Annotated in this window: 56 protein-coding genes and 1 tRNA gene (2 of these 57 running past the window's edge); 35 read left to right on the forward strand and 22 right to left on the reverse strand. The window is 49.3% G+C overall.

Going from position 1 to position 57,671, the window contains the following annotated elements:
• From ACE6F3_RS01215 to ACE6F3_RS01255, 9 genes are all read left to right on the forward strand, one after another.
• Positions 1-598 carry the 3' portion of a type II secretion system F family protein gene (locus ACE6F3_RS01215; RefSeq protein ID WP_041342911.1) on the forward strand. 608 nt of this gene lie to the left of the window's left edge, so 598 of the gene's 1,206 nt are visible here — the last part of the coding sequence; its start codon lies off the left edge, out of view; it ends in the stop codon at positions 596-598.
• A gap of 11 nt (positions 599-609) precedes the next feature.
• A complete protein-coding gene (locus ACE6F3_RS01220; protein ID WP_324664542.1) occupies positions 610-1,068 on the forward strand; it encodes a type II secretion system protein in 459 nt (152 codons plus the stop codon).
• On the forward strand, positions 1,065-1,613 hold the full coding sequence (locus ACE6F3_RS01225) for a type II secretion system protein J (RefSeq protein ID WP_392654769.1): 549 nt from the start codon (positions 1,065-1,067) through the stop codon (positions 1,611-1,613). Before ACE6F3_RS01220 ends, ACE6F3_RS01225 begins: the two co-directional genes overlap by 4 nt.
• Before the next feature lie 30 nt (positions 1,614-1,643).
• Positions 1,644-2,780, forward strand: a complete 1,137-nt coding sequence (locus ACE6F3_RS01230) for a pilus assembly PilX N-terminal domain-containing protein (protein ID WP_324664547.1) — start codon at positions 1,644-1,646, stop codon at positions 2,778-2,780.
• Positions 2,781-2,894: 114 nt separating this feature from the next.
• Positions 2,895-4,253: a hypothetical protein gene (locus ACE6F3_RS01235; RefSeq protein WP_392654771.1), complete on the forward strand. Its 1,359-nt coding sequence runs from the start codon at positions 2,895-2,897 to the stop codon at positions 4,251-4,253.
• 9 nt (positions 4,254-4,262) lie between these two features.
• Positions 4,263-4,838, forward strand: a complete 576-nt coding sequence (locus tag ACE6F3_RS01240) for a hypothetical protein (protein WP_324664552.1) — start codon at positions 4,263-4,265, stop codon at positions 4,836-4,838.
• 5 nt (positions 4,839-4,843) lie between these two features.
• Complete coding sequence (gene pilM, locus ACE6F3_RS01245; protein WP_324664555.1) at positions 4,844-6,301, forward strand: pilus assembly protein PilM; 1,458 nt, start codon at positions 4,844-4,846, stop codon at positions 6,299-6,301.
• A 16-nt stretch (positions 6,302-6,317) separates the two neighbouring features.
• Positions 6,318-6,794, forward strand: a complete 477-nt coding sequence (locus ACE6F3_RS01250; protein ID WP_392654774.1) for a hypothetical protein — start codon at positions 6,318-6,320, stop codon at positions 6,792-6,794.
• Positions 6,745-7,431, forward strand: coding sequence for a type IV pilus twitching motility protein PilT (locus tag ACE6F3_RS01255; protein WP_392654776.1), 687 nt, complete (start codon positions 6,745-6,747; stop codon positions 7,429-7,431). The genes ACE6F3_RS01250 and ACE6F3_RS01255 overlap by 50 nt, the downstream gene beginning before the upstream one ends.
• Positions 7,432-7,566: 135 nt before the next feature.
• On the opposite strand, the gene ACE6F3_RS01260 is transcribed toward ACE6F3_RS01255, so the two are convergent.
• Positions 7,567-7,908 carry a type II secretion system protein gene (locus tag ACE6F3_RS01260; RefSeq protein ID WP_392654778.1) on the reverse strand — a complete coding sequence of 114 codons (342 nt, stop codon included), beginning with the start codon at positions 7,906-7,908 and terminating at the stop codon, positions 7,567-7,569.
• 222 nt (positions 7,909-8,130) lie between these two features.
• Between ACE6F3_RS01260 and ACE6F3_RS01265 the strand changes: the two genes are divergently transcribed.
• From ACE6F3_RS01265 to ACE6F3_RS01290, 6 genes are all read left to right on the forward strand, one after another.
• Complete coding sequence (locus ACE6F3_RS01265) at positions 8,131-8,898, forward strand: A24 family peptidase (RefSeq protein WP_096476891.1); 768 nt, start codon at positions 8,131-8,133, stop codon at positions 8,896-8,898.
• A 117-nt stretch (positions 8,899-9,015) separates the two neighbouring features.
• Positions 9,016-11,100 carry a bifunctional mannosyl-3-phosphoglycerate synthase/mannosyl-3 phosphoglycerate phosphatase gene (locus ACE6F3_RS01270; protein ID WP_041342935.1) on the forward strand — a complete coding sequence of 695 codons (2,085 nt, stop codon included), beginning with the start codon at positions 9,016-9,018 and terminating at the stop codon, positions 11,098-11,100.
• A 177-nt stretch (positions 11,101-11,277) separates the two neighbouring features.
• Positions 11,278-11,778: an RDD family protein gene (locus tag ACE6F3_RS01275; RefSeq protein WP_010937052.1), complete on the forward strand. Its 501-nt coding sequence runs from the start codon at positions 11,278-11,280 to the stop codon at positions 11,776-11,778.
• 59 nt (positions 11,779-11,837) lie between these two features.
• Positions 11,838-13,292, forward strand: a complete 1,455-nt coding sequence (gene gltX, locus ACE6F3_RS01280; protein WP_279115257.1) for a glutamate--tRNA ligase — start codon at positions 11,838-11,840, stop codon at positions 13,290-13,292.
• A gap of 364 nt (positions 13,293-13,656) precedes the next feature.
• Positions 13,657-13,914 carry a hypothetical protein gene (locus tag ACE6F3_RS01285; protein WP_279115254.1) on the forward strand — a complete coding sequence of 86 codons (258 nt, stop codon included), beginning with the start codon at positions 13,657-13,659 and terminating at the stop codon, positions 13,912-13,914.
• 1 nt (position 13,915) lies between these two features.
• Entirely contained in the window at positions 13,916-14,920 is a 1,005-nt protein-coding gene (locus tag ACE6F3_RS01290) for a radical SAM protein (protein WP_279115251.1), read from the forward strand.
• A gap of 18 nt (positions 14,921-14,938) precedes the next feature.
• Here ACE6F3_RS01290 and ACE6F3_RS01295 read toward each other — a convergent pair whose 3' ends face one another.
• The gene (locus ACE6F3_RS01295; protein WP_010937057.1) at positions 14,939-15,088 is read right to left on the reverse strand and encodes a hypothetical protein; all 150 of its coding nucleotides are present in this window, start codon (positions 15,086-15,088) and stop codon (positions 14,939-14,941) included.
• A gap of 137 nt (positions 15,089-15,225) precedes the next feature.
• On the opposite strand from ACE6F3_RS01295, the gene ybeY reads away from it, so the two are divergent.
• Complete coding sequence (gene ybeY, locus ACE6F3_RS01300) at positions 15,226-15,708, forward strand: rRNA maturation RNase YbeY (protein WP_077975554.1); 483 nt, start codon at positions 15,226-15,228, stop codon at positions 15,706-15,708.
• Positions 15,705-16,277: a flavodoxin family protein gene (locus ACE6F3_RS01305; protein WP_096476895.1), complete on the forward strand. Its 573-nt coding sequence runs from the start codon at positions 15,705-15,707 to the stop codon at positions 16,275-16,277. The genes ybeY and ACE6F3_RS01305 overlap by 4 nt, the downstream gene beginning before the upstream one ends.
• A 1-nt stretch (position 16,278) precedes the next feature.
• Here the strand turns inward: ACE6F3_RS01305 and ACE6F3_RS01310 are convergent, their stop codons facing one another.
• Entirely contained in the window at positions 16,279-17,211 is a 933-nt protein-coding gene (locus tag ACE6F3_RS01310) for a dihydroorotate dehydrogenase (protein ID WP_279115249.1), read from the reverse strand.
• A gap of 340 nt (positions 17,212-17,551) precedes the next feature.
• On the opposite strand from ACE6F3_RS01310, the gene ACE6F3_RS01315 reads away from it, so the two are divergent.
• From ACE6F3_RS01315 to ACE6F3_RS01350, 8 genes are all read left to right on the forward strand, one after another.
• The gene (locus ACE6F3_RS01315; protein ID WP_010937061.1) at positions 17,552-17,923 is read left to right on the forward strand and encodes a TraR/DksA C4-type zinc finger protein; all 372 of its coding nucleotides are present in this window, start codon (positions 17,552-17,554) and stop codon (positions 17,921-17,923) included.
• Between the two features lie 26 nt (positions 17,924-17,949).
• Entirely contained in the window at positions 17,950-18,432 is a 483-nt protein-coding gene (gene lspA / locus ACE6F3_RS01320) for a signal peptidase II (RefSeq protein ID WP_103908276.1), read from the forward strand.
• Positions 18,419-19,321, forward strand: a complete 903-nt coding sequence (locus ACE6F3_RS01325) for an RluA family pseudouridine synthase (RefSeq protein WP_324664573.1) — start codon at positions 18,419-18,421, stop codon at positions 19,319-19,321. The genes lspA and ACE6F3_RS01325 overlap by 14 nt, the downstream gene beginning before the upstream one ends.
• Positions 19,322-19,421: 100 nt before the next feature.
• Positions 19,422-19,703 (forward strand): winged helix-turn-helix domain-containing protein, encoded by a 282-nt coding sequence (locus tag ACE6F3_RS01330; RefSeq protein ID WP_010937064.1) that lies wholly within the window; start codon positions 19,422-19,424, stop codon positions 19,701-19,703.
• A gap of 27 nt (positions 19,704-19,730) precedes the next feature.
• Positions 19,731-20,141, forward strand: coding sequence for a hypothetical protein (locus tag ACE6F3_RS01335; RefSeq protein ID WP_010937065.1), 411 nt, complete (start codon positions 19,731-19,733; stop codon positions 20,139-20,141).
• A 140-nt stretch (positions 20,142-20,281) separates the two neighbouring features.
• A complete protein-coding gene (locus ACE6F3_RS01340; RefSeq protein ID WP_392654785.1) occupies positions 20,282-20,872 on the forward strand; it encodes a methyltransferase family protein in 591 nt (196 codons plus the stop codon).
• Complete coding sequence (locus ACE6F3_RS01345; protein ID WP_301086074.1) at positions 20,869-22,500, forward strand: GH3 auxin-responsive promoter family protein; 1,632 nt, start codon at positions 20,869-20,871, stop codon at positions 22,498-22,500. The genes ACE6F3_RS01340 and ACE6F3_RS01345 overlap by 4 nt, the downstream gene beginning before the upstream one ends.
• Before the next feature lie 175 nt (positions 22,501-22,675).
• Positions 22,676-25,201, forward strand: a complete 2,526-nt coding sequence (locus tag ACE6F3_RS01350; RefSeq protein WP_353915111.1) for a diguanylate cyclase — start codon at positions 22,676-22,678, stop codon at positions 25,199-25,201.
• 48 nt (positions 25,202-25,249) lie between these two features.
• On the opposite strand, the gene nadC is transcribed toward ACE6F3_RS01350, so the two are convergent.
• The 4 genes from nadC to miaB are packed head-to-tail and all read right to left on the reverse strand — an operon-like array spanning position 25,250 to position 29,223.
• On the reverse strand, positions 25,250-26,107 hold the full coding sequence (nadC, locus tag ACE6F3_RS01355) for a carboxylating nicotinate-nucleotide diphosphorylase (protein WP_010937070.1): 858 nt from the start codon (positions 26,105-26,107) through the stop codon (positions 25,250-25,252).
• A 1-nt stretch (position 26,108) separates the two neighbouring features.
• Positions 26,109-27,656: an L-aspartate oxidase gene (gene nadB / locus ACE6F3_RS01360; protein WP_279115240.1), complete on the reverse strand. Its 1,548-nt coding sequence runs from the start codon at positions 27,654-27,656 to the stop codon at positions 26,109-26,111.
• Positions 27,657-27,677: 21 nt separating this feature from the next.
• Entirely contained in the window at positions 27,678-27,956 is a 279-nt protein-coding gene (yajC, locus tag ACE6F3_RS01365) for a preprotein translocase subunit YajC (protein ID WP_010937071.1), read from the reverse strand.
• Positions 27,957-27,966: 10 nt separating this feature from the next.
• The gene (miaB, locus tag ACE6F3_RS01370) at positions 27,967-29,223 is read right to left on the reverse strand and encodes a tRNA (N6-isopentenyl adenosine(37)-C2)-methylthiotransferase MiaB (protein ID WP_279115237.1); all 1,257 of its coding nucleotides are present in this window, start codon (positions 29,221-29,223) and stop codon (positions 27,967-27,969) included.
• 164 nt (positions 29,224-29,387) lie between these two features.
• Here miaB and ACE6F3_RS01375 point away from each other — a divergent pair, with 164 nt between their 5' ends.
• Positions 29,388-30,419: a DUF3089 domain-containing protein gene (locus ACE6F3_RS01375; protein ID WP_279115235.1), complete on the forward strand. Its 1,032-nt coding sequence runs from the start codon at positions 29,388-29,390 to the stop codon at positions 30,417-30,419.
• 151 nt (positions 30,420-30,570) lie between these two features.
• On the opposite strand, the gene ACE6F3_RS01380 is transcribed toward ACE6F3_RS01375, so the two are convergent.
• From ACE6F3_RS01380 to ACE6F3_RS01410, 7 genes are all read right to left on the reverse strand, one after another.
• Complete coding sequence (locus ACE6F3_RS01380) at positions 30,571-31,146, reverse strand: DUF1697 domain-containing protein (RefSeq protein WP_279115233.1); 576 nt, start codon at positions 31,144-31,146, stop codon at positions 30,571-30,573.
• Between the two features lie 183 nt (positions 31,147-31,329).
• Positions 31,330-31,421 (reverse strand) — tRNA-Ser (locus tag ACE6F3_RS01385).
• A gap of 78 nt (positions 31,422-31,499) precedes the next feature.
• Positions 31,500-32,312, reverse strand: a complete 813-nt coding sequence (gene mutM, locus ACE6F3_RS01390) for a bifunctional DNA-formamidopyrimidine glycosylase/DNA-(apurinic or apyrimidinic site) lyase (RefSeq protein ID WP_279115230.1) — start codon at positions 32,310-32,312, stop codon at positions 31,500-31,502.
• Entirely contained in the window at positions 32,305-32,928 is a 624-nt protein-coding gene (locus ACE6F3_RS01395) for a phosphatase PAP2 family protein (protein WP_279115228.1), read from the reverse strand. Before ACE6F3_RS01395 ends, mutM begins: the two co-directional genes overlap by 8 nt.
• An 8-nt stretch (positions 32,929-32,936) precedes the next feature.
• The gene (gene polA, locus ACE6F3_RS01400; RefSeq protein ID WP_279115227.1) at positions 32,937-35,648 is read right to left on the reverse strand and encodes a DNA polymerase I; all 2,712 of its coding nucleotides are present in this window, start codon (positions 35,646-35,648) and stop codon (positions 32,937-32,939) included.
• 66 nt (positions 35,649-35,714) lie between these two features.
• The gene (locus tag ACE6F3_RS01405; RefSeq protein ID WP_392654792.1) at positions 35,715-36,149 is read right to left on the reverse strand and encodes a rhodanese-like domain-containing protein; all 435 of its coding nucleotides are present in this window, start codon (positions 36,147-36,149) and stop codon (positions 35,715-35,717) included.
• Between the two features lie 3 nt (positions 36,150-36,152).
• Entirely contained in the window at positions 36,153-36,731 is a 579-nt protein-coding gene (locus ACE6F3_RS01410) for a hypothetical protein (protein ID WP_010937079.1), read from the reverse strand.
• A 479-nt stretch (positions 36,732-37,210) separates the two neighbouring features.
• Here ACE6F3_RS01410 and argF point away from each other — a divergent pair, with 479 nt between their 5' ends.
• Genes argF through ACE6F3_RS01430 form a run of 4 tightly spaced genes read left to right on the forward strand, consistent with a single transcriptional unit; the run spans position 37,211 to position 41,259 of the window.
• Positions 37,211-38,146 (forward strand): ornithine carbamoyltransferase, encoded by a 936-nt coding sequence (argF, locus tag ACE6F3_RS01415; RefSeq protein ID WP_392654794.1) that lies wholly within the window; start codon positions 37,211-37,213, stop codon positions 38,144-38,146.
• 15 nt (positions 38,147-38,161) lie between these two features.
• Positions 38,162-39,487: a ribosome biogenesis GTPase Der gene (der, locus tag ACE6F3_RS01420; RefSeq protein ID WP_041342991.1), complete on the forward strand. Its 1,326-nt coding sequence runs from the start codon at positions 38,162-38,164 to the stop codon at positions 39,485-39,487.
• Positions 39,481-40,131: a glycerol-3-phosphate 1-O-acyltransferase PlsY gene (gene plsY / locus ACE6F3_RS01425; RefSeq protein ID WP_010937082.1), complete on the forward strand. Its 651-nt coding sequence runs from the start codon at positions 39,481-39,483 to the stop codon at positions 40,129-40,131. Before der ends, plsY begins: the two co-directional genes overlap by 7 nt.
• A 48-nt stretch (positions 40,132-40,179) precedes the next feature.
• Entirely contained in the window at positions 40,180-41,259 is a 1,080-nt protein-coding gene (locus ACE6F3_RS01430; protein WP_279115219.1) for an NAD(P)H-dependent glycerol-3-phosphate dehydrogenase, read from the forward strand.
• 16 nt (positions 41,260-41,275) lie between these two features.
• On the opposite strand, the gene dnaJ is transcribed toward ACE6F3_RS01430, so the two are convergent.
• From dnaJ to hrcA, 4 genes are all read right to left on the reverse strand, one after another.
• Entirely contained in the window at positions 41,276-42,346 is a 1,071-nt protein-coding gene (gene dnaJ, locus ACE6F3_RS01435; protein WP_279115216.1) for a molecular chaperone DnaJ, read from the reverse strand.
• Between the two features lie 152 nt (positions 42,347-42,498).
• Positions 42,499-44,412 carry a molecular chaperone DnaK gene (gene dnaK, locus ACE6F3_RS01440; RefSeq protein WP_010937085.1) on the reverse strand — a complete coding sequence of 638 codons (1,914 nt, stop codon included), beginning with the start codon at positions 44,410-44,412 and terminating at the stop codon, positions 42,499-42,501.
• Between the two features lie 35 nt (positions 44,413-44,447).
• Positions 44,448-45,011 (reverse strand): nucleotide exchange factor GrpE, encoded by a 564-nt coding sequence (locus ACE6F3_RS01445; protein WP_324664691.1) that lies wholly within the window; start codon positions 45,009-45,011, stop codon positions 44,448-44,450.
• A gap of 46 nt (positions 45,012-45,057) precedes the next feature.
• Complete coding sequence (hrcA, locus tag ACE6F3_RS01450; protein WP_041343009.1) at positions 45,058-46,095, reverse strand: heat-inducible transcriptional repressor HrcA; 1,038 nt, start codon at positions 46,093-46,095, stop codon at positions 45,058-45,060.
• Positions 46,096-46,259: 164 nt separating this feature from the next.
• Here hrcA and ACE6F3_RS01455 point away from each other — a divergent pair, with 164 nt between their 5' ends.
• From ACE6F3_RS01455 to ACE6F3_RS01470, 4 genes are read left to right on the forward strand one after another with little or no spacing between them, the layout of a single operon-like run.
• Entirely contained in the window at positions 46,260-46,892 is a 633-nt protein-coding gene (locus ACE6F3_RS01455; protein WP_077975563.1) for an MBL fold metallo-hydrolase, read from the forward strand.
• Between the two features lie 40 nt (positions 46,893-46,932).
• Complete coding sequence (locus ACE6F3_RS01460; protein ID WP_324664695.1) at positions 46,933-48,462, forward strand: caspase family protein; 1,530 nt, start codon at positions 46,933-46,935, stop codon at positions 48,460-48,462.
• Positions 48,463-48,505: 43 nt separating this feature from the next.
• Complete coding sequence (locus ACE6F3_RS01465) at positions 48,506-49,003, forward strand: ribonuclease H-like domain-containing protein (protein WP_058292471.1); 498 nt, start codon at positions 48,506-48,508, stop codon at positions 49,001-49,003.
• Between the two features lie 55 nt (positions 49,004-49,058).
• Positions 49,059-49,184, forward strand: coding sequence for a hypothetical protein (locus tag ACE6F3_RS01470; RefSeq protein ID WP_257787741.1), 126 nt, complete (start codon positions 49,059-49,061; stop codon positions 49,182-49,184).
• Positions 49,185-49,507: 323 nt separating this feature from the next.
• On the opposite strand, the gene ACE6F3_RS01475 is transcribed toward ACE6F3_RS01470, so the two are convergent.
• The 4 genes from ACE6F3_RS01475 to ACE6F3_RS01490 all read right to left on the reverse strand — a co-directional run bounded on the left by ACE6F3_RS01475 (position 49,508) and on the right by ACE6F3_RS01490 (position 56,509).
• On the reverse strand, positions 49,508-52,552 hold the full coding sequence (locus ACE6F3_RS01475; RefSeq protein ID WP_392654800.1) for a WD40/YVTN/BNR-like repeat-containing protein: 3,045 nt from the start codon (positions 52,550-52,552) through the stop codon (positions 49,508-49,510).
• Between the two features lie 273 nt (positions 52,553-52,825).
• The gene (rho, locus tag ACE6F3_RS01480; protein WP_340710424.1) at positions 52,826-54,100 is read right to left on the reverse strand and encodes a transcription termination factor Rho; all 1,275 of its coding nucleotides are present in this window, start codon (positions 54,098-54,100) and stop codon (positions 52,826-52,828) included.
• An 86-nt stretch (positions 54,101-54,186) separates the two neighbouring features.
• A complete protein-coding gene (gene fsa / locus ACE6F3_RS01485; RefSeq protein WP_058292468.1) occupies positions 54,187-54,837 on the reverse strand; it encodes a fructose-6-phosphate aldolase in 651 nt (216 codons plus the stop codon).
• 37 nt (positions 54,838-54,874) lie between these two features.
• Positions 54,875-56,509, reverse strand: coding sequence for a CTP synthase (locus tag ACE6F3_RS01490; protein ID WP_278532417.1), 1,635 nt, complete (start codon positions 56,507-56,509; stop codon positions 54,875-54,877).
• 280 nt (positions 56,510-56,789) lie between these two features.
• Here ACE6F3_RS01490 and ACE6F3_RS01495 point away from each other — a divergent pair, with 280 nt between their 5' ends.
• On the forward strand, positions 56,790-57,671 hold the 5' portion of the coding sequence (locus tag ACE6F3_RS01495) for a J domain-containing protein (RefSeq protein WP_278532416.1). It continues 111 nt past the right edge of the window; only the first 882 of its 993 coding nucleotides appear in the window; the start codon lies at positions 56,790-56,792; its stop codon lies beyond the right edge, outside the window.

Raw genomic sequence — 57,671 nt, forward strand, 5'->3', positions numbered from 1 at the left:
GCCCGCCGCCACCAGAATACTCATTGGCATAAGTGATTTTTTTGGGGCTTGGGGTTTGTATGTAACCGGAATTTTTATAGCAACCATAGCCGGGTTGGTAATATATCTGCGCACACCCGCAGGACGCTATCAGAGAGACCGGATAGCCCTGAAACTGCCTATAATCGGGCGGATTCTGCTTCTTTCAGAACTTTCCCGTGCCTGCCAGACTATGTCACTGCTGTTTAAAGCCGGTCTGCCCCTGCCTGAAATCATGAATCAAACCACTGCCGCAGCCAACAATAAACTTATCAGCAACGCCCTGGCAGAGGTTCAGCATGACCTGATAAGGGGTGAAGGACTTTCCCGCCCCATGACCAAAAGCCCCCTCTTCCTGCCCATGATGGTTCAGATGGTAAGCGTGGGTGAAGAAACCGGTAAACTTGATGACACCCTTGCTACTGTATCAGCTACTTATGATACCGAAGCTGACGACCGCATAAGTGCCGCCATAGGCATGATACAGCCGGTTATGACCATAGGTATCGGTCTGGTAGTAGGCTTTATTGCCGTTGCCCTGGTGTCTTCCATGTACTCCTTGTACGGGCAGATTGGCTAAGGATAAATAATATGAGAAGAAAGCTGCTTCGGCGTCAAAAGGGGTTTTCCCTGATTGAGGTGCTTGTGGCACTGGCTATACTGGGGCTTATCGGGGTGGCTTTTCTGACTGCCCTTAATACGGCCGTAAAAGCGGTATCTATAGCTAACGTACGCACTACTTCTGAAAGTTACGCCAAGAGTACCATGGAGCATCTGAAAAGCTTTTCATACCAGCGAGTTGATGAAGATGGCTCGGTAGCGGATTATTTTTTCCTAAGCCCGTCTGATACCGCTTTCACTATCTGCACTTATAACCGTGATGGAAACCTGGTACAAAACAAGATTTACGGTATACCCTGGGATGTAGTTACCAATACCCAGAGTATTACTGATAAAGGTATCCAGAAGATAACCATAGTAATACAGCACAATGAGGGTGGGGTAAACAAGATTATCTTTACCCTGATAGATTATGTGGCAAGCAGATGAGAAGGTTCATTTTAAAATACAGCGGTAAGCAGGCTGGATTTACGCTGGTGGAAATGCTGGTTGCTCTGGCCATTACCGGACTTATCATGGCAGGGTTAACTACCAGTGTCTTCCAGTTGTTTACCGTCACTCAGCGAAGCAATGACCACATGACCATTATCCGCCATCTGGACATTGTAAACAGCTGGCTTTCCACTGATATTCAGATGGCTAATACCCAACCTGAGTGGGATCCGGACACACACACTCTGACTATAAAACAAACAAGATATCAGTCCGACCCAACCAACCCTATAACTGATCACATCGTCACTTATACTTATAATCCCATTACAGGCACGCTCACCAGAACCGAATTGCGGCTGTTTGACAATTCTACCCAAACAAGCCTCATAGCCGAGTATGTTAGTGGTATACTATTTGAAGATGAGCTGACATCAGATGAAAAACTGCCCAGTGCAGTTGATATCAAAATAACCATAACCTTACATACCCAGACTGAAAACAGGCTTTTGCACATTAAACCAAGGATAAGCAGCACATAACTGGAATTGCTTGGTTGGGGAGGTGCGGAGATGAGAAACTTAATAACTATAAGCAAGAGGCTTAGAAGCCAGCAGGGTCAAGCGCTGGTTATCGCCCTTATATTTCTGGCCATAGGAGCCCTAACCCTGCCCCCGCTGATGATGCTGATGGGTTCAGCCCTGGTACAGGGTACTACCTTTGAAAACCGGACTGCCAGCCTTTATGCCGCAGATGCCGGCGTTGAGCAGGCTATCTGGTATCTGGATCCGGCAAACAGCCCCTTGATACCCGGTGGTTTGCCCATGCATACAGGAGAAAGCCGCACTCTACCAGAAATTACCATAGACGGGCGGACTGTGAGCGTAACTTTAGACTACCTTGCAGAGGATATATACCGGATTATGTCCACCTCTGTCAGTTCCACTGAAACCATCAGCATAACTGCAGTGGTAAGCGACACCTATAATAACTACACAGACATCATGAACCATGTCATTACTTCACAAGGTGACTACACTATTCAAGGCGGCCAAGCCAGCGTAACTCCTGATACAGGTGATAACGCCCCCATACGCTTTTATGAAGGGGCATGGCCCGGTGCCAATGAATTGTCGGCCTTTTATTATGTAAATACTACCCCATCTGCTTCAGCCACCCTGAATCTGGCAAACTATCCAACCGGCGTTCCCGAAATACTAAGACAGGGGACACTTGATATTGTGTCCACCGTAAAGAACGCCACCTATACACTTGAGGGTGATATATACATCACGGGTGATACCCTTATCGGCATGACTGGTTCCAACTTCACTCTGGACTTAAACGGCCACTCCATATATGTACAGAGTAATACAACTGACGAAAAAGATGCCTTGGTGGTTGGCAACCAATGCACCCTGATTGGCTCAGGAAGCATCATTGCCGAAGGTAATATAGAGTTCAAACCTAATCAGCCAGAGCATCCCCATCCAGATGATTATATCTTCGTCCTTTCGGTAAACGGTAAAACCTATATGCAACCTACCAACGTTTTTCAGGGTACACTGGCAGGAGCAACTGAAGTGTACTTGCAGAACAGTTCGATTACCTATTCCAGCCCGTTTGATGAGTACGGGAACTACAAAATAGATTTTCCCGGCAGCGGTCTCAGCCACTTCTGGGGGATAATAACCTGGAGCATTAGCTAATATATGCCCAAAAGTACTATCTGTTGGGTTGAATATGACACTGCAGACCTGTTAGTATAGTGGGATATAGTCCATATTTAGCAAATTTGTGTGTACAGCACTGGAGAATATAACATGATTAGTATGAAAAAGCTTATCAAGGGGGAAAAAGGGGCTTCACTGGCCATAGCCCTTATCTTTCTGGCAATAGGTGCCATCATGTTGCCTCCCCTGCTGATGCTGATAGGTTCCGGACTTCAACAGGGTACAGCTATTGAGGAACGTACTGCAGGGATTTATGATTCGGATGCCGGAGTGGAATGGGCTATAAATCTTATCAAAACCGGCGGCGAAGGAGTAACTGACTCTAAAGGAAGGATCGGCCTGCCAAACGAGCAAGATTCCCCTCGTCGCTATATCCTGTCCGCCCTTAACGGCGATACCTTAGAAGTAAAACTGACCTACCATGGCAAAGGCTATTATACAGTAGATTCCAAAGCCAGCCTGAACGGCAAATCCATCACCACTCAGGCCACCTTAAAATATCAGCTAAGCGGAGGCGGGCTGTTTGATAATGCCATTACCTCTCTTGACGGTGATGTAATTATAAAGAACAACACCACTGTTTCCTCATTTCCCAATATGGATAATGGTAATATAATCGCCAATGGCGATATTATCGTAGGTTCTTCAGCTAATATTGATATCGAAGGTTCTGCTACCGCCAGCGGCACAATAACTGGTGGGGTAGGCAATATTGAACAAGGCTATTTCCCCAATACCGCCATAAATACTTCAACACTGGATACTTCTTTATTTATGCTTGAGGCAATGAGTGCTGCTGATGGCACTATTAAAATAGCCAGTGCCTACAATTCTGGCGGTACTATAAATGGAGACACCCATCTAATTGGCAATCTCAGCATCAGCAGCAATAAAACCCTTACAGTTAACGAAAACCTTTATATAGAAGGCTCATTCACAACAACAAGCAATTCCACATTTAACTTCGGGGGAACAGCTCTTTACGTAAGTGGTAATCTGGATTTCAAATCAAACTCGCATATAAATTTTACTAACCCTGCCGGTTGTCTTGTTTACGTTGCTGGCTCAATGACTGTATCTTCAAACAATACTTTTAATGGTCCGCTCACATTTATCGCTAACGGCAACCTTACACTGAATTCCAATACAGATTGTCTTCTTACCCCGAATCAACGCCCCCCTCTTATTATTTCCGAAACAGGCACAGTAATTATAGATAGCAATGTTGATATTATCGGAATTGTTTATGCCCCGAATGGGCATCTTGAACTTTCAGCAAATACCGATATAACCGGCTGTGTAATTGCCCAAAGTATCACCATGAACAGCAACTCTTCCATCACTTTCCGCACTGACTGGAATTTATCTGCACTTGATCCATATCTCAATGGTAATTCTGTTGAACTTAAAATACTCACATGGGACACACAGACTGTACTAGGCGGCTAAGGAGTATTTATGAAAATAAGTAAAACGTCGTGGGCACTGCTGGCATTCGGCTTAATTATCATTGCCGGAGCCAGTCTGTTTATCCTCTTCGAAAATGAGGATAGCCGCAAAACAGACCTGGAGAACCGCATTGCTCTGGCAGAATTGTCTATACCCAAAGTAGCTGGAGATATTGCCACCTCTACCGAACAGGCAAACCAGCTGGCCGCCCAGCTAGAGGAAGCCCTAGGTAAACTTGCTCAGGCAAAAGGCCAGTTCCCGGAAATGATTCAATCTATAGAATATGCCAGCGTACTGGTACAACTAGCGGCTGAATCCGGACTGGATGTACTTAGTTTCTCATCATCTGAAGCTACCAAACTGACACTGAATAAACTTGACTTCAAGATGACCGAATTTGAGATTGTAGTCAGGGGGGATATCCACCCTATCCTCAGTTTTATATCAGCTATAGACAAGGGTGAAGATTTTCTGACCGGCAGTATGGATGTTATAGACCTGACCTTTGATACCACCACCGCCGATGATGCACTACCCAAACCTGAAGTTGTCATTACTCTTTTACTGATAAGTTACGAGGGTTAAATAAAATGGCTAAAACAACTACGCTATATATTGAAGATGCCGAAATAAAGGTCCTTGTTAACAACGGTAAAAAGGTTGAAAAATGGGCCAGCGCCCCCCTTGAAGCCGGGCTGGTTATAGATGGCTTGATTCAGGATGAAACCAAAGTATCAGAGGAGATAAAATCTTTATTTTCCCGTGAGAAGATACCCACCGGCAGAGTGATAGCGGCCATGAGCGGCCTTAAATCTATCTTCCGGATTATCAGCTTGCCGGCCGTACCTAAAAATATACTTGACGAAGCTATTAAAAACGAAGCTAACCGGGTAATTCCCACCCCTATGGACCAGAATTACCTGTCTTACCAGGTACTTCCCTCCGCTCAGGGGGAAGTAAAGGTATTTATAGTAGCCCACCCCAAAAACACCACTGATTCGGTAATAAAAACCATAAACAAAGCCGGCCTCAGGCTGGAGGTACTGGATATTGCCCCTCTGGCTCTTTGCCGCTGTGCCAATCTGGAAAAGGTTATTATTGTAAGCAACTGGCTGGATAACGTGGATATTGCCGTCATTATAGGCCGCATTCCGGAGGTTATCCGCAGCCTGTCACTGCCGGTTGAAAGCCAGTCTGTTGCCGAACGGATAAGCACCATTGCCGAGGAACTGAACCGGACCATCACCTTTTACAATTCCAGCCATGCTGAAAGCCCGCTGGATGAAAGCGTACCGGTACTGGTATCCGGCGAACTGGCCAATGAACAGGATTCGTGGTCTTCTCTGCTGGATGAGCTGAGCAACCAGATTTCCAGCCTGCCCTCGCCCTTTATTGCCGGTGAAGGCTTTGACCCCAGTGTTTATATTGTAAATATGGGTATGGCCCTCCGGGCGCTGCCGGCCGGAACCGAACACCAGAATTCGCTAATCAATATTAACGCCATGCCGGGTTTTTACAAACCCAAAGGCACTTCCCTGGCGTCTATCCTGGTGCCCACAGTCATAGTTCTGCTGGTGGGCGGCCTGGTCTGGGGCTGGTTTTATATTGATGATATGAAGCAAAAGAACAACGTCTTAGAGCCGCAGGTGCAGGAGCAGGAAGCTACCCTGATACAAAAAAGAGCCGAACTTTCAGCCCTTAACAGCCAGATTGCGGAAACCCAAAAATCTCTGGACGCCGCCGACCCGGTGGTAACCGCCCTGAACGATATGCTCTGGGATATGTATCAGGGAAGAGAGGCCATCACCGGGGATTATAAAGCTATTTACAACCTTCACTCCAGCAATATTGCCCTTTCTACTATTGATTTTGACGGTGAAAGTATTACGGTTACAGGATACGGCCTGACCAAGACGGCTGTGCTGGAATATGCCGGCATACTCCGCGGCAGCAACCGCTGGCTGGATGTAGTGGTAATCAGCATGGACAAGATACCGACCGAAGACCCGAATATGCCTATATACAGTTTTAATTTCCTTTTGAAATAAACTAGTCTGGTAAAACATGGACGTTATAAAACTTATCTACGAAGCCGAAGAGAAAAAAGGCTCTGACCTGCATCTGGTAGCCCAAAGCCCGCCGCTGGTGCGGGTAAGAGGGGATTTGGAAGCCCTGAACTCTTATGAACAGCTGCAGCCGGCAGATATCAAAACCGCTTTTGAACAGCTGACTACCCATGAAGAACGGGAAACTTTTTACAAGGAATGGGAGCTGGATTTCGGCTACTCACTGGAGGGAGTGGGACGCCTAAGGTGCAATGCCGCCATGCAAAGGGGAGCCATAAGTCTGGCTATCCGCCTGCTGCCGCCCAGCATACCCACTATCAGCGAGCTGGAATTACCGGATATTTGTGAAAAACTGATTACCAAACCCCGCGGCTTGGTGATTGTAAGGCCCTACCGGCAGCGGCAAGAGCACCACCCTGGCGGCTATGATACAGCACCTGAACAACACCGAAAACAAGCACGTGGTCACTATTGAAGACCCGATTGAATACGTTCACCCCTGTATAAAATGCGCCGTCACCCAGCGCCAGCTTGGCTCAGACACCCTTTCCTTCGGCCATGCCCTGAAGCACGTACTCCGCCAGAACCCTGACGTAATAATGGTGGGTGAGATGCGTGACCTGGATACGGCCGCGGCGGTGCTGACTATTGCCGAAACAGGCCATCTGGTGCTCTCCACTTCCCATGCACCCAGCGCCTATCAGGCCCTGGAGCGGATTATAGACCTGTTCCCGCCCCATGAAAGGCATCTGGCCCAGACCCGTCTGGCCTCGCTGATTGAGGGCGTTCTCTGCCAGACCTTAGTACCCCGCGCCAATAGCGACGGGCGGGTGGTGGCAGTGGAAATAATGCTGGGCAGCCCGGCGGTCAGAAACCTTATCCGCGAGGGCAAGTTTTACCAGCTGCCGAATGTTATCCGCACCAGCCGTGATGAGGGCATGATAACCATGGATGAGGCTTTAGTGGAACTTTACCGCCAGCAGGTAATCAGCCGGGAAAACCTGTTTAACTACTGTCAGGACGCTTCCGAGGTGGAAAAGCTGATAAGCAGCAGCTCCGCCAGCCAGAAACGCAAAAAGCTGGTGGAAAGCAGCAAGAGCCTGCTTTTTTAAAGAAGCTGCTACTAAAAAACAGATTAAGGGCGGTCTAAACTAACTACCCTTTTTGTTTGGCCAAACAAGGTTACTAAATATAATAAAGGTCTGCTTTAGGGCAGACCTTTATTAATTAGCTAATTAATAGAAACTTTAAGACTTAGTTTGTGTCACTACACCCGCAGTTGTAATGGAATAGTAAAATTCAGTAGTCAAAGTCACCAGATACGGAGCAATATCAGTACCGCTAAAGTCATTTGTACTAGTAATTGCTGTCATTTCATCAGTGAGATTATCAGCCATATAAGCTGTAACAGCCAACTGAATTGTATGCAATTCTGTTGCCATAGCCTCAGTCTTACTGGAACCAATGAACTTGGCAACGTTGGGGACAACTACGGCCGCCAGAACGCCCAGAATGGCTACCACTACCAGAAGCTCAATCAGGGTGAAGCCTTTCTGGTGCTTGCGGAGTTTCTTCATGAAATTGTACATTTGTCTTTCACCACCTTTCTTTTTTTGAATTATGTTTTACCATGTTTTGTAATGATAGTTACACTAAAGATACTTTACAGACCTTTATGGGGTCAATAGTGATATAGTAACACTTTCACATAGTGATTATAATACACTCTATGCCCATTTGTATACAACCCGGCAGTACTTTAGTATGCAAATCACTTGACGGTTCGGCAAAAAAAAGCCACAATATAGTTCATGTTTACGGGTTGGGTTATATTTTTCTTCGTTTTAGGAGCGGTGCTGGGCAGCTTTATAAATATGCTGTCTGACCGCCTGCCGGCCAATAAATCCATCGTCTCCCCCGGCTCTGTATGTGATGCCTGCGGCAAAAGGCTGGGCGCAGCTGAGCTGATACCTGTTTTCAGTTATATTTTCCTAAAGGGGCGCTGCCGTTCCTGCGGGGCCAAGATACCCGCCAGAGCTTTGTGGGTGGAGATAGCCACCGCCAGTTTGTTTGCCCTTTTCTACATGATAATAGGCCCAAGCGCGGAGCTGGCCATAAGTCTGGTATACCTGTGCGTATTTATCACTCTGTTTGTGATAGACCTGGAAAAAGGGCTTATCCTGAACGTGATTATTTATCCCTGTATGCTGCTGGCACTGGCGCTTTCACCCCTGTACCTTCAGTCAGACGGGATACTGGCGAACCTGTCTTCTTCGTTTTTCGGCGGGCTGAGCGGTTTCGGGCTGTTTCTGCTTATTTATATTGCTTCACGCGGGGGTATAGGTGAAGGCGATATAAAAATGGCCGGATTTATCGGGCTGGTGTGCGGTTTCCCCAATATTTTTGTAGCTATATTTACCGGCATAGTGCTGGGCGGTCTGGCAGCCGCCGCTCTGATGCTTTCAGGCAAACGCCGCAAGGGGCAGACTATCCCCTTCGGCCCTTTTCTGGCAGTAGGGGCTGTAACCGCCATGCTGTTTGGCAGCCAGATTATGGACTGGTATCTGGGTCTCGCCTGAGCCTTTCTGCCAAAACCATTTCCCAAACCTAAACCTTGATACCTGCCCGGTTTCAGCCTAAAATAAGGCTGTACGCCGTACCGGCGCACTTAGACCTGTTCAAAGGAGTTTTCCATTATGCGCATTGAAAGCCTGCGTCCCGCCGAACACCTGGGGAATGTAACCATACACGGCGTAAGGCGTTTTTTAGAACTTGATTCCGGGGCTCCCAGCCTGCCTCACCTGCAGGAAAGCCGTGAGGTGGAGATGGTAGACCAACAGGCCATTTCAGATGTTGAAAAGAAAATGGCCATTATCCTGCCTATAAAAGACGAAGACCTGAAAGTTTTTGAGGGTGTGCTGAGCGGCATACCCCATGACTGTTTGATGATAGTTATCAGCAACAGCTCCAAACAGGAAGTGGATAACTTTAAAAACGAAAAGGATATTGTCAGCCGCTTTTGCCGTATAACCCACCGCCAGGCGATAGTTGTCCACCAGAAGAACCCCGAACTGGCAGGTGCTATTGCAGATGCCGGCTACCCCGAACTGCTGGGTAAAGACGGGCTTATCCGCAGCGGCAAAGCCGAGGGTATGATACTGGGAATTATCCTGACTATGTTCAGCGGGCGGGAATATGTGGGTTTCATAGATACCGACAACTATATACCGGGAGCGGTCTGGGAATACGCCAAACATTTTGCTACCGGTTTTAATCTGGCTCAGTCACCCTATTCCATGGTGCGGGTGCTCTGGAAGTACAAACCCAAGCTGGTGGGAGACCTGTATTTCAAACGCTGGGGCAGGGTTTCCGAGGTTACCAACAAACACCTTAATCACCTGATATCCAGCAAGGGCAAGTTTGAAACCGAGATTATTAAAACCGGAAATGCCGGTGAGCACGCCATGAGCATAGAGCTGGCTAAACGCCTGACTTACGGCACCGGCTATGCGGTGGAAACCAAAGAGATTATGTCCATACTGGAACAGTTCAGCGGGATACTGCCTATAGAGGACAGGGAAGTGGCGGAAGAAGGGGTGGAGATACTCCAAACCGAAACTATCAACCCCCACCTCCACGAGGATAAGGGCGGTGACCACCTGATACAGGATATGCTTTTGCCCAGCCTGGCAGTTATCTATCACAGCCCGCTGGCAGATGAGAGCGTGAAAAAAAAGATTGAAAACCAGCTGGCAGGGATTGAGGGGCTGGAAAACAACCCTGAGATACCCCAGGTAAAGCTGATTCCCCCGCCCCAGAAGATGGACCTGGCGAAGTTTTCAGCCGTTATTGAAAAGTATCTGCCCCAGATGGTTCTGCCGGACGGAGAGCTGATTTCACGGGTAGCCCGCCCCTCCCGGCTGCCGTCTTCGGGACAGTTTAAAAAGGTTATCTATACTGATTTGGACGGCACTTTGCTTAGCCCGCTGACTTATTCATATTCAACCGCACTGGATGCTTTGCGGCTGCTCAAAGACAAAGAGCTGCCACTGGTATTCTGCTCTGCCAAGACTATGGGCGAGCAAGACCTGTACCGCAACGAACTGGGTATCAAAGACCCCTTTATAACCGAAAACGGGGGGGCCATATTTATCCCCAAAGATTACTTCCGCCTGCCCTTTGCCTATGACAGAGTAGCCGGAAATTATCTGGTGATTGAGCTGGGCATGAGCTATAAAGATATCCGCCATATTCTTAAAAAAGCCCTGGCCGAGGCCTGTACCGAAATAGAAAACTCTGAAAGAGCCGGCAATATATTTATTACCAGCTTCGGGGATATGTCTGTTGAAGACGTCAGCCGCCTTACTGACCTTAACCTGAAGCAGGCCGAGCTGGCCAAACAGCGTGAATACAGCGAGACCGTACACATAGAGGGCGATAAACGCAGTACCAATATAGTCCTGAATCATATCCAGCAAAACGGGCTGGAATACAGTTTCGGGGGGCGTTTCTACGAAGTCACCGGCGGCAATGACAAGGGCAAGGCCATAAAGGTACTGAACGAGCTGTTCCGCCTGAATTTCGGCAATATCCACACCTTTGGTTTGGGTGACAGCGAAAATGACTACTCCATGCTGGAAACAGTGGACTCCCCCATACTGGTGCAACGCCCCGGCAACAAGTGGCACAAGATGCGTTTGCGTAACCCCAGTTATGTCAGAGGGGTGGGGCCGGAGGGTTTCAGCCGGGCAGTTACCGATATAATACTGCCCATGGAATAATATACCGGTATCCCAAAATAAATCCTTTTTAACCGGTGCATAGCCGTTGCCAAGCCCTGCTTCCGGTAAGCTTAACCATTCAGGTGGAATCCGACCTTGCCTTTGGGTTACTAGGATTAAGCCCCATTTAGATGTATAATACCCACAGCCAAATCTGGCGGGAGTGTGACATCAAAAATGACCCACATAAAAAGCCCTCTGGCTCTGGAATTCGCCGGTTTCTGGCGGCGGTTCGGGGCATTTATTATAGACGATATAATTATCAGCCTTACTTCCCTGGCCTTTGTGCCTGTGCACTGGTTTGAAATACCTGTTTTCTGGAACATAGACAGCCTGTCCGGCATCTGGTGGCTGGTAGCCCCGGTCAGCGCATTTACCAATGTTCTCTCTTTATCAGTCATGGTGGCTTACTTTGTGTTTTTCTGGTACTGGCGGGGACAGACCATCGGCATGATGGCCGCCCAGATAAAAGTTATCAGGACAGACGGTTCCGGGGTTTCGCTGGGAAACTCACTTATCCGTTTTGCGGGGCTTATTCTGGCCAGCCTGCCTTTAGGGCTGGGGCTTTTCTGGATTGCCTGTGACCGCCGCAGACAGGGCTGGCATGATAAAATGGCTGATACCGTGGTAGTAAAACTGCCCAAACCCCCTGAAGTGACCGCCCCCCAGGCTACCTGAAAATAAATATTTAAACAGCCGCAATACCCGGCAGGCTGTACTTATAAGGCAGGAACAAGATGACAAACGAAGTAAGAGTACGCTACGCCCCCAGTCCCACCGGCTACCCCCATCTGGGCAATATCCGCACTGCTATGTTCAACTGGCTCTTTGCCAGACACAATGGCGGTAAGTTTATTGTCCGGATAGAAGATACTGACCGCGAACGCTACGTGGAAGGGGCGGTGGAATCTATACTGGAAAGCCTGAACTGGCTGGGGCTTGACTGGGACGAAGGCCCGGACAAAGGCGGAGACTACGGCCCGTACTATCAGTCAGAAAGGCTTTCCCTTTACCGCCAGGCGGCTGAAAGGCTGGTTACCGAGGGCAAAGCCTACTACTGCCATTGTTCTTCCGAAAGGCTGGATAAAATGCGGGAAGAGCAGATAGCCCGCAAAGAACCCCCGGGTTATGACCGCTGCTGCCGTGATTTATGCCTGGGACAAAAAGAAGGGGCGGTTATCCGCTTTAAAATACCCCTTAAAGGACAGACCGCTTTTACAGACCTGATACGCGGTGAAGTAACCTTTGACAACGCCAAACAGGATGACTTTGTTATCTTGAAATCAGACGGCTTTCCCACCTACCATCTGGCCAGTGTGGTAGATGACCATGCCATGCAGATAAGCCATGTCCTGCGGGCAGAAGAATGGCTGCCCTCTACTCCCAAGCACCTTATGCTGTATAAGGCACTGGGCTATACCCCACCCCAATATGCCCATTTGCCCATGATACTGGGACCTGACCGCTCCAAACTTTCCAAGCGGCACGGAGCAACTTCTACTATAGAATACAAACAGGCAGGCTACCTGCCTGAAACCATGGTAAATTTCCTGTCTTTGCTGGGCTGGGCTTATGATGACAAGACCGAACTATTCAGCCGCAAGCAGCTGATAGAGTATTTCTGTCTGGAAAAGGTAAGCAAGACTGCCGCCATTTTCAACTATGAAAAGCTGGACTGGATGAACGGCATGTATATCCGTACCCTTTCCGCCCCGGACCTTGCCAGCCGGGCTATGCCCTTTCTGGCAAAAGACGAACGGATTGCCGCATCCGGGCGTTTAAACCTTGACTATACCACCAAAGTAATGCCCCTGATACAGGAAAGGGTCAAAAAACTAAGTGAGCTGGCAGAGCTTTGCTGGTTTATCTATTCGGACAATATCAGCTATGACCCGGCTTCGCTTATTGATAAGAAACTGACCAAAGATGAAAGCCTCTGTGCCTTGAAAGCGGCCTTTGCCCGGCTGGAAGCCCTGGCAAACTTTGATGCCGTAAGTATGGAGGAACATATCCGTCCGCTGGCTGCCGAACTGGAACTAAAACCGGGGCAGCTATTCGGTATGCTCCGCACCGCATCCACCGGCCAGCAGGTTGCCCCTCCCCTTTTTCAGACAATGGAGGTGCTGGGCAGGGAAAGATGCCTGGGGCGGATAGCCATGGCTATTGCCAGACTGTCTGAGCTGCCTTCTTAGCGGAGTAAAACAGATAGCAAAGGGTCAGGCCAAAAATGCTCCTGCCGGCTGTCATTTTGGATGCCTGCCGCCAAGAAAGCGGGCTAAAAATCATGGCCGCAAGAAGACATTTTACTGCCGCATGGTTTAGTTTTTATCCTTTTTATACGCTGAAAATTTACTTGATGAAAACGCCAAAAAGAGGTATAAATCAGTAACAGATGCCGCTTGGCTGTAAGTAGCAGCCTGAGAGTACCGGCAAATAAAGCTGGCATAGAGGTCCGCTGAATATGACAATAGGTCACTCCTCGTTTATCCCCCCTCCCCAGACGCACCCATGCCGCCCTATTTTTTAAAGACTTTAACAAGCGAGGAGTAGATATATATGAGCCAGCAGGTAAGTAAAGAAGAAGCTATAAACTGGTTAATAAAGATAGGCACTATCCCCTACTGGGATTCTATAGATAACCGCCCCCTGTTCCGCCGGATTGTAAAGAAAAATGACGGCACAAAGGTTGACCGGGTAACCGAAGAGGAGGCCTGGCCGTTTATCATAAACGCTTTGGGCATGAAAACCGAAGTGGAAACTGAATCCGTACACAAAACTATTGAAAAAGCCCTGAAACTCCAGGGAAGGATTTAGGTTGAACCGGGACACTTCCGAATATACACCCAGATACCTTGAGCTTTATGAATCAGGGGAGCTAAAGCAGAGGCTTTTACGGCTTGAGGAACGCATGGCGGAGTGTGACCTCTGCCCACGGAAATGCGGGGTAAACCGCCTGATAAACGATAGCGGCGGGTACTGCCACAGCGGAAACGCCCCCATAGTGGCAGCAGTCTGTGAGCATCTGGGGGAAGAACCGGCCATATCAGGGGATAACGGCTCCGGCACTGTTTTCTTTTCAAACTGCAACCTTAGGTGTGCCTTCTGCCAGAACCACCAGATAAGCCAGGATTATGAAAACCAGCAGAAAAACCAGACAGACTGCCAGACTCTGGCCAGACAGATTGTAGACCTGCAAAATACCAAGGGTGTACACAATATTAACTTTGTCTCACCCTCTCACTTCGTCCCCCAAATGCTGCGCACCCTGATAGAGGCCATACCCATGGGACTGAGGGTGCCGGTGGTCTACAATACCAACGCCTATGACTCTCTGGAAACGCTGTATGAGCTGGACGGGGTAGTGGATATATACCTGCCGGACCTCAAGTTTGCCAATAACGAATGGGCGCGCCAGATTTCCGGCTGCAAAGACTACGTCAGCCATGCCCGTGCCGCCATACGGGAAATGTTCCGCCAGGTAGGACGGGTGCGTTACAACGCCGAGGGAATTGCCGAGAGGGGGCTTATTGTACGCCACCTGATTTTGCCGGATGATTTAGCCGGCAGCAAAGAATCCCTCCGGTGGATAGCAGATTTATCAACCGAGATTACAGTCAGCCTGATGGCCCAGTATTACCCCTGCCACCGGGCTTTGGATATGCCCCCGCTTGCCCGAACTATATCTGTGGCCGAATACCGCACCACCATAAATATGCTGGATATTTTGGGAATAGAAAACGGGTGGCTTCAGGAACCGGATGCCAAGGACTACTATATCCCTGATTTCCAGCGCAACGGCCACCCGTTTATAAGTTACTAATTAAAGTTTTTTTGAGAACTAACCGTGGCGTTTGCGGTTGCAGAAGGCAAAGTGGATTTTCAGGCCGCTGACCTTATCCTTTTTGTTTACCCCGGTTATAAAGGTTTTGAGGTCAGGCAGTTCCTGAGCGGTTTTGGTATTTTCAATCTTTTCGGTTTTGACAGCCATTATATTTACTCCGTAATTATTTACAAACTGAAGAAGCATTATAGCACGTATTCGCTTCCAACAAAAGCCGCTTCGCCGCAGACACCGCTTAAAGCCTGATTGTGCCGCCTTTCCGGGCTGTGATATTATTTAGGCATATGGAAATAAACGTTATAGTCAAACCGCCTTTTAAAAAACTGGTATCCACCCCATTTCTTAAAAAGATAGCCTCCGAAACCCTTAAAGCCCAGGCCGCAGACCCGAATTCGGAACTGGGTATAGTTATTACCGGTCAGGAAGAAATAAAAGACTTAAACTTAAAATACCGGGGGCTTGACGAGCCTACAGATGTACTTTCGTTTTATATGCTGGAGGAAAACCCCGAAAACCTGACCGCAGCGGATGATTTTCCTACCCCGCCTGACGAAAATATCCATCTGGGAGAAGTAATAATCTCTTATCCCCAGGCAGAGCTTCAGGCAACTGCCGCCGGTCACAGCGTGAGCCATGAAATAGCCTTTTTGCTGATTCACGGGGTGCTTCACCTGCTGGGGTATGACCATCACGAAGTTGTGGCCGAAGCAGTTATGAAGTCTCACCAGGATATAGCCATGAAACATATACGGGAGATACTGGAATGAGAGTACTGGGTTTATCCGGCAGCCCCCGCCTTGGCGGCAACAGTGATACCCTGCTGCACGAAGCTATCAGAGGTGCCAAAGACAAAGGAGCGGATACCCATGTTATTTACCTGTCAGACCTGGATATAGGCCACTGCCCGGCCTGTGATGACTGTTTTTATACCGGTGAGTGCCGCTACCGTGATGACATGGACGAAGTAATCAGCCAGATGGAAAAGGCTGACCGGATAATAGTATCCAGCCCTATTCACTTTATGGGTGTCAGCTCACAGCTTAAGGTTATGATAGACCGTTGCCAGTCACTCTGGGCACGCAAGTACAAGCTGAAAACACCGCCCCTGGGTGATGACCGGGAACGCAAAGGCATGTTTGTGGCCGCCGGAGGTATGAAAAACGGGGATGTTTTTGAAGGCGCCAGAGCTACCATGAGAGCTTTCTTTGCGGTACTGAACGTAAAATACACATATGAACTGCTGATAAGCGGAGTGGATAATCTGGGTGCTATCCAGACCCAGTCTGATACCCTCAAGAAGGCTTATGAACTGGGCCAGATGCTGGCAGAAAAATAACCTAGCTTCTGGCTATGCCCACTATTTCCCGTATGCTTTTTAGCCCCTCGGCTTTGGCATAAGCTTCCAGCCCTTCAAGCACCTCTATAGGGGTGCGCGGGTTGACCAAGTTGGCTGTGCCTATCTGAACAGCAGTTGCCCCGGCCATTATAAACTCAAGCGCATCTTCGGCATTCATAATACCGCCGCCGCCGATAACAGGCACATTTACCGCACCGGATACCTGATAGACCATACTAATCGCCACCGGTTTGATGGCCGGTCCTGAAAGCCCCCCGGTATGATTACCCAATATGGGACGCCGTTTTTTGATATCTATACGCATACCCCGCAGGGTATTTATAAGCGAAATAGCATCCGCCCCGGCATCCGCCACCGCCCTGGCCAGCTCGGTTATGCTGCTGGTATTGGGGGTCAGTTTTATTATCAGGGGCAGAGTGGTGGCATTCCTGACTGCATCAGTCACTCTGGCGGCAGATTCGGGTGAAGACCCAAACTCTATACAGCCGCACTTAACGTTGGGGCAGCTGATATTTACTTCTATACCGCTTACACCGGGCACTTTATCCAGCCGCCGGGCAAGCTCAGCATAATCTTCAATGCTTTCAGCCGCAATATTTACTATTACAGGCACGTCCCAGGTGTACCACTGGGGCGCCTTTTCCCGGATAACCGCCTCCACCCCCATATTTTGCAGCCCGATGGAATTAAGCATGCCGTTTGGAGTTTCGGCTATGCGGGGCTGGGGGTTTCCCTCCCTCGGTTTCAGGGTAGTGGCTTTGCAGACAATGGCACCCAAACGGTTACGGTCAAAAAGGTGGGGGTACTCATCACCATAGCCAAACGTCCCGGAAGCCACTATGACCGGATTGGCCAGCCTGAGCTGGCGGGCATTATACGGGGCGATATCTACATTTAAATTAAGTTCAGCCATACGCCCAAGATTATAAGGCTTGGAGATGGCGGAACACAACCTCTCTTTCCAAGCTGTGCCCTAATATTTTATCTTGCTTATTTGGGTTTTATAGACTACACTGAAAACATGAAGCGAAACACCTCCTGTTTTAGCTTTGTTGTTATTAGGGGACACACAAAATCCCGCTTGGGTAGTTTGTTCTTTACGCACACGGGGGAGGCCAGGGCAGATTTTATGCCGGCTTCTTCCCAAATGCTAGATTAAAAAACCAGAATCCGGTTTTTTCATTCGGAATTTCCGGCAAAACGGCACAGTACCGAAACATACCCGAAGGTATCATAGCAACCAGGAGGACCCAATGGTGGCAAAGAAAAAAAGTGGATTAAACCCGATATACCGTTTACGGCTGGAAGCAGACCTTAAAAGGCTGACCGACCAGCTTGAACAGATGCGTTCCTTACGGGTGGCTGAAGACCGCCGTGAGGGAAGCCCTTTTGGCAAACGTGAAGAAGAGGCAACCGAAACAGCCGAGCTTGAAAACGGGCTGGCCATGGAAAAGAAACTGCTTGACCAGATTGCTGAAACTGAGTACGCACTGGATAAATATGACCGGGGTGTTTACGGCCTCTGTGAAATGTGCAAAGAGCCTATAGACCCTGCCAGACTTGAAGCTTTGCCGCAGGCCAGACTGTGTATGCAGTGCAAGTCTAAAGCAGCCAAGTCTTACTAAATCAGCTTGAAAAGGGTTGGGGGTTAATGACCAGGGGATTAGTATTTTTTGTCAGCGCCGCTTGCGGCGTTCTGGCTGACCAGCTAAGCAAATTTATTATTGCCGCTAACCTTACCCCGGGCACAGCCATACCGGAAAGCGGTTTCTTCCAGATTGTCCACGTTCATAATACCGGCGCGGCTTTCAGTATTTTCAGGGGGCACACCGAGTGGCTTATTGCCGCCAGCTGTCTGGGAGTAATACTGGCCCTGACCGCTTTCTTCTTAAGGAAAAAACTGCCATTTCTGGATACCCGCCCCGGTTTAGCCGCTTTGGGAATTATCCTGGCAGGTACGATAGGCAACCTGATTGACCGGGTGCGGTTGGGTTATGTTACTGACTTTATACAGGTAGGGAGCTTCCCTACTTTCAATATGGCTGATTCCTGCCTGACGCTGGGCATTATCTGGCTGGTGCTTTTATACCTGACATCTTCCCATTCGGGAGGAGATGCCAGTGAAAACGCGTAAACTGGTTGCCGAATCTGACGGTGAGCGGCTGGATAAATACATAGCCCAAAAGGAAACTGACCTTTCCCGCAGTTTTATACAGGAACTGGTGGAAGCAGGCCATATACAGGTAAACGGGAAAACCGCCAAACCCAGTCTGAAACTTAAAAACGGTGACACTATAACTATAGAAATACCCCCCGAAACCCCGCCCGAACTCAAAGCCGAAGATATACCCCTGGATATAATCTTCCAGGACAAGGACCTGCTGCTTATAAATAAACCGCCAGGGCTGACCGTTCACCCTTCCCCGGGTCACCCTGACCATACCCTGATAAACGGGGTGCTGGCACTTGAACCTGAAATGGAAGACTTCGACGACCCCCTTCGTCCCGGAATAGTCCACCGCCTGGATAAAGATACTTCAGGGCTGCTGCTGGTAGCTAAAAACCGCGAAGCCCTGGCGAACCTGTCTGCCCAGTTTAAAGAACGGACCGTACGCAAGTACTATCTAACCTTGGTGCAAGGGGAACTGCATCCTGCGGAAGGGTTTATTGAAGCCCCGCTGGGGCGTGAACCTCAAAACCGCCAGAAAATTGCGGTGGTATCTGACGGAAGGCCCGCCCGCACCGGCTACAAAGTGCTGCGTTATATTCAGGGATACAGCCTGCTTGAGGTCAAACTTGAAACCGGCCGCACCCACCAGATACGTGTCCATTTTGCGGCTATAGGCCACCCGGTGGCAGGTGATGCAGTTTACGGGCAAAAAGAGACTTGGCTTAAAAGACAGTTTTTGCATGCCCACCGCCTTAGTTTTAGCCTGCCCTCAAACGGGCAGAACGTAGAGTTCAGCTCTCCCCTTCCGACGGATTTGGAAGAGGCCTTGAAAACACTGGAGAACCCCTCCTGAAAATATTTTTAAAAATATTTGGAATTGGGGGGTTATATTCGGCTTACACGGCATAGTATAATAGTAACTCCGTAGCAGATAGTAATAGGTCAAAAGGGCTATGAGATTAGACCGCAGACGTTCCAGTATAGAGATTATCGCTGACATGCTCAGGCTGGGTGAAGCCGGCAAAACTGAGATTATGTACAGCGTCAATATGTCTTATTTCCAGCTTCAGAAATATCTGAACTTCATGCTGGACAGGGAGCTTATTGACCGTGTACAGCTTGGCAACCCTTCTGTTACCTACAGGGTGACTGCCAAGGGGCTTGAACTTTTGCGCAGTATTGATAATATATTAGACACACTGGACCTTAAAGATAATGAACAGGACGAAGCCTAACTTACCGGGGCAGTAAAAGGAGATACCATGTCTGACAAACGAATGCTGATTGTACCGGCGGAGCTGGTAAGGCGGATTGATGAAAACCGCGGCGACTTGAGCCAGGCGGATTTCCTGAATTACCTTATTGACTCTCAGCTAGGCGGCGAAAACCGCAAGGAAAACGGAATCTCCAGCCAGGAGTTTGAAGCCCTCAAGCAGGACGTTAAGAAACTGCTTGAAAAATCCAACAAGTCTGCCAGCAGAGAAGAACTGGTTTCCTTTCAGGAAGACACCAAGAAACTCCTCAAGAGTTTCGTGGATTTCTTTGTAGGCTACGGGCTGGAACTGGGCAAAGGGTCTTCTGCCATGAGTGACCTTGAAGCCTTAAGCAAACTGGGCGGTGCCGGCAGCAAAGACGAAACCCCCGGCGGTGAAGTAAAACTTAAGTGGAAATAACCTAAAACAGGCTTCTAAAGACCTGCTTAAGCCCTCTTCAGACGAAGAGGGCTTTTTTCTTTTTCCCCTCAGCTTTAATAGAACATTGTTCTAGTATTTAAAACCTTCCAAGTGTGTTTGGTGTCTGCCATATTTAGAACATGTTTTATGTATTTATTGGTGCAATAGGTTTTTCACTGGTACATATCTTTGATTTTGTTGCCCTGAAAAAACTGCCGCTTCTCAAGCCCATACTCTGGCTTTCGGGTTCGGCCCTGCTGGTGTATGCCGGTTTTATGGTCTGCTTCAACGGAAATTCATTCTTACTGCCCGTCTGGCTGAATGCCGCCGGCTGGGCGGTATTTGCAGCAGGCATCTATTTCTTTCTTTATTCCCTCTTTGTAAATCTGCCCTTCGGTAAAACTTATGTCAAAACCGGAGTGGGAGACAAACTGGTTACCAGCGGGTTTTATGCCCTGGTACGTCACCCCGGCGTACCCTGGTTTGTACTGGCCATGGCCGGCATGACCCTGGGTGCGGGTACGGACTTTACCCTGTGGGCGGCCGTTATCTGGAGCCTTTTGGATATATTGCTGGTGTACATACAGGACCGCTGGGTATTCGGAAAAATGTTTCCGGGCTATGCCCAGTATCAAAAAAACACCCCCATGCTGATACCCAACCGCAAAAGCATTGCGGCTTATATAAAACAGCGTAATTTTTCAAATACTATACAAGGAGAAGCAAAATGACCCAGCTAGGTGAGCTATTTGCACAGGGTAAAGTTGAGGAAATCTGGGACCGCTGCTGCGGTTTTATTGACCTCAGCATTGAAGATTTCATGAAAATACAGGAAAGACTTCTTCAGGAACAATTGGAACTCCTTAAAAAATGCGAACTGGGCAAGCACATTTTCAACGGGGCAACACCGACCAATTCAGAGGAACTGAGGCGGAGCGTACCCCTTACCACCTATGCGGACTATGCCCCCTTCCTGACTAAAAGACGCATGGATATACTTCCCAAAAGACCTATTCTCTGGCAGTATACCTCCGGCAAAAACGGCGAATACGCCCACCGCTGGGCTCCGGTAACCGCCCGCCAGATGGACGAGGTAGAGTCTCTGGTTTGGGCAATGGCCCTTTTCAGCAGCTGCAATAAACGCAAGGATATAAATATCCGCCCGAATGATGCCGTACTCTACGGCATGGCACCGCCGCCTTATGCCACCGGCACTATTGCCCGCTGTTTCCCCCATGAAAAGTTTAATTTCCTGCCCAAAGTGGAGGAGGCCGAAAGGATTCCCTTTGAAGACCGGGTGAAAAAGGGCTTCCAGATGGCTCTGTCTGAGGGGCTGGATTACTGTTTATCCATGTCCAGTGTAACTGTAGCCCTGGGCAACCGTTTCAGCCAGAGCAGCGGCAAAATAAGCATGAAATTCCTGCTGTCCAACCCCAAAGCCATGCTGCGGCTGCTAAAAGGTAAAATCAAAGCCAAGCTGGCCGGACGCCCCATGCTCCCCAAAGACCTCTGGAAGGTAAAGGGGCTGATGACCTACGGTATTGACGGCAGTGTCTACCGTGAAAAAATAAAGGAACAGTGGGGGCGCTATCCGCTGGATTTCCACGGCTGCACCGAAGCCTTTTTAATAGCTACCCAAACCTGGGACTATTCCAGCATGACCTTTGTCCCTTATATGCAGTTCTTTGAGTTTATACCTGAGGAAGAGGCGGTAAAGAGCTGGCGTGATACCAGTTATCAGCCCAAAACCCTGCTGATGGACGAACTGAAACCCGGCAACTACGAGGTGGTTATCACCAGTTTCCACGGCGGCCCGTTCGTACGCTACCGCTTAGGCCACCTGGTACAGATAACATCTTTACGCAACGAAGCTTTGGATATAGATATCCCACAGATGATTTACCTGACCAGAGTGGATGACCAGATTGATATTGCCGGTTTTACCCGCCTTTCCGAAAAAGGCATCTGGCAAGCTATTGAAAACAGCCAGGTAGAATATGTGGATTGGGTAGCCTGCAAGGAACGGGTGAATAATACACCCCGTCTGCACCTTTATATTGAACCCAAAGACAACACCACCCAGACTAAAGAGGAGGTTACAGCCTCTATCCACGAGGAACTCAAAAAGGTACACCCCGGATACGCTGATTTGGAGTCTTTTATAGGTTTGATGCCGCTGGATGTGACCTTTTTGCCCAAAGGTGCTTTCAAACTCTACAAAATACGCCAGCAGAACGCCGGAGCAGATTTGAGTGATTTGAAGCCCCCGCATCTGAATCCTTCGGCCGGAGATTTGGCTTTTATGCTGAATACTCCCACCAAGGTAACTGTCAAACAGGAGGAAGCTGTCAAAGTCTAAAACCCAGGAAACCTGTCCGTATCAGTCAAAAATGGGCGGTGCTCAAAGCTACCGCCCATTTGTATTACTGGGTGTCCATATTTGACAACAACACTATTGTACTGCATAATGGCTCAATACAAGCCTGATTTTTTACTATGCACCCGGATATAACGGGTAATGAAGAGGCATTTTCGTGACTATCTGGGCTCTGGTACCGCTTGTAACCAGTATTGCATATATAGTACTGCTAGCCGTTGTCCTGCTTTCTAAACGGCAGCCTATCACCGGGGTTTTTTCTGTCTTCTTAGCTGCAGCCGCTTTCTGGAGCTTCACCTCTTTCATGCTCCATCTGGACGCCCCGCCGGAACAAACCCTGTTCTGGCACAACCTGCTAAATATTGCCCTCTTTACCGCCATGCTTATGTATTACCAGTTTATCCATGTCTATACCAACCGTAAAAACAACCTTTTCCTGATAATAGGTTATATTACACTGGCTCTGGATATTTTCTTTAACCTGACCGGGCGGCTGGTTACTTCCGCCTATATAGAAGACAACGTGGTCTACCACACCATAACCCCCTTGTTCTATGCCGTTTTTATCTTTGCCCTGCTGTTCATAGGGGTTATCATTTATCATCTGGTACACAAATACCGCCAATCTACAGACCCGGCCGAACGCAACCGCACCCTGTACCTGGTACTGGGGTGGGTAATTGTAGTTCTTTCAAGCTATACCAATCTTAGTGACAACCCCCGCATCTACGGCCTGCCACTTGACCATGTGGGCAACTTTATAAACGCGGGAATTATTGTCTACGCTATTACCCAGTACCGCCTGATAGACATTAAACTGATAGCCCGCAAGACCCTTACCTATGTTCTTTTGTTTTTCTCCATGATAACCATATATGCCGGAGCTTTACTCCTGGCTACACGGGTATTCCCGGCGGAAGAAATGTCTACTATAATCCTCATGGCAACCCTGATTGTGCTGATACTGGCCATGACCGCCCGCCCTCTAAGAACACTTATTGAAAAACGTATAGACCAGCTGTTTTACCAGGAAACTTATGAATCCCGTCTGGCCCTTACCGGATTTTCCCGCAAGATGGGTAATATACTTAATCTGGAGGAACTGGCCAAATCACTGCTGCCTGACCTGGCTAAATCTTTAAATGTAAACAAAACCGCCCTCCTTTTCCCTGATGCCGCCAGCGGTGAGTTTTCGCTGCAATATGTTTACCCCGGTGATGACCAGCTGAAAACCCATTTCAAACTGGCTTCCGATAATCCTGTCATTGCCTGGCTGGATAAGAACAATGCCCAGTTATACCTGAATAAACTGGACACTTTACCGGAACTGAAGGGCTTATGGCAGATAGAGAAAGAGCAGCTCCAGAAATCAGAGATGGGGTTACTCTATCCCATAAAAAGCCGTGATAAGCTGATAGGCATTATCGGGCTGGGTAATAAAAAACGGGGGGGCATATATTCCATCGGAGATTTGGACCTGCTGATAAGTGTAGCCAATCAGGCCGGTATTATAATAGAAAATGCCCAGCTTTATACTCAGGCCACTATCCGCGCCAATACCGACGAACTTACCCGCCTGTATAATCACCGCCACTTTCATGAGCGCATAGAACAGGAAATAGCCCGTGGTTCACGCTTCGGCAATACCTTTTCCCTGATACTGCTTGACCTTGACCTCTTTAAGGTCTACAACGACGTATACGGCCATCTGGCAGGTGACCAACTGCTCCGCAGGCTGGGTAAAATACTGGAAAATTCCATCCGCTCTATTGATATGGCCTTCCGCTACGGAGGTGAGGAATTTGCCATAATGCTGCCCGGCACTAAGATTGAAGATGCTTATCATGTAGCCGAACGTATCCGCAAAAATGTTGAGACCAAGTCTTCCTTCCGTGATATGCCCATAACCGCTTCCCTGGGTCTGGCTAACTGGCCGAATGACGGGATAATGAAGGAAGAGATTATAGCCAAAGCTGATGCCGCCCTGTACCACTCCAAAGAGACAGGACGAAACCGTACCAGTCTGCCTGCCGAGTTGAATAGCAACCCCACCCAGGTAATAAACTCCGAGCTGGAGGCCCGTCCCAAGGCTATGTCCATTATTTATGCTTTAGCGGCCACGGTTGATGCCAAAGACCATTATACTTACGGGCATTCGCGCAAGGTAAGTGAATATGCAGTAGCCCTGGCAGAAATATTAAAACTGCCTGAGGAAAAAGTGGAAAACATACGGGCGGCCGGACTGCTGCATGATATAGGCAAAATAGGCGTACCCGACCATATTCTGACCAAGCCGTCTGCTCTGGACGATGAAGAATGGGAGCCTATTAAAACCCACCCGGAACTGGGGGTGGAAATACTGAAGCGGATAATTGACCTGGTAAACTGCCTGCCGGCAATACTCCATCACCATGAACACTTTGACGGCAGCGGATACCCGTTTGGGCTTAAGGGCGAAAACATACCTCTGGAAGCCAGAATACTCAGTATTGCAGATGCCTATGATGCGGTTACCTCACCCCGCCCCTACCGCACCCAACTCCATACCGAGCAGGCCATAGCCGAACTGAAACGCTGTGCCGGCTCCCAGTTTGACCCGGCGCTGGTAGATATCTTCTGCCGTGTTATAAAACCGGAAGATAACCCCCAACTCGAAGCCTCACCTGAAACCGGCACTGACTAAATAACTATCTTGGCTCTTCTTTACAGAAAACCGGGTCAGTTATAAAGGCTATTCTGTTTCCTGCTGAACAGGGAACTCCAGGCTGAAATCCAGTGACGGAGCCGAATGGGTCAAAGCCCCCACTGAAATAACGTCTACCCCGGTCATAGCCACTTCGCGGATATTATCCAGATTTATATTGCCGGAGGCCTCTATTTTTATAGTTTCCGGAATAATATCAACTGCTTTTTTCATATCCTCAACGCTCATGTTATCCAGCAGGATGGAACTCGGCCCGGCCTCTATAGCCTGAGCTACCTGTTCCAGCGTATTTACTTCTACAATTACCGGCAGTTTACTCTTGTTGGTCTTAGCCTTTTCAATGGCTTCTTTTATTCCGATACCTTTGGCAGACAAAGCCATCAGGTGGTTATCCTTTATAAGGACTCCGCAAGCCAGGTCCGGCCGGTTGCTTTTACCGCCTGCGGCATACACGGCATATTTTTCCAGCATCCGCATACCGGGTATAGTTTTGCGGGTATCTGCCAGAGATACGTTCAAACCTTCCACCTTGGAAATATACTTGGCAGTAAGGGAGGCAATACCGCTAAGGTGGGTCAGGAAATTCAGGGCGGTGCGTTCACACTTAAGAATGTTTATTACCCGGCCGTTAAGCACCATGACCACATCCCCGGCTTTTATTTTCTTGCCGTCCTCTATCAGTATATCTATTTCCATATTGGGGTCATGTTTCATAAACACTATTTTGGCTACTTCAGCTCCGGCCATTATTCCGTCCTGCTTAGCCACTATAATAGCCCGCCCTGCCAGAGAAGACGGTATTAGTGTTTCGGTAGTAATATCACCCCGGGCAAAATCTTCATCACAAGCATTGTCAATGATTTTCTCAATTTGAGACTGGGACATGTTAATCCTCCTTAATAAAGACTATATGTTTTTCCCACTCAGGCCGGTGGCCGGGGAAATCTGTACGGTAATGTGCCCCGCGGCTTTCCTGCCTGAGAAGGGCTGATTCCACCATGAGCCTTCCGGCCAGGATAAGGTTTGCCAGTTCAATCCCTTGGCGGTTTGAGACATCACCCAGGCTGTACTGCCAGCCTGAAAGTATCTCCTGTGCCTTGGACAGACCGCTATAACTCCTTATTATACCAGAGTCTTCCCAGAGAAGCTTCTGGAGGGAGGGGATTGAAGGGTCAGGCAAATCACGCACGTATTTACCCCACCCGAGCAGCCGCTTGGTAAGCTGGGGCAGGGGTGCCAGCATTTCGGGCTGGTTTTCACCGGCACTGTATTCTATAATCCGCCTGCCGAATACCAGCACCTCTAAAAGCGAATTTGAAGCTAAACGGTTTGCCCCGTGGACACCGGTGCAGGCTACTTCACCGCAGGCAAACAGACCCTTTATATTTGTTTCTCCCCAGCTGTTTACCTTTACCCCGCCTATCATATAATGGGCAGCCGGAGAAACAGGTATGGCCTCACGGGCAATATCCAGCCTGTGGTCCAGACAGAAACGGTATATCTGGGGAAAGCGGCTGCTTACCTTGTGGGGGGGAAGGTGGGTCACGTCCAGATAGACATGGTCAGACTGGGTTTTAAGCATCTCAAGGTGAATACTGCGGGCTACCACATCCCTGGGGGCAAGTTCGGCCTGGGGGGCATATTCGGGCATAAAGCGTTTGCCGCTAATATTCCGCAGAATGCCGCCTTCGCCTCTGACCGCCTCCGAGATAAGAAACGGGGCAACCCCCGGCAGGTGAATGGCAGTGGGGTGAAACTGATAAAACTCCATGTCTTTTATCTCTGCCCCTGCCCGGAAAGCTAATGCCACACCGTCTGCGGTGGCAACCTCCGGGTTGGTGGTAAAGCTGAAAAGCTGGCCTGCCCCGCCGGTTGCCAGTATTACAAAGCGGCACTCAAAATTCTGGATAGCCCCGGTATTGGTATCCAGGGTTGCCACACCCTTGATACGCCCGTTTTCCACAATAAGCTCTTTGGCCAGCGTATCTTCCAGAACCTCAATTTCTGTCGTCCGCACCCAGTTGTTCAGGGTGATTTCAATATGTTTGCCGGTGGCATCCCCCCCGGCGTGAAGTATACGGGGGCGGCTGTGGGCAGCTTCCAGAGTAAGGGCTATTTCACCGTTGACACTGTCAAAAGGCACTCCCAGATAAACCAGCTCGGCAATACGCTGGGGGGCTTCTTCGGACAGCAAACGCACCATTTCAGGGTCACATAAGCCGTCTCCGGCTGAGAGTGTATCTTCAAAATGGAGGCGGGGAGAATCATCCGGGCCGATGGCGGCGGCTATCCCGCCCTGAGCATGGCGGGTATTGCAGTCCTGTATCTTGCCCTTGGTAACCAGCAAGACACTGCCCCGCCCACGCGCCAGCAAAGCGGTATACAGCCCGGCAATACCGCTGCCAATAATTATATAATCATACCTGGAAATCAAAATACGCCCGTCCTGGGGATTTTACTTTTTATCTTCGGGGGCTTTTTTATAGCCTATAGCGCCCCGGGAAACCTTGAGCAGAGTGCCTGACTCCACTTTGATAACTACACTATCTTCGGCTACGGACTCTATCACCCCGTGAATACCGCCTATAGTAATAACGCCGTCACCCTTTACCAGTGAGGACATAAGAGTGGCATGGTCCTTCTGGCGCTGGCGCTGCGGCCTGATGATAAGAAAGTAGAACATACCAAAGAAAAGAGCCAGTAAAACAAACATCATAATAGTCTGCTGATCCATATTTTCTCCTTTAACTTTCCAGTATCTTTACCAGCTTTGCCTGCAAAGACCAGGGGCTGGCTTTAAATATCTTTACATTTATGAGACATCCCTCAAGGGGCAAATCACTCTCCAGAAATACCAGTTTACCACCTAAAGTGCGTCCCTGCCACTTATTCTTTTGCCTGCCCTCCACCAGCACCTCGGCAAAGGTATCTACCAGAGCGGAATTGGCTTTGGATACTGTTTCTTTCTGCAGGTCTTCTATAAGCTTAAGGCGGCGTTTTTTCTCGGCAAGGGGTACATCATCTGCCATATCACGGGCAGCCGCAGTCTGGGGGCGGGGCGAATATGCGGCCACATGGATAGCGTCATAACCGATATCTGACATTAGTTTATAGCTCTGGTCAAACTGCTCTGCGGTTTCAGAGGGGAAGCCCACTATCAAATCTGTCTGGAGGCTGATATCCGGCATGGCGGTTTTCAGACGCCCCACCAGCTCCCGGTACTGTTCGCTGGTATATCCCCGCCGCATAGCCGCCAGAATAGTATCAGCGCCTGCCTGCACCGGTAAACTCAGGGAGTGGCATACTTTGGGCAGGCTGGCCATAGCGTCTATAAGTTTCTGGCTGATATCCTTAGGGTGGCTGGTTAAAAAGCGTATCCGGAGTAAACCCGGTATATCACTAAGGGCATAAAGCAAATCTGCCAGACAGGGCTTTTCGGGCAGGTCATGCCCGTAGGAATCAACATTCTGCCCAAGGAGCACCACCTCACGGCTGCCCCGCCTGACCAGTTCGGCTGCTTCGGAGCATATCTCAGATATGCTCCGGCTCTTTTCCCGCCCCCGGCGGTAAGGCACAATGCAGTAAGTACAAAAGTTATCACAGCCCTGCATGATAGTCACGCTAGCACTTACTGGCGGCTTAAGCGGCAGAATAAACCCTTCCGGAATCTCACCCCAATCAGGCAAAGCACCCGGCTTAAAAATATAATCTACAAACGGAAATTTTTTACGGACAGAAGCTATATCCTGCCCCACCAGACAGCCGGTCAGGGCTATTTTCAAGCGGGGGTTTTTATCTTTCAGCTTGCGCAAGATATGCAGGCGGTTAATAACCTTGTTTTCGGCATGCTCGCGGACAACACAGCTGTTTACCAGCACCAGCTCAGCATCTTCGGCCTTATCCGCCAAAGAGTAACCCCAGAGTTCAAAAAGCCTGCCTAAACGCTCGGATTCGGCCTGATTCATCTGGCAGCCAATAGTCCACAAATAGTAACCGGGCATAAGCAAAAATATCTCCGCATCCAGATTAAACTGAATATAGATTATACCCCAATACCTAAAAATATAATAAGTAGCCGAACCTTTTAAAAAACCGGCTTGTGTTATTGCCGTAAAAGCCGCCGCAAGCCTTTACATACCGTTTCGCCGGAAATATAATACTCCCCATGCAAAAGAAACTTTTTTACCTGCTGATTGTTATTTTAGTATCCGGCCTGGGTATTCTGGGGATTCTCCGGTTCTCCGGTCAGGATGGGGAAGCCACAGATTATTCTAACCCTGATAACTGGCTAGCCCTGCCGCCACAAGCTGTTATGGAGGTGGATATTTTCTATCTATACCCCACGGTCTACCACAAGCAGGCATCAACCGACCCTGACATATGCGAAGTAAACAACGACATGATGCGTTTCGGCGCCCAGATGTCTTATAAACTGCAGGCAACCGCATTTGAAACTGTGGGTAACATATACGCACCCTATTACAGGCAGGGTGATGCGGCAGCGTGTTTGTCCCTGACGGAGGAAGACAGATATAATCTTCTAAGCGGTGCACCCGAAGAGGACGCAATGGCCGCATTTGACTATTATATAAAACATTTCAACAACGGCCGGCCATTTATTCTGGCAGGCCATTCGCAGGGCTCTGAAATACTGCTGTATCTGCTTTCGGACTATATGGGAAAGCACCCGGACGTGTATAAGCAGATGATTGCCGCTTATGCCATCGGTTACTCGGTGACAGAGGATTATCTGGCTAAAAACCCGCACCTCAGATTCGCGGAAAACGCAACTGACACCGGGGTAATCATATCCTACAATACCCAGGCAGCGGAGATTGAGGGTAAGAACCTAATAGTTTCAGAAGGGGCTTTGGTAATAAATCCCATCAGCTGGACCAGAGACGAAGCCCCAGCTTCGGCGTCAGAGAATCTTGGCTCGTACCTGCCCGGTGCGGACGGCTATATTCCAATCAACCCGGATACAGAGTTAAAAAAAATCATGGGGTTAGCGGATGCCCGTGTTGATAACGCAAAAGGCGTGCTGGTATGCAGCAGCGTGGATGCGGAGGCATGGTTTTCAGGAAACCCCGTGCTGGGCAAAGGGGTTTATCACAGTTACGATTATTCGTTTTATTACTATAACCTGAGGCAAAATGCGGCAGACAGAGCCAGAGCGTTTCTGGATAATAACGGCTAAGCCCCTGCCAGCCTGTTTACGCCTGTGATAAACCGGGTAAAACCCCAGTGCCACAGCACCAAACCGGATGAAGTAAAAAAACAAACTTAATCTGAAAAAAGCTAAAGCTGATGAGAAGTTCGGCAAATACAGATGCCGCCGTTACCCCTTATCACTGCCATGGCTGCAACAGCTTTTTTATTGTATTGGCGTTGCGAATAGTGATGTTGCCATAAGCGGAGGTAGAAACGACTTTCAACCACCGTGTGCGGGAGAAGGTTTTTATCGGTGCAGACCAAAAAATCACCTGCCCATGATATGCCACCTTTTCGTATTCAGGCTTTGCCTCACCGACCGCTTTTATGACAGCGTCTGCCTTGGCCGGAGCAATAACAACGATGGCGTTGTGCTTGGAATCAGCATCTCTGTCCCACCATTCGGGAGCATGGTTCAACGCATCAGCAAGGGCGTTTACAGACAGCACAGCAATCGGTATCTCCAAGCTGAAGGTATCCAGCACCACCTGCCGGCATTGCTGCTGCAAAGCAGTGATTTCTTTCTCCTCACAGGAAAAAAAGACATTTCCGCTGTTGATGTAAGTGCTGACTTCGGTAAATCCGGCATTTTCAAACGCAGCTTTTAATTCCGGCATTGAAACCTTGTTCTTGCCGCCTACATTCACTCCGCGCAAAAGCGCTATATACTTTATCTTAGGTCCATTCATGCCTGACCCATCATCATTTGCCATTCCTTTATCATATGGTTATACGGCAAGAAGCTGCTGAAAGTAAATCACGGAATACCAGATATGATAGCGGTAAGCCCGCCCTACCTGAAGCACAGTATATCACGGTACTGCAAACTGACTACACTATACATAAACAAAAGGACTCAAGCCATGATGGTTCAAGTCCTTTTTCTGCGTTTTTTATGGCGGAGGGGGAGGGATTCGAACCCTCGACCCCGGTTTCCCAGGGCAAGCGCTTAGCAGGCGCCCGCACTAGACCACTATGCGACCCCCCCAGTGTCTAAACAAGAAGATAATATAGCATAAGAGCCCAGCTGATACAACCAAAAGCCGCTTGCAAACACCGGGGCGTGTCAGGACTGGCAATGGGGGCAGTAGTAACAGGCCCGCTGGCGTATCAGCTGGCGGTTTATAGGCGCACCGCACTCAGGGCAAACCTCACCCCGGCGGTGGGCAACGTTAAACTCCAGCTGGGCGCCCCCCTTTGAGCCGTCAGGGCGGTGATATGTGCTGACACTTGCCCCCTTGTTCTGTATAGCTTTATGTAAAACTGACTGGATTGCCAAATGGAGTTGGGTTACCTCTGCCTTGCTCAGGCTGCCAGCCGGGCGGAGCGGGTTCAGACAGGCTTTAAACAAAGCTTCGTCCGCATACATATTGCCCACCCCTGCCAGCACCTTCTGGTCAAGGAGAACGGCCTTGATAGGCCCTTTACGCCCCGCAAGACGCTTACCAAGCACCTCCGGGGTAAAATCCCCTTCCAGAGGTTCAGGCCCCAGTTTTTCCAGAATATTATCCAGACTGGTAAGCAAGTTTATCCGCCCGAATTTACGTATGTCGGTGAAGTATACCTGTTCTCCGTTTTCCAAATGGAAGACCGCTCTGGTGAAACGGGGGAACTGTTCAGTCTCAGCCTTGACTGCCGTCAGCCCGCCGCTCATTTTCAAATGCACACTGATAAACAGACCGCCGCTTAAGCTGATGATAATATACTTGCCGCGGCGGCTAAGCCCGGTTACCTGTAAACCGGAGACCAGTTTGTTAAACTCGGTTTCAGGCGGGCAGAGCGTTTTAGCCCACAACGCTTCCATGCGGGTTATTTTTTTGCCCAGCAAATGGGGCATTATTTCATTTTTTACCGTTTCCACTTCAGGTAGTTCAGGCATGATTTACTCCTTTGGTTAATTTGTGCTTAAGATAGGTCAGCCCTATTCCCAGCACTGCTCCCGAAAGCAGGTATGCCCCCAGCACATCACTTGGCCAGTGGGCATTTAAATATACTCTGGAAATACCCATAAAGACTACCGGCACAAGGCAAAGCAGCCGGAGTATAAACCTGAGTACAGGGCGGCGGATAAATTTGGGTATGATAAAAAATATCACCCCGTAACAGGCCAGAGCATAAGCGGTATGGCCTGAGGGGAAACTGGTGCCGCCGTCTTCCAGACTGCCGGGACGGGGGCGGTCAATAAGCCATTTGAATATATACCCCAAGAGGGCGGCAATGCCGGGCACCAGAGCACAGATTACGGACTGTAAACGGTAGCCTTTGCACCACAGCCAGATTACCGCCGCCCCCGGCGGAATAATCCAGACCGGGAAACTGCCCAGGCAGGAAATAAATTCCATAAATCCGTCAAAACCGGGCAGTGAAATATCCTGAATAAACCCTGAGATAGATATATCCGCGGCTAAGACCGGGTTAAAAAATACCAGCCAGGCCAGCAGGATAAACACACCCAGCAGTATCAGATACGGCAGGTAATCACGCAGTTTTGCCAAGTCCGGTATTACTCCATATCTCCCCAGTTAGCCCCGGACTTAAGCTCAACCTTGAGCGGTATTTCAAAGGCAACTGCACCTGACATGGTTTCTACAAGCAAATCACTCATCCGCCCAAGCTCTGCTGTGGGTACTTCAAATATAAGCTCGTCATGCACCTGAAGCAGCAGGCGGCTTTTCAGCTTTTCTTCTTTAAGCTTTTCGTCCAGCCGGACCATAGCCAGCTTGATAATGTCAGCAGATGTCCCCTGTACCGGCATATTGATAGCCATACGCTCGGCTGATTCACGCAAAATACGGTTGGGTGAATTGATTTCCGGTATATAGCGGCGTCTGCCCAGCAGGGTTTCCACATAACCCTGAGTACGCACCTGCTGCTTAATCTCCGAGAAATAAACAGCCACCCGCGGATATTTTTCAAAATAGGCTTTTATAAATTTGTCGGCTTCTTCCAGCGAAAGCTCGGTAGCCTGTTCCAGCCCGTAGCTGCTCATGCCGTATATCACCCCGAAATTTACGGTTTTAGCCAAGCGGCGTTGTTCTTTAGTCACCTTTGACGGGGATACATTCAGCAATCTGGCGGCGGTTGCAGTGTGAATATCCTGGTCACTCTGGAAAGCCTCTATCAGGGCGGGGTCCTGGGAAAGATGGGCCAGCACCCTGAGGTCTATCTGGGAGTAATCTCCCGCCAGCAGCACTGTGCCTGGAGGTGCAATAAATGCCCGCCGTATCTCCCTGCCCATTTCGCCCCTGACAGGTATGTTTTGCAGATTAGGCTCGGAAGAAGATAACCTGCCGGTAGCTGTACGGGTCTGGTTGAAACTGGTATGCAGCCGCCGGGTATGTGGGTTTACCATACGCGGCAGGGTATCCAGATAGGTAGATTTCAGCTTTACCAGCATACGGTATTCCAGTATCAGGTCTACAATACGGTGCTTGCCCTTCAGTTCTTCAAGCACCTCTGCCCCGGTGGAATAGCCGGTTTTGGTCTTTTTGATAACCGGCAGTTTCAGTTCATCAAAGAGTATCCGCCCAAGCTGCTGGGGGGAGCCTATGTTAAAGCTATGCCCGGCCTGGGCATAGATATCTTCTTCCAGTTTAAATATCTGCCTGCCTGTCTTTTCAGCCATAGCCTTCAGCAAATCTGTATCCAGCATAATGCCGGTGCGTTCCATGCCCAGCAGTATGGGCAAAAGGGGCATTTCCACCTTGGCAAATAAATCCATCAGCCTGGTTTCGGCAAGCTGGGCGGCAAAGATACCTTTGAGGCGGAAAGTGTAATCAGCCGCAAGCTGGGCTGCTTCTGAAAGCTGAACCTCGCTGAAACTGGCTTTTTTGCCGTTTCGGGTCAGTATATTTTCAATATCCGCAATCTCTATGCCGAAATGTTCAAAGACAAGGTCTTTGATAGCCAGATTTTTTTCACCCAGCAAATGGGCGGCAATCATGGTATCAAAATCCAGCCCTTTTACTTCCTGCCCGGCAGATAAAAGCAAATTCATAAGGTACTTGGCGTTATGGGCGGTTTTACTTATTTTTTCATCACCAAGCAGCGCTGCCAAGCCGGAATGCCCTTCGGCGGCAAACATCTGCCCTTCTGAAGCACTGCCGATAAACTCAGCAGGTATAAAACAGGCATCACCCGCCGCACTTGAAAGTGCCAGTGCCGTCAGGCGGGCATCCATAGCTTCTTCGGGAGTACCCGAAACCGCCAGCGCCAGCTCTTTGGCTTCACCAAGGCGTTTAACGATGCTGTCTATATTTTGGCTGTCTGCCACCGTATAGCGGGTTTCAACCTTTGGAGCAGCAGCAAACATATCCGGCGTACCCTGAAGCTGGTTTTCCCCTCCCGGCAGGCGGTCAATCAGCCTGAAAAACTCCAGCTCACGGAATAGGTCTACCACTTTCTGGCGGTTATAGTGCTCTGCCCGGCATTCCTCAATACTGAAATCAAGCGGTAAATCACACACGATAGTTGTCAGTATTTTACTGTCACGGGCTACTTCGGCATTGTCTGCCAGCTTTTTCTGAAGACCGGGCGGGCTTATTTTATCCAGATTTTTATAAATATCTTCTATGCCGCCGTACTCTTCTATAAGTTTCTGGGCGGTTTTCGGGCCTATGCCGGGTACTCCGGGGATATTGTCAGAAGGGTCACCCATAAGGGCTTTGTAATCTGCAATATGCTCCGGCCCCAGACCGTATTTTGCCCTTACCGCCGCCTCGTCATACAAACTGGTGCTGGCAAAAGAACCTGCCGGACCGGGATACAAAATGCGGATATCCGGCCCGACCAGCTGCATGGAGTCTGCGTCTCCGGAGGCTATAATAACCTCCATACCTGCGGCAGCGGCTCTGGTTGCCAGCGTACCCAGCACATCATCAGCCTCAAAGCCGCTCTGTTCGTATACCGGCATATTAAAAGCATCTACAATCTGGCGTACCCGCCCCAGCTGGCTGACCAGTTCGTCAGGCATGGGCGGACGCTGGGCTTTGTATGCTTTGAACATTTCATGGCGGAAGGTTGGGCCTTTTCTGTCAAAGGATATGGCGTAACAATCCGGTTTAAGGTCTGTTAAAACTTTAATCAGTATGGAGGCGAAACCAAAAGCGGCACCCACTACTTCACCTGTTTTACGGATGGCAAGCGGAGGAAGTACATGATATGCCCGGTGAACAAGGTTAGTGCCGTCAAAGAGGACTATTACAGGTTTATTCATAAACACATTATAGCAGATGAGGCCAAAATGGGTTCAGGTATTTTGGCCGCTGTGAAGAAGCCTGAGCTAGGTTTCCAGCGGCAGTCCGCCGGATATCCAGGCGTTTATTCCGCCCTGCATGTTATATATAGCGGCAAAGCCGTTATCCAGCATAAGCCGGGCAGCGGAAGCAGAGCGGTTGCCTGTACGGCAGTAAACGAGGTAAGTCTTGGTTTTATCAAAGGCCGAAAGAGAAGCTTCAAAGGAAGCGTAATAATCCAGATTTACCGCACCCGGAATATGCCCCTGAGCATACTCAGACGGGGTACGCACATCTAAAATAATAAAATCCACAGAGACCGCATTCCGGTCTATAAGGGCTTTGGCTTCGGCAACAGATATATTCTGGACAGAGGGCAGATTTGCATCATCAACAGCGGAGCCAGTATCACAGCCTGTCAACACCCCGCAAAATGTGAGTAACAATGCCAGTACGGCAATCAGATTACGTTTGGAGGGCACAGATTAAACACCGATAAAATTCGGCTGGAGCTTAACTCCGGAATAATCTGACATGGTCTGCAGGCAGGTTTCTTCACGCTGGGTAATCCAGGTGGATACACTGGTCAGCCCGAAATCAGACATCTGGCAGAAAGTAACCATCAGCTCGTTACAATAGCTGTAGTAGCGCGAAGAACGGTTATCAAAACTGACATGGCCCGTATCAGCCATTTGCTCTATAAGCGAACGCAGTTTCAGGCGGTTATAATAGGCCGCCCGCATACCGGCCAATATGCCGTCAAAGAAAAGCTGGGCGCGGAAGTTCACCATCTGGCCTTCATTATTGAAAACCACATCAAAAGAGCCGCCGGTGGCACCGGATTCTTTAAACTGAAAAACCTTTTGTTCATAACCTATTGGCAGAGGCGGAGCAAGCTCCGGCAGGCGCACTTCCGGAGTTTCGGTGATATCGGTCAGGCTTTCACCACCAAACCGGCGGATTATATCCTGAGGAGACTGAAAAGCAGCGTAGTCACCCAAAACTTCTGACACAAGTGTAAGGTAAGACAGTGATTCTTTTGGGTCATACTGACGCAGTCTCATACTTCCTCCAGCCTTTTTCGGGTAAAGCTAAGCGAAACAGTCATAAAATATATCAGACGGATACGCATACCTCTTGCTAAAAACGTATCCGGCAACCACCGCCAACTAACCGCCATTTATTTGTAAGGCCAGAGAGAATCTCTAAGGAGTAACTCCCCCGGTTTTGCCCCAAGCCAAATACCGGACAAAACATACCTATCCTTTACATAGCTGTCTCAGGTGATATGTACATTATAATACCCCTTGTGAACAGGGTGTCAAGTGCAACCCAGGGCAAAGGCTCCGGCAGAGACTTTCACGAAGCAACCACCCCAATCAGTCAGAGTGCCTGCCCTGAAACACTTATCTATACTATACCATATATTAGTTGTTTGTATAACTATCTGCTACAAAAAGACCCTCTCCCGCCCGGGCATTAAAGTATCCAGATAAACACTTTAATGCTATAATTAAGGGTAATTGTGTGCCGGAGGCGAAAAGTGAACACCAAGGACCTGCTGTCTATTTCAGACCTTTCCCCTGACGATATCGGGCGTCTGCTTTCAGATGCCATTGAACTTAAAGCCAGGGGCTGGAACAGCTGTCTTTCCGGTAAAACTCTGGCTCTGGTCTTTGAAAAACCCTCCCTGCGTACCCGAGTCAGCTTTGAGCTGGCCATGAAGCAGCTGGGCGGGGAAGCACTGTATCTTTCACCGGCTGAGGTAGGTTTGGGCAAACGCGAACCGGTGGCTGACGTGGCCAGAGTCCTAGCCCGTTTTGTAGACGTTATCGCCTGCCGCACCTTCGGGCATGATACTCTGGTACAGCTGGCAAAATATGCCGATATACCTGTTATAAACGCCCTTTCAGACTTAGAGCACCCCTGCCAGGCACTGGCGGATATCATGACCATATATGAAAAAAAAGGTGAGCTTAAGGGGCTTAATCTGGCTTATATAGGTGACGGCAATAACTGTGCCAACAGCCTTTTGCTGGCCTGCGCCATGACGGGAATAAACTGCCGCTTGGCTTCACCCGAAGGCTATCTGGTAGACAAGGCCATATTTGCTAAGGCCAAAGCCTACGCACAAGACAGCGGGGCTGAACTATACAGCGGGACAGACCTTAAGGCCGCCCTTCGCGGGGCGGACGTAATCTATACTGATGTCTGGACCAGCATGGGACAGGAAGCTGAAACTGAAAAACGCCTTAAGGATTTTGCGGGTTTTCAGGTGAATGCCAAGCTGGTTTCCATGGCTGATAAAGATGCCATCATTATGCACCCTCTGCCGGCTCATTACGGCGAAGAGGTTGACCGGGAAATACTGGAATGCCCTCAGTCTGTTATCTTTGACCAGGCCGAAAACCGGCTGCATGCCCAAAAGGCGGTACTAAGAGATATGCTGGGTGGACTGGAGATAGGCGGCAGGCACTAAGCGGCCGTGAAATATATGAATAATACTACCCCTATTATTGCCATTGTGGGGCGGCAGAACGTGGGTAAATCCACCCTGCTTAACCGCCTTGCCCATAAGAATCTGGCCATTACCGAAGACCTGCCCGGTACTACCCGTGACCGTTTGTTTACGACTGTAAGCTGGCTGGACCGCCGGCTGATTATGGTGGATACCGGCGGGCTTGACCCGGATCTTGAGAGCATTATCGGCCAGCAGGTAAATATCCAGATAAGTCTGGCCATAAAAGAAGCCGATCTGGTACTTTTGGTAGTAGACGTAAAAGCCGGGCTGATTACACCTGACTACGAAATGGCAGATATTATCCGCCGCACCGGTAAACCGGTAATACTGGTGGCCAATAAAGCTGACAACCTGAAAATGGGCCAGGAAGCCGCTGAATTTTACAGCCTGGGCTTTGGCGAACCTTCGGTTATCAGTGCCTTCCACGGCAGCGGCATTTCAGATCTGATGGACCGGGTGCTGGAAGAACTGCCTGACCAGCCCATTGCCACCCCAGAAGAGGACAATTCGGTTAAGCTGGCACTTGTGGGAAGGACCAATGTAGGTAAATCCACCCTGCTTAATACCTTTATGGGACAGGAACGCTCTATAGTAAGCAACATACCCGGTACTACCAGAGATGCTATTGACACACCCCTTGACTTTAATGGTACTAATGTGTTACTTATAGATACTGCAGGGATAAGACGGCGCGGTAAAGTTGAGAGCGGTGTTGAAAAATACAGCGTACTCAGAGCCTTAAAAGCTGTAGACCGGGCAGACATAGTACTGCTGGTTATGGATACTGAAGAGCTGGTGACCGCTCAGGACACCCACATTGCCGGATATGTCCGGGATACCGCCAAGGGTATTATAATTATCCTGAATAAATGGGATCTGGGTAAAGGCCAGGACAAAGCTGAAGTGACACAGACTATCCAGAGTAGATTTAAGTTTTTGGATTACGCTCCGATATTGTTTGTTTCAGGCAAAACCGGGCGTGGTGTTGATACTATTATCCCCATGGCGCTGAAAGTTCAGGAAGAGCGCAACAAACGTATTCCCACTGCCAAGGTAAACAGCGTGGTCACCGAAGCCCTTTCCGCCCATACCCCGCCCCATCAGGGCAAAACCCAGCTGAAAATCTATTACGCCACCCAGGCAGACACCAATCCGCCTTCATTTGTGTTTTTCGTCAATAACCCTAAACTGGTTCATTTTTCGTATGAACGCTTTATTGAAAACCGTCTCAGGGAGTCTTTCGGATTTTTCGGTACCCCAATCCGTTTAACTTTTAAAGCCCGAGGTGAAAAATGTTAATTGCCAAGCTTCTGCTTGTTGTTATAGTAAGTTATCTCCTGGGTTCAATCCCCTTTGGGTATTTAGTCAGCCACCGAGGTTCCAAAATAGATATCCGCAGTTACGGCAGCGGACGCACCGGAGCTACCAATGTCCTGAGAACCATGGGCAGGAAAGCTGCTTTGCTGGTAGCCGCTTTAGACGTAGTCAAAGGAGTTTCAGCCGTGGCTTTTGCCGGGCTGGTCATAGGCACGGAAGCGCTTACTTTCGGGACTAACGGCATGGCTATTTTATTCGCCCAGGTGCTGGCCGGGCTGGCGGCTGTTGCCGGGCATATCTGGCCTGTGTTCCTTAAATTCCGCGGCGGCCGCGGTGTGGCTACCTTCTTCGGGGGCATGATTGCCCTGTGTCCGGTGGCGGCCATATTCGGCGGTGAAGTACTGATAATAGGTGCCGGGCTTTCCGGTTTTGCTTCGCTGGGCTCTATAACCGGGGTAGTGGGGGCATATGCCTTGCTGATACCCCTTACATTTATCAGCGGTTTCCCCACCGAGTATATAGTTTATGCAGTTTTAGGTTCGCTTCTAATTACCATCATGCACCGCGATAATATTAAACGGCTTTTAGCGGGTAAAGAACGCAAGCTCAACGAAAAATCCCGTTAAACACCCCTTGTCTAAAACCAATCCGGCATTAGAAAGCTTAGGTTTTTCATGTCTAAAGTTTGTATTATAGGCACTACTACCTGGGGCATTACCCTGGGTACGGTCATAGCCCATAAAGGGCGCGAAGTAATGCTCTGGGCACGCACCGAGGACGAAGCCGCACTTCTCTCAGCCCAGCGCCGTCCGGCTGATTTTTTGCCGGAAGATTATTATTTCCCCGAATACCTGAACGTAACCGCCAGTTTGGAGGAAGCCCTAGCCGGGGCAGACATGGTTATTATGGCTGTGCCTTCCCAGCGGATGCGCCCCAATATACGGCTGGCTGCACCTTTGCTGACTAAAAACATGCTGGTCTGCAGCGCCTCCAAGGGGCTGGAAATAGGTACTGCCAAGCGTATGAGCCAGGTAATTGCCGACGAGATTTCCCCGGATTTTTCCCAGAATATATGTGTTCTTTCGGGGCCGAATCTGGCTATGGAAATACTAAAGGGGCTGCCGGCTGTAACTGTACTGGCTGCCGATACTGAAAAGACGGCTAAAAAAGCCGCCAAACTGGTAACCGCCAGTAACTTTTGCGCTTACACCAATACGGATATCATAGGGGTGGAGCTGGGCGGCTCACTCAAGAATATTATCGCTCTGGGGGCAGGCATAGCGGACGGGCTGAGCTTCGGCAACAACGCCAAGAGCGCCCTGATTACCCGCGGCCTTACCGAGATTTCCGCCCTGGGGGCGGCTTTGGGGGCAAACCCTCTGACATTTTCGGGTCTGGCCGGACTGGGTGACCTGATTGCCACCTGTTCCAGCAACCTGTCACGCAACCATTTTGTGGGGGTGGAATTAACCAAAGGCCGCAGCCTGAATGACATTATGTACAGCATGAGCAATGTAGCCGAAGGTGTTTCCACTACCGCAGTAGCCTATGAGCTGGCCCGCTCTATGGATTTGGAAATGCCGGTAACCGAAAACATTTACAACGTGCTTTATAATAACGCAGACCCGAAGGAAGCCGCCAGAAAACTGATGGCTGCCCAGGCTGCCCATGAACTGGCCGGACGCAAGTGGGATTTGTTTAAAATGTTCCGCAGGCGCAGAACCCGCAAAACACCTGAACTTAATCCGGATTAGAAAACTTAAAGACCGGCTACTTTTTATCCTCGGCGAAAGACTTCTCCAGCTCCTCAAAGAGCTGTTTCTGTTTACGGCTGAGCTTCTCAGGAGTAACAACGTTCAGGTGCACCATTTCGTCACCGCTGCCAAAGCGGTTCAGATGGGGAATACCCTTGCCCTTCAGCACAAAGTACTTGCCGTTCTGACTGCCTGACGGAATTTTCAGCTTGTGAGAGGTGCTAAGCCCCGGCACATTTACTTCAGTGCCCAAAGCCGCCTGGGCAAAATTTATCTCAAGTTCATAAATAACATCATCACCGTCACGTTTGAAATCCGCATGTGAGGCAATGCTTACGTTTATATACACATCACCGGCGGAAGCGCCCTTATCACCTACACCGCCGTAGCCGTTAAGGCGTATCTGGTTGCCGTCTGCCACCCCGGCAGGTATCTTTACCTGCACAGTCCGCTTGACATATTCTTTACCGGTACCCCGGCACTTGGCACAGGGTTCGCCGATGATAGTCCCCTCACCCCGGCATTTGGGACAGGGGGTTACGCTGGTAAAACGCCCGAAAACACTCTTTTGCACCTGATAAACCTGCCCGGTACCGTTACAGTTGGTACATTTTACAGGTGAAGTGCCGGCTTTAGCTCCCGTACCGCTGCACTCAGAGCAGTATTCAAGCCTTTCGGTGGTAATTTCTTTTTCAACCCCGGTTGCGGCTTCTTCAAGAGTTATCCGTATATCATAAGACATATCCGGCCCGCGGCGGGGGCCGCGCTTGGCACTCTGGGTAGCACCGCCAAAAAATGTCTCAAAAATACTGCCCAAACCGCCGAAATCAAAGTTTTCAAAGCCGCCCTGACCAAAGGCATCTGATCCGGCGCTGAAACCAAACCGGTCATAGGCCGCCCTTTTTTCGGGATTGGAAAGGACTTCGTAGGCTTCGTTTATTTCTTTGAATTTTTCGGCAGCGCCATCCTCGTGGTTACGGTCAGGATGATGCTTCATAGCCATCTTGCGGAAGGCCTTTTTTATATCTTCGTCAGAAGCGCTGCGTTCAATACCCAGTACTTCGTAATAATCTCTTTTATTTGCCATAGTTTATCATTATAACCTAAAACTTTATTTTATAGAAATAAGACAGTTCAAATGAAATATGTTTTTGTTTACCAAATATCTGCTGGGAAAAGGGTGGGAGGGGGCATTACACCCCCTCCCAAAGGCCGCAGAATCAAATTCCCGGCCTTTATTTAAACTTCGCGGAATTCTCCCTCTACCGTGCCTTCGTCGTCATTCTTTTTGCCTTCTGCCGAAGGTTCTTCCTGAGCGGGAGCGCCCTGCTCCTGCTGCTGGCCGTAAACGGCACTGCCTACGCTTTGAAGAGCGGTGGAAAGTTCCTGAGTAGTTGTCTTGATAGCGTCCACATCAGTACCCTGAAGGGCAGTGCGGACGGCCGCTATCTTGCTTTCCAGTTCGGTATTCAGTTCGGCCGGTATCTTGTCCTTATTGTCACGCAGGGTCTTTTCGGCATTGTAAGCAAGATTATCCGCCACATTCCGGGCTTCTATCTCTTCCTTGCGTTTGCTATCTTCAGCGGCATGGGCTTCCGCCTCACGGGTCATCTTTTCAACCTCTTCCTTGGAAAGGCCGGAGGAAGCGGTGATAGTTATCTTCTGTTCACGCCCGGTGCCTTTATCCTTGGCTTTGACGGAAAGTATACCGTTGGCATCAATGTCAAAGGTAACCTCTATCTGGGGGACGCCGCGGGGGGCGGGCAAAATGCCGTCCAGCATAAAGCGGCCCAGAGTGCGGTTATCGGCCGCCATGGGGCGTTCGCCCTGCAGGACATGGATTTCTACGCTGGGCTGGTTGTCAGCCGCAGTGGAAAATACCTGGCTCTTGGAAGTGGGAATGGTAGTATTGCGGGTAATAAGAGCGGTAGATACACCGCCAAGGGTCTCAATACCCAAAGTCAGGGGGATAACATCCAGCAGGAGTACGTCACTGACTTCACCCTTGAGTACGCCGGCCTGAATGGCAGCACCGATAGCTACCACCTCGTCAGGGTTTACACCCTTGTTAGGTTCTTTGCCGAAAAACTCTTTGACCTTCTGCTGTACCAGCGGCATACGGGTCTGTCCGCCTACCAGAATAACCTCGTTGATTTCAGAAGCAGTCTTGCCCGAATCTTTCAAAGCCTGGCGGCAGGGCTCAAGGCTCTTGTCTACAAGGTCCATTACCATCTGCTCCAGTTTGGCACGGGTAAGGATAATATTTAAGTGCTTGGGCCCTGAAGCATCTGCGGTGATAAAGGGCAAATTTATCTCTGCCTGCTGAACAGTGGAAAGCTCTATCTTGGCCTTTTCAGCCGCCTCTTTCAGACGCTGCAAAGCAGTTTTATCTTTAGAAAGGTCAATGCCCTGGTCTTTCTTATATTCGGCTATAAGCCAGTCAATAATCTTCTGGTCAAAATCATCACCGCCCAGATGGGTATCACCGGCGGTGGATTTTACCTGGAAAGTGCCTTCGCCCAGTTCCAGTATGGAAATATCAAAGGTACCGCCGCCCAAATCATAAACGGCGATAGTTTCATCTTTCTTCTTGTCCAGACCGTATGCCAGAGCAGCGGCGGTGGGTTCGTTGATAATCCGCAGGACTTTCAGCCCGGCAATAGCCCCGGCGTCTTTGGTGGCCTGGCGCTGGGCATCGTTAAAATAAGCCGGTACGGTAATAACCGCTTCGGTTACCTTTTCGCCCAGGTAGGCTTCCGCATCTGATTTAAGTTTCTGCAAAATCATGGCGGAAACTTCGGGAGGGCTGAAATCCTTGTCACCCATAACCACCCGGACTTCATTATTGTTACCCTGAATAACCTTGTAAGGTTTGCGTTTGGCATCTGCCTCAACCGGCAGCTCACGCCCGGCGGGTTCGCCCCATTTGCGTCCCATAAAACGCTTAATGGAATAAACCGTGTTTTCAGGGTTCAAAATAGCCTGATTTTTAGCCTGACGGCCAACAATACGTTCACCGTTTTTGTTTACTGCCACTACCGAAGGAATAAGGGTGCTGCCTTCGGCAGAAGGGATAACTACCGGTTCGCCGCCCTGCATGACGGCAACTTCACTGTTTGTAGTACCAAGATCTATACCAACTACTTTAGCCATTTGTGTTTCGTTCCTCCTTGTTTACTTAAAGAAATTTATCTCATGTCCGAATCAGACCGGCAGGGCTGGTTTCCGTTACCTACCACTACCAGAGATGTTCTAAGTAACTTATCCCCTACCGTATAACCCCGGCGGGCTTCGTGTAAAATAATGCCTTCCGGCCCGTCTTCACAGGCAACCGCCTCATGCAGGCGGGAATCAAAGGGCTCACCGGCCGCCGGAATAGCTTTGACACCCTGATTGTCCAGTATAGCCTGAAACTTGCGGACTATCAGGTCCAGCCCCTCCACAAAAGAGTGTCCGGCAATATCCGCCGGAACAGATGCCAAAGCCCGCTCCAAATCATCCAGCACCGGCAAAACCAGCATAAAAGCGTTGCCTCTGGCCATATCACTCTGGACGTTTCTTTCCTGCTCTATATACCTTTTGTAGTTTACAAACTCAGCTCTGGCCCTCTTCAGGTTGTCCAGATATTCTTCTGAACGTTTCTTTTCGGCGGCCAGCTGGGCAGTCAGGCTGTCTGCCTGAGTATCAGCTTTAACCTGGGTATCTTCAGGGTGTTCATTTCCTTCTTTATCATACATTTTTTTATCTGTCATAATCCCTTCCTAACTTAAAAATGTACTATATGCCCTAAAGGCACGGCTATTCATCTTTGCCGCCTGGCGGTTTGCCGTAGAGTTCGGCAACTAAAGTACTCATAACCAGAGACAAGTAACTGACCGCTGATAATGCCCTTTCATAGGCCATACGGGTAGGGCCTATCACCCCGATAGTCCCCACCGCCTCGTCCGGTATGCCGTACTGGCTGACTATCAGACTGTAATCACGTATTTCGGCGGAGGCATTTTCCTGGCCGATATATACCTGCACCCCCCGGTTAAAAGGCGAGGGCGGGGCAATCATCTTGGAAAGCTTTTTCTGCTCCAGCAGCTGCATTATCTCCTGAACCCGTTGGTTCTGGTGAAATTCGGGCTGCTCCAGCATATAGTGCAGCCCGTCAAAGAAAGGTTCGCGGCTTTCCTGCTCGTCCTCACCCCGCATCATTTTTACCAGGCTGTCCTTGACCTTCAGTTCATCCGGGTTAAGGTTAAGCGTTTTCTGTTCTATCTGGAAACGGGTCAGCCCGGCATAGGCGTCATTTAGGCGGTTTGATATAAGGGTGAGTTCCGGCTGGGAAACGGTATTTTCAAAGTTTATAAGCTGCTGTTTTACCTTAGCCCCGCGCAGTATCAGAACTACCAGTACCAGATTATCCTGTAAGCTGACCAGCTCTATATGATGGACCTTGCCCTGTGTCTGGCGGGGCATGGTAACAACCGCCATACTCTGGACACGCTGGGAAAGGACAGCCACAGTCAGGTTCAGCCACTCCTCCATCTCTTTTTCCACCTGATGAAAAAGATGGCGGATAAGAAACTTGTCATTAGTCGGCAGTTCCACATCTTTCAGGGATTCCACATAATAGCGGTAACCCTTGTCTGCCGGAATACTGCCGGCAGAGTGATGGGGACGCAGGATATAACCCTCGGTTTCCAGCCGCACAACTTCGTTGCGGATAGTGGCCGAACAAATATCCAGACCGCAATCCTCCAGTATGGAAGATGACGATACCGGTACCGCTTTGGTTATATACTGCCTGACTATGGAACGCAGTATTATCTCTGCCCTGGGTGTTAGCACTCTTGCTACCTCGTTAGCACTCTATTAGCTTGTTTGCTAATACAGGTATAATTTAGCATGACTGCCAACCACTGTCAAGGGTAAATTATGCCCCCTCTCCGGCTGTCAATAAAGTGACCGGCTTCAATTGACCCTCTGAAAGGGGTCTGATATAATTCACCCATATGGAAATAAAATGGTTAGGCCACTCGTGCTTTCGCCTTAAAGGCAAAAATACTACTGTAATTACTGACCCGTTCCCTTCCAGCCTGGGGTTTGCCATGGGCAAACAAAGTGCCGAGGTAGTTACCGTAAGCCATGCTCATGCTAATCATTCGTTTACCTCAGCTATTGACGGCAACCCCCATATTGTAAGCGGCCCCGGCGAATACGAAATCGGGGACGTTATCATCTTGGGTCTTTCCACTTTTCATGATGACGCCAAGGGCAGCGAACTGGGCAAAAACACCATTTACCAGATGGAGATAGATGACTTGTCCATTTGCCATCTGGGTGATATAGGCCAGGGATTGACTGACAGCCAGATTGAAGAGCTGGGACGGGTGGATATTCTCCTTTTGCCGGTTGGCGGTGGCAATACTGTCAGCCCGGGCAAAGCCGCTGAGATAATGCGCAAGCTGGAACCGTCTATCGTCATTCCCATGCACTTCCAGAGTGATTTATCCACCAGTTCACTTTTGCCTATAGGCCAGTTTCTAAAAGAAATAGGTATAAGCAATCTTGAACCCCAATCTAAGCTGAATATCACCAGAGGCAATTTGCCTGTAACCACTCAGGTTATGTTACTGCAGCCCTGAAACCCGGAAAACAAGAGCTGCGCGGAAGGATAAGCGCTGAATGCACTGCCTGAAACGGGTTGCTATTTCCGCCATTCTGGCTTTGGGGCTTTTGGCAGGCCTCCTGCCCCAAACACCGCTTAGTGCTGCCTCCACCCATGAATACTGGGCGGTAGTAGTGGGCATTTCGGATTACCAGAAAATTACAGATGTATCAGGCTTGGCCAACGGCGCCCAAAAATTCGCAGCTTCCCTAAAGCAAGCCTGGGGCGATGACCATGTAAAGCTGCTGACCAACAGCAACGCTGATAAATCTTCTATAAAGTCCGCCCTGGACTGGATGATAGACCAAGAAGATGACAACGATACAGTGGTCTTTTTCTTTGCCGGACACGGTGACAGCCAATCATATATAGCCCCTTATGACGCTTATTATGTTTCGGAATGGATTTCAAGCCAGGAGCTTTCCAACTGGCTCGCGCCGCTGGAATCCCATTATCAGGCTGTAATACTGGAATCCTGCTATTCGGCCGGATTTGCTGATGATTTAAACCAAACCGGGCGGCTAGTTCTCTATTCGTCACTGGCAGAAGAAGTCTCCTGGGCAGACGGGGACAGCGGCCTTTTTTCCGGATATATAAATGACGGCCTCAGCTATGTGCCGAATGCGGACATAAACGGTGACGGTCTGATATCTCTGGAAGAGCTCTTTTTCTATGCCCAGCCCCGCACTACAGATGAGTCCCGATTAGCTTTATCTCTGCAGCATCCCTTTCTGTCAGACGGCATAGGCGGAGAACTTAGCCTTATCGGCAAGCTGCTTCTGACCACCTCCATACCTATAAGCGGCAACTATAACTACATAATAGTAGACGGCCAAACCTATTCACTCAGCTACACGCAATTAAACTTCACCCCCGGTACTACCCATGAGATTACCGCTTTGAACATAGATGCCCTGCCAGGGGTGCGTTATTTTTTCAATAGCTGGGCAGACGGGGTTACCTCTGCCAGCCGTTCATTTGTCAGCGGGGCTAACCTTGAAGCAGTTTATTCCCGCCAGTATCTTCTAACAATAGACGCCCCTACCACCGCAGTCAGCGGCAGCGGATGGTATGACCAGTACACCTTTGCCAACCTTTCAGCCCCGGATATAGAAGAAGGCGGTATCCGCTATACATTTACCGGCTGGAGCGGTGATATAACAGGGCCTTTTGACAGTACCCGCATTGTGATGGACAAGCCCAAAACTGTAAAAGCGAACTATGATATTGAATACTTGCTGAATTTGTCTTCTCCGTACGGCACACCTGAAGGCAGCGGCTGGTATGCCGCCGGCAGCACAGTGAAACTAAGCGCACCTAAAGCGGAAGGCTTTTTAATCCGCCAAGTATTCGAAAGCTGGAGCGGAGACTATACCGGCACAGATGCAAATGCTATTATCACCCTTAACAAACCCCTGGATATTTCCGCCAATTTCAAGGCAGACTATACTTTCCTGTATATTGCCATTGGGCTGGGGGCAATTGTGATTGGCTGGATAATACTGGCCGTATCCAGACGCCGGAAAATCTATTACAATACTATCTGACAATATTCCCTGTTTTTTGAGAAAAGGATAATACAAAGCCCGCATGGAAGCATATTTAGATATTGAAACAACCGGCCTTTCGCCTTATCAGTCAGAACTTACAGTTATAGGTATCCATCTGGTAAACGGGGACTCTATACCGGGCCTTATCCAGCTGGTAGGTAAAGAATGCACCGCCGAAAACGTGATGGCTTCTTTAGCAGGTACAGACATACTCTATACCTACAACGGCAAGGGGTTTGACCTGCCGTTCATTCACCGGAAACTGGGTATAGACCTCAGCCGCCATTTCAACCACCGTGACCTCATGTTTGACTGCTGGGACAAAAACCTTAAGGGCGGGCTGAAAAAAGTGGAATGCCAGCTGGGTATCTCACGTGAGCTTACCGAAGTAAACGGTTATGTAGCCGTTCAGCTATGGTGGAGTTACATAAATAACTTTGATACCCGGGCACTAAAAACATTACTGGCCTACAACCGGGAAGATGTAGTAAACCTTAAAACCCTTAAAGACATGCTATTGAATCACTGCACCTATTGACTGGCGGGTTAGTCCTAACTATAATCTTCTAAAATGTATTTATGGAGGCGTTTAGATGGAATGGTATGAAATCCTTCTTATTGTGGTTGTACTCTGGGCGGTAATTCACACTTACATGGATATGCAGATTAAGAAACAGGTGGAAAAACTCCAGAAAGAGTTTGATTCCCACAAGCACTAATCCGTTTTTATTTTTTGACTAAAGGGCCGGAGGAATCCGGCCTTTCTTTATTTCGGCAAACTTCATAACAAGCTATTATCCCCACCCCCCAGCACGCCATTTCAGCCATTTTCCGGCACTTTACGGCTAATCCCTTTTGCCTGCCAGCCCTTGCCCAGTTTCTGACTGTAAGCCCCCAGGACGAACCGGCTATTATTATGTAAATTTGTAGTCCAAAAAGTTTAGACCGGCCTAAAAATCCTTAAAATAGAAGAGCCCCCCGTCTCCGGGGGGCTCTTTTTGGTTACTTTAGGACTGTTAGTCCTTTTTCACTTTGTAGTTTATTAGACTACGCGGCGAGTGCGAACAATCAGGACGATTACGGCGATAGTCAGTACAGCACCGACAGCCACAATCAGCCAGATGTAGGCAGGAGTTTCAGCCTGGGGTACTTCTAAGGTGATGTCCGGAGGATTATTTACTTCAACCGGAGCGGCATCAGCCTTAACAGTAGTGAATACAGCCGGGAACCATTCGCTGGTGCTGTTGGCGGTATTGACGCGAACTCTCCAGTAGTAGCTGGCGGAGTTGCTCAAAGTGCCGTCATAAGCCCAGTAATTGGTGGTCAGGTTCTTGGTAGCCAAAACCTTGGTAGCATCAGCGAAGGTAGGATCGGTGCTGAGTACGAGGTCATAGCTTACAGCAGTAGAAACTGCATCCCAAGTGAATACGGGGTTAACGGGTACGTTTGAAGCACCGTTGGTGGGCATCAGGTTGACAGTGTAGGTCAAAGGCTGAGGCTGGGTGGAGACTGAAGCAGTACCCACGAAGCTCATGACAGGGCTGACAGCCCAAACGCTTACCTGATAGACGGTGTCTTCGGAAACTATGAAGCCAGTAACGTCATTTTTGAAAGTGGCGGAAAGAGAGGTAATTCCATTTCTCTGATTGACATCAGCGGCGGTAACAGTGTAGGCAACTTTGTAAGCGGTAGTAGCATCGGTTACAACTACAAAGTACTTAACGGTTACACCAGTGTTATCAACATTCAAAGCATCCCAAGTTACCTTGACAGAATCAGTGGTAGCGGTGGCCTGAACGTTGGTAACAGGTACAGCCATCTTGTCGGTGTAAACATACAATGAAGCACCAAAGATACCGTAAAGCATGTTAGCACCGGGGGCGGCAACACCAATCAGTTTGGTAGCACCAGTAGCACCGGTAGGTTTAGCAATAATACCAGCTGTATAGTTAGTGCCAGCATTGGTGATGCGGATCAGGTTGTTCCAAGAACCATCCAGTACATACAGGACGTTTCCGCCGGAAGCAATACCGGAGAAGATACCAACGCCGTTATCAACATCAGCATAGCTGCTGCTGTCAAAGGCATAAGCACCGGTAACTGTATTGTCAATCCGTGTCCAAACAGGAGCGGCAGCAGCGAAGTCATATTTGTACACGCCGCCATTGCTGCTGGTCAGGTAGACAACACTGTTGCTGCCGTTCTGGAAGGTTACCAAAGATGTACCGGAAACAGCTACGGCAGAAGCAGCGCTCCAGGTAACGCCACCATCGGTGGATCTTGAAATGCTGCCATTTGAACCGCCGGCTACCAGGGTAGAACCGTCAGTTGAAACGGCAAATGAGGTAACAGTGCCAACAGCACAGGTGCGGGCGAACCAGAGAACGCCGTTGGTGCTGGTCTGATAAACAACACCGCTGCCGCCTACCAGTACAGTGTTGGCATTGGAAACGAACCATGACTGAATTGTAGTACCCAGAGCAGTAGTAATATCACTTATCTGCTTGGCAAAGGTCTGGCCGTTATCCAATGAACGCCAGATATTAACACCACCAAGATCAGCAATGAATACTGCGTCACCAGCAGGTGAAACTGCAACATCAAGCTGATTAAACAGAGCAGATGAAAGGGTAGGCTCAAGAAGTGAGGAGGAATATACACGTTCAGTAAAACCATTGGCTACACGCCAAACGCTCTGGTGAATAAAATCGTTTGTAACTACAAACAGACTTCCGGCAATGTTTTCAACACTCTGGATTGATTGGCGCATCATGGAAATAGTATTCCATGTTTTGCCGAAGTCAGCAGTGTAAGAGACACCACAGTCAACACCAGTAGTCCCAGCAAGTGCTTTACCGGAGGTATTGTAGTCAGCCATGGCAAGTACGGTTACGGGAGCCATGGAAGGACCCCAACCTGTATAACCGGTGGGACGTTTAACATTGGTAGAGAAAGTAAGGCGATCAGAAGAATACCAAATAGTCGGTAGATCAGCAGCATTGTTATAGCCGCCGATGATCAGTTTGGCATCTGCAATACCACCGACACCATCAATATCAGAAATTTCAGTAGCAGTAGCAAGCCCGCGTACGTTAAGATCTATAGTCTTGTTGCTGTTACCATACCATAGGTAGACGTCACCCTGGTTAGACAGGGTCTGAAGAGCCAACCAACCCTGGAATTTACCAGAGGTCAGGCTGGAGTTAAAATCAGAAGGAAGCCAAAGCTCAGCATGAACAACATTGGTAATAGGAGTAGTGTTATCCACTAAAACTTCTGCATCTTGGCAAAGAGCAGCCTGGTCCCACTGGTTACCAAAGTATTTTGCACTGATAAATGTGCCAAGATTGCTCTGAGCAACCGCGATAATACCTTGCTTGGTTGCAAAGTCAGTGGGGTCAACCTTTACATCATAAACACTAGAAGAACCCCAAGCAGTAGTGCGTTGAGTGTTAAGAGAAAGGTTTGACCAAGGCATACCAAAGGCGGTTTCCTGGCACATAAATACGCCGTTATTGACATCCAGACCAGCAAAAGTGGCGGTGCCTGCAAAGACGTATTTATTGGCTCCGGCATAACCGATATCAAGAGTTACTATAATGTTGGTACCGGTAAGAGGAGCAATGGCCCAGGCATTATCAATAGCCCATTGATAAACACTGGAGAGCTGGTTCCAAGTTGTACCGCCATCTTTAGTGGTATAAATAGCGGTACCATCGGTATAGTACAATTCGTTGGCATTAACGGGAGAAGCCACCAAGTCATAAATTATACCGGTGGTAGCAATGGTGAGTTTTTTCCAAGTGCGGCCTGCATCGGTTGACTTGAAGATGCAAACATTACCACCATATGTAGCAGTGGCATAAACGGCAGTTTTATCAGCGTTCCACACCAGTATACCAATCTCGGTAAACCGGTTAGTGGCATCGCTGACTACATAGCCGCCAGTTGCGCCGGAGCCGGGCAGGGAGATTTTGCTCCAAGCCTGGTTGGCAGCAGCTACGGGAGTAGCGACTGCGAACATGGACAGAACCATGGCAGCAGTCAGGACTACGCCCAGAACTTTACTTATTTTTGTCTTAAACATCGACCTATAAATTTCCTTTTAAAATTATTTTATGCAAATGTCTTCATATTATATATGTATATATGAAGACCAAGAGTGGTCCAATTCAGCATCAATCAAAGACGCTTCCCCTTACGGGTGCATACCAATTACACCACCTCCTTTCAAGGTTTAACCTATCTTATATAATAACACAGCCTGTCAATAGTTTACGGGCATTTTAACTTAATTTGGCTGAAAGTACTATAGTTTTCAGGTACTTTACGTTCAAAAATATTTTTTATCCCTTTTGGTTTACATTTCTTTCTGGAGGTTAGCCAGGAAGTCAGCATTGTTTCTGGAGCGGCGCAGGCGGTCCAGCAGGCGCTCGTTAACCTCTGTATAGTGGTTAGCGTCATCAGCAATAATGGCAACCATCCTCCGCAAAAGCTGTACCTGCTTGTAGTTGTCACCCAGCAGCAGCTCTTCACGGCGGGTGCTTGAGCGAGATATATCCAGGGCAGGGAATACACGGCGTTCGGCCAAGCGGCGTTCCAGATGAAGTTCCATATTGCCGGTGCCCTTGAACTCTTCGTAAATAAGGTCATCCATGCGGCTGCCGGTTTCCACCAGACAGGTGGCAATGATGGTAAGCGAACCGCCTTCTTCGGTATTGCGGGCAGCCCCGAAGAATTTCTTGGCAGGGTGAAGGGCTACCGGGTCAATACCGCCGGAAAGGGTGCGGCCTGATGAAGGCATGGCCAGATTGTAGGCGCGGGTAAGGCGGGTAATGCCGTCCAGCAGGATAAAGACGTCTTTGCCGCTTTCCACCATACGCTTTGCCCGTTCCAGTGCCAGTTCGGCTACCCGGGTCTGGTTTTCCACCGGTTCGTCAAAGGTGGCGGCCATAACTTCGCCCCGTACGTGGCGGCGCATATCGGTTACTTCCTCAGGGCGTTCACCTATAAGGACTACCATTATATGTATATCGTTATAATTGGTAGCAGTTGCATTGGCTATATTTTTCAAAATGGTGGTCTTGCCGGCTTTGGGCGGGGAAACGATAAGGCCGCGCTGTCCCCGGCCGATGGGGGCTATCAGGTTTATAAGGCGGGTGGCAAGTTCGTGCGGCGTAGTTTCCAGGTTTATAAGGCGGTCAGGGAAAGTGGGAACTAAAGCACCAAAATTGGGGCGGCGTTTGGCCATTTCGGGGTTAAGGTCATTGATGGCTTCCACCCGCAGAAGACTGTAATATTTTTCACCCGGCTTGGCAGGGCGTCCCTGCCCTATTACCATGTCACCGGTACGAAGCCCGAAACGGCGTATCTGGGACTGAGACACATATATGTCTGACGAACTGGGCAGTAAAGATGCCTGGCGCAAAAATCCGTATCCGTCCGGCATTATTTCCAGAATACCCGAACAGAACACATTCCCCTGTGATTCAGTATACACCTGAATAAGGCGCATCACCAAATCCTGCTTTTTAAGGGCAGTAACCCCGTTTACGCCCATTTCCTTGGCAATATCCAGAAGCTCTTCACGAGTCTTCTTCTCAAGTTCACTCAGCTCAAATTGCCCGATTTCCATTGTGTCTCACCCCCTATCTACAACGAGTTATCTGTATTTTAGTTTCTATATATAAAGGAAACACCTGTGATGAACAACCTTAAATATTACTTCTGGACACTTTTCCAGTCAGCCATGAAACGGGCAATACCCGAATCTGTCAGCGGGTGCTGCATCATCTGCATCAGCACCTTGTAAGGTACGGTGGCAATACCGGCACCGGTCTGAGCCGCCTGGGTGCAGTGGAGCGGGTGGCGGATACTGGCGGCAATTACCTGGGTTTCAAAACCGTATTCCTTATATATGCTGACAATACCATTTATAAGCATCATGCCGTCATGCCCGGCATCATCCAGCCTGCCCACAAACGGGCTGACAAAGGCCGCACCGGCCAAAGCCCCCAGCAAAGCCTGATTGACCGAGAAACAAAGGGTCATATTGAAGCGGACACCCTCTTTGCTCAGCTTGGAAATAATCTCCAGCCCTTCGGCGGTGGCGGGTATTTTGACCACCACGTTGGGTGCCCATTTGGCTATCTCGCGGGCCTGCTTGAGCATTTCGGCGGGGCCTTCAGCCGTAATTTCGGCGGAGACATCACCCTCCGGCAGCAAGGCACATATCTGCTGGACTACGGACTTATAATCACTGATGCCTTCTTTGGCAACCAGGGTGGGATTGGTGGTCACGCCGCTCACCACCCCCAGTTTCAGGCCTTTTTTAATCTCTTCAATATTAGCGGTATCCAGAAAAATACGCATTTCTACCTCAGGACCAATTTATATTTATGCCCTTAGTTCAGGGCGAAAGCGGCAAAGAAGGCTGCTCACCATCTCTTATAACTTTTTTGGCAGCATTTATAAATTCACGGAACAGGGGATGGGGACGGTTCGGCCGTGAGAGAAACTCCGGGTGAAACTGCGAACCGACCATAAACGGATGTCCTGAAACTTCGCAAATCTCTACCAGCTTGCCGTCAGGAGACAGTCCGCTGAATACCATACCGGCTTTGGAAAGAGTGTCACGGTAATCATTATTGAACTCAAAACGGTGACGGTGACGTTCATTTATCAGCTTATTGCCGTAAGCCTGACCAGCCATAGTACCGGGCTGAATTACACAAGGATAATTGCCCAGACGCATAGTACCGCCTTTGGAATCCACCCCTCTTTGCTCCGGCAACAGGTCAATAACCGGGTAAGGGGAATCCGGCTCAAATTCGGTTGAGTGGGCTTTGTCAGACTGAAGCACGTGCCGGGCAAACTCTATCACCATAACCTGCATGCCCAGACACAAACCCAGATAGGGTATGCCGTTTTCACGGGCATACTTTACGGCGGTTATCATGCCCTCAATACCCCTGATGCCGAACCCGCCGGGTATAATAATGCCCTGAACATGTTTTAAATATTCCTCAGGGCCGTTTTTCTCAATATCCTCGGCATGCACCCAGTCTATCTGAATGTCACGCCCGTTATGAATGGCGGCATGACACAGGGACTCACGGACTGAATAATAGGCATCTTTCAGCTCTACGTATTTGCCGACCAGCGCAATCCTGACCGCTGGGGTAGGTTCTTTAATTTTTTCCACCAGCCCGCGCCAGATACTAAGGTCAGACGGGGAAGCATTCAGGTGAAGGCGGCTGACCAGCAAATCACCCACACCCTCAGACTCCAGCTTCAGGGGGACTTCATATATAGTGGAAACAGTAGGCATAAAGATAACTGCCTTGCGTTCCACATCACAGAACAAAGAAAGTTTGTCCCGGATACCTTCGGATATAGGATAATCTGCCCGGCAGACTATTATATCCGGCTGGATACCTATCCGCCTCAGCTCGTTAACACTGTGCTGGGTGGGCTTGGTTTTAAGCTCCTGGGTGGACTGTATATAAGGAAGCAGGGTTACGTGAATATAAATAACATTATCCCGCCCCATATCATTGCGCATCTGGCGGATAGCTTCCAGAAAGGGCTGACCCTCAATATCACCGACAGTACCGCCCACTTCCACTATTACCACATCCGCTTTGGAACGGTCTGCCAGACGCTGTATTCTGGCCTTTATCTCCTGGGTGACATGGGGTACGACCTGTATAGTCCCCCCCAGATAATCACCCCGGCGCTCTTTATTTATAACTTCGGAATATACCTGGCCGGAGGTGACAGTGGAGTCAGCGGTAAGCTCAATGTCTATAAAGCGTTCATAGCTGCCCAAATCAAGGTCTGTTTCCGCCCCGTCCTGGGTTACAAAAACCTCGCCATGCTGATAGGGTGACATGGTACCGGGGTCTACATTCAAATAGGGGTCAAGCTTTTGAACTGAAACACTCAGTCCCCGGCTTTTAAGAATATTTCCCAGTGAGGCAACGGTAATGCCCTTGCCTACAGAACTAACCACACCGCCAGTTACAAAAACAAATTTTGACATAATAACCTGCTAAGACTTGATAAGATGAGAGTAAAATAGAAAGGCAAATTTCGAACCTTTGCCATAAATTTGAAAACTGATAGACAAAGCAGAAGTCTGATTCATTAAATCGTTTTTATTATAAGGATGTGCCTTAGGCTTGTCAACATTATATATACATGGAAAAGCCGCTTTTCTTAAACTGTATTGATACTGTTTTATTAACTTTAATAATATATTGTTGACATTATTCATACCACCATAATATAATAGAAAACAGGTATTTCCCAGGGGGAATTGTATGGCTAATGAAAAAAACTTATACGAAACACTGGGCGTAGCCAAAACCGCCAGCGCAGACGAAATCAAGAAGGCATACCGCAAGCTTGCCCGCAAGTACCACCCGGATCTGAATCCGGGGGATAAGACGGCTGAAGAAACCTTCAAGAAGATTAACCAGGCTTATGAAGTACTTAACAACCCTGAAAACCGGGCCAAGTATGACAAGTATGGTGACCAGTGGCAGTATGGCGAACAGTTTGAAAAAGCCCGGGCCAGCCAGCAGCAAACCCAGGGCAACCCCTTTGGGGGGTATGATTTCAGCTTTGGAGGCAGCGAAGGCGGCGGGTTTGAAGATATTTTGAGCCAGATGCTGGGCGGCCGTATGGGCGGGCGCCGAAGCCGCCCCCAGCCTGGACAAAGCATTGAACAACCCGTAGACATTTCGCTGGAAGAAGCCGCCAGCGGCACCAGCCGTCTGCTAAGTTTCCAGATGCAAAAACCCTGCGAGACCTGCGGAGGCAGCGGGGCAAAAGATAAAAAGGTCTGCCCCACCTGCCAGGGTACAGGTATAAATCCGGGAATTGAAAGGCTGGAAGTCAAAATACCGGCCGGGGTCAAAAATGACTCAAAAATCCGTTTGGCAGGCAAGGGCGGGTATGGACAATCGGGTGGACAAAGGGGTGACCTATTCCTCCGGATACATGTCCGCCCCAATGATAGATTTGAACGCAAGGATGATGACCTTACGGTAAACGTACCGGTAAACCTGACTACCGCCATGCTGGGCGGGGAGATATTTGTCCCCGCACTCAAAGGCAAACTGGCCCTGAAAATACCGGCCGAAACCCAGAACGGGCGGACTTTCCGCTTAAAAGGGCAGGGCATCCCCCACTTAGGCAAA

Source organism: Dehalococcoides sp. THU4 (assembly GCF_043231265.1).
GTDB classification, from domain to species: Bacteria; Chloroflexota; Dehalococcoidia; order Dehalococcoidales; family Dehalococcoidaceae; genus Dehalococcoides; species Dehalococcoides mccartyi.

Excerpts from the sequence above, each read along its gene's own strand:
- dnaK (WP_010937085.1), bottom strand. The coding sequence starts at position 44,412 with ATGGCTAAAGTAGTTGGTATAGATCTTGGTACTACAAACAGTGAAGTT.
- ACE6F3_RS01445 (WP_324664691.1), bottom strand. The coding sequence starts at position 45,011 with ATGACAGATAAAAAAATGTATGATAAAGAAGGAAATGAACACCCTGAA.
- ybeY (WP_077975554.1), top strand. The coding sequence starts at position 15,226 with ATGGAAATAAACGTTATAGTCAAACCGCCTTTTAAAAAACTGGTATCC.
- ACE6F3_RS01225 (WP_392654769.1), top strand. The coding sequence starts at position 1,065 with ATGAGAAGGTTCATTTTAAAATACAGCGGTAAGCAGGCTGGATTTACG.
- ACE6F3_RS01490 (WP_278532417.1), bottom strand. The coding sequence starts at position 56,509 with ATGTCAAAATTTGTTTTTGTAACTGGCGGTGTGGTTAGTTCTGTAGGC.
- ACE6F3_RS01380 (WP_279115233.1), bottom strand. The coding sequence starts at position 31,146 with ATGGCAAATGATGATGGGTCAGGCATGAATGGACCTAAGATAAAGTAT.
- yajC (WP_010937071.1), bottom strand. The coding sequence starts at position 27,956 with ATGGATCAGCAGACTATTATGATGTTTGTTTTACTGGCTCTTTTCTTT.
- ACE6F3_RS01310 (WP_279115249.1), bottom strand. The coding sequence starts at position 17,211 with ATGGCTGAACTTAATTTAAATGTAGATATCGCCCCGTATAATGCCCGC.
- ACE6F3_RS01410 (WP_010937079.1), bottom strand. The coding sequence starts at position 36,731 with ATGAGACTGCGTCAGTATGACCCAAAAGAATCACTGTCTTACCTTACA.
- ACE6F3_RS01460 (WP_324664695.1), top strand. The coding sequence starts at position 46,933 with ATGCACTGCCTGAAACGGGTTGCTATTTCCGCCATTCTGGCTTTGGGG.
- ACE6F3_RS01230 (WP_324664547.1), top strand. The coding sequence starts at position 1,644 with ATGAGAAACTTAATAACTATAAGCAAGAGGCTTAGAAGCCAGCAGGGT.
- rho (WP_340710424.1), bottom strand. The coding sequence starts at position 54,100 with ATGGAAATCGGGCAATTTGAGCTGAGTGAACTTGAGAAGAAGACTCGT.
- ACE6F3_RS01430 (WP_279115219.1), top strand. The coding sequence starts at position 40,180 with ATGTCTAAAGTTTGTATTATAGGCACTACTACCTGGGGCATTACCCTG.
- ACE6F3_RS01335 (WP_010937065.1), top strand. The coding sequence starts at position 19,731 with ATGTCTGACAAACGAATGCTGATTGTACCGGCGGAGCTGGTAAGGCGG.
- ACE6F3_RS01265 (WP_096476891.1), top strand. The coding sequence starts at position 8,131 with ATGTTTACGGGTTGGGTTATATTTTTCTTCGTTTTAGGAGCGGTGCTG.
- nadC (WP_010937070.1), bottom strand. The coding sequence starts at position 26,107 with ATGTCCCAGTCTCAAATTGAGAAAATCATTGACAATGCTTGTGATGAA.
- ACE6F3_RS01340 (WP_392654785.1), top strand. The coding sequence starts at position 20,282 with ATGTTTTATGTATTTATTGGTGCAATAGGTTTTTCACTGGTACATATC.
- ACE6F3_RS01275 (WP_010937052.1), top strand. The coding sequence starts at position 11,278 with ATGACCCACATAAAAAGCCCTCTGGCTCTGGAATTCGCCGGTTTCTGG.
- ACE6F3_RS01455 (WP_077975563.1), top strand. The coding sequence starts at position 46,260 with ATGGAAATAAAATGGTTAGGCCACTCGTGCTTTCGCCTTAAAGGCAAA.
- dnaJ (WP_279115216.1), bottom strand. The coding sequence starts at position 42,346 with ATGGCAAATAAAAGAGATTATTACGAAGTACTGGGTATTGAACGCAGC.
- ACE6F3_RS01270 (WP_041342935.1), top strand. The coding sequence starts at position 9,016 with ATGCGCATTGAAAGCCTGCGTCCCGCCGAACACCTGGGGAATGTAACC.
- ACE6F3_RS01465 (WP_058292471.1), top strand. The coding sequence starts at position 48,506 with ATGGAAGCATATTTAGATATTGAAACAACCGGCCTTTCGCCTTATCAG.
- polA (WP_279115227.1), bottom strand. The coding sequence starts at position 35,648 with ATGAATAAACCTGTAATAGTCCTCTTTGACGGCACTAACCTTGTTCAC.
- ACE6F3_RS01330 (WP_010937064.1), top strand. The coding sequence starts at position 19,422 with ATGAGATTAGACCGCAGACGTTCCAGTATAGAGATTATCGCTGACATG.
- der (WP_041342991.1), top strand. The coding sequence starts at position 38,162 with ATGAATAATACTACCCCTATTATTGCCATTGTGGGGCGGCAGAACGTG.
- pilM (WP_324664555.1), top strand. The coding sequence starts at position 4,844 with ATGGCTAAAACAACTACGCTATATATTGAAGATGCCGAAATAAAGGTC.
- ACE6F3_RS01250 (WP_392654774.1), top strand. The coding sequence starts at position 6,318 with ATGGACGTTATAAAACTTATCTACGAAGCCGAAGAGAAAAAAGGCTCT.
- lspA (WP_103908276.1), top strand. The coding sequence starts at position 17,950 with ATGACCAGGGGATTAGTATTTTTTGTCAGCGCCGCTTGCGGCGTTCTG.
- ACE6F3_RS01285 (WP_279115254.1), top strand. The coding sequence starts at position 13,657 with ATGAGCCAGCAGGTAAGTAAAGAAGAAGCTATAAACTGGTTAATAAAG.
- ACE6F3_RS01345 (WP_301086074.1), top strand. The coding sequence starts at position 20,869 with ATGACCCAGCTAGGTGAGCTATTTGCACAGGGTAAAGTTGAGGAAATC.
- ACE6F3_RS01470 (WP_257787741.1), top strand. The coding sequence starts at position 49,059 with ATGGAATGGTATGAAATCCTTCTTATTGTGGTTGTACTCTGGGCGGTA.
- ACE6F3_RS01295 (WP_010937057.1), bottom strand. The coding sequence starts at position 15,088 with ATGGCTGTCAAAACCGAAAAGATTGAAAATACCAAAACCGCTCAGGAA.
- fsa (WP_058292468.1), bottom strand. The coding sequence starts at position 54,837 with ATGCGTATTTTTCTGGATACCGCTAATATTGAAGAGATTAAAAAAGGC.
- ACE6F3_RS01305 (WP_096476895.1), top strand. The coding sequence starts at position 15,705 with ATGAGAGTACTGGGTTTATCCGGCAGCCCCCGCCTTGGCGGCAACAGT.
- ACE6F3_RS01235 (WP_392654771.1), top strand. The coding sequence starts at position 2,895 with ATGATTAGTATGAAAAAGCTTATCAAGGGGGAAAAAGGGGCTTCACTG.
- ACE6F3_RS01475 (WP_392654800.1), bottom strand. The coding sequence starts at position 52,552 with ATGTTTAAGACAAAAATAAGTAAAGTTCTGGGCGTAGTCCTGACTGCT.
- ACE6F3_RS01240 (WP_324664552.1), top strand. The coding sequence starts at position 4,263 with ATGAAAATAAGTAAAACGTCGTGGGCACTGCTGGCATTCGGCTTAATT.
- gltX (WP_279115257.1), top strand. The coding sequence starts at position 11,838 with ATGACAAACGAAGTAAGAGTACGCTACGCCCCCAGTCCCACCGGCTAC.
- miaB (WP_279115237.1), bottom strand. The coding sequence starts at position 29,223 with ATGCCCGGTTACTATTTGTGGACTATTGGCTGCCAGATGAATCAGGCC.
- ACE6F3_RS01375 (WP_279115235.1), top strand. The coding sequence starts at position 29,388 with ATGCAAAAGAAACTTTTTTACCTGCTGATTGTTATTTTAGTATCCGGC.
- ACE6F3_RS01315 (WP_010937061.1), top strand. The coding sequence starts at position 17,552 with ATGGTGGCAAAGAAAAAAAGTGGATTAAACCCGATATACCGTTTACGG.
- plsY (WP_010937082.1), top strand. The coding sequence starts at position 39,481 with ATGTTAATTGCCAAGCTTCTGCTTGTTGTTATAGTAAGTTATCTCCTG.
- ACE6F3_RS01220 (WP_324664542.1), top strand. The coding sequence starts at position 610 with ATGAGAAGAAAGCTGCTTCGGCGTCAAAAGGGGTTTTCCCTGATTGAG.
- ACE6F3_RS01255 (WP_392654776.1), top strand. The coding sequence starts at position 6,745 with ATGATACAGCACCTGAACAACACCGAAAACAAGCACGTGGTCACTATT.
- mutM (WP_279115230.1), bottom strand. The coding sequence starts at position 32,312 with ATGCCTGAACTACCTGAAGTGGAAACGGTAAAAAATGAAATAATGCCC.
- ACE6F3_RS01260 (WP_392654778.1), bottom strand. The coding sequence starts at position 7,908 with ATGTACAATTTCATGAAGAAACTCCGCAAGCACCAGAAAGGCTTCACC.